42 protein-coding genes and 2 pseudogenes (2 of these 44 cut by a window edge) are annotated in these 57,671 nt (G+C 70.3%); 17 read left to right on the plus strand and 27 right to left on the minus strand.

Annotation, left to right across the window (positions count from 1 at the left end):
- Together OG310_RS07135 and OG310_RS07140 are read right to left on the minus strand one after the other, a co-directional pair.
- Positions 1-1,319, minus strand: partial view of a glycoside hydrolase family 2 protein gene (locus tag OG310_RS07135; RefSeq protein ID WP_329455029.1) — the beginning only. It extends 1,366 nt beyond the left edge of the window; only the first 1,319 of its 2,685 coding nucleotides appear in the window; the start codon lies at positions 1,317-1,319; its stop codon lies off the left edge, out of view.
- 1,249 nt (positions 1,320-2,568) lie between these two features.
- Entirely contained in the window at positions 2,569-3,753 is a 1,185-nt protein-coding gene (locus tag OG310_RS07140) for a hypothetical protein (protein ID WP_329455030.1), read from the minus strand.
- Positions 3,754-3,865: 112 nt separating this feature from the next.
- Between OG310_RS07140 and OG310_RS07145 the strand changes: the two genes are divergently transcribed.
- Together OG310_RS07145 and OG310_RS07150 are read left to right on the plus strand one after the other, a co-directional pair.
- On the plus strand, positions 3,866-4,246 hold the full coding sequence (locus tag OG310_RS07145) for an NTP pyrophosphohydrolase (protein ID WP_329455031.1): 381 nt from the start codon (positions 3,866-3,868) through the stop codon (positions 4,244-4,246).
- Positions 4,247-4,248: 2 nt separating this feature from the next.
- Positions 4,249-5,070, plus strand: coding sequence for an RluA family pseudouridine synthase (locus OG310_RS07150; protein WP_329455032.1), 822 nt, complete (start codon positions 4,249-4,251; stop codon positions 5,068-5,070).
- Positions 5,071-5,190: 120 nt separating this feature from the next.
- Here OG310_RS07150 and OG310_RS07155 read toward each other — a convergent pair whose 3' ends face one another.
- The 13 genes from OG310_RS07155 to OG310_RS07215 all read right to left on the minus strand — a co-directional run bounded on the left by OG310_RS07155 (position 5,191) and on the right by OG310_RS07215 (position 26,081).
- A complete protein-coding gene (locus OG310_RS07155; RefSeq protein WP_329455033.1) occupies positions 5,191-6,732 on the minus strand; it encodes an amino acid permease in 1,542 nt (513 codons plus the stop codon).
- Positions 6,733-6,986: 254 nt separating this feature from the next.
- Positions 6,987-8,900, minus strand: coding sequence for a 1-deoxy-D-xylulose-5-phosphate synthase (gene dxs, locus OG310_RS07160; RefSeq protein ID WP_329455034.1), 1,914 nt, complete (start codon positions 8,898-8,900; stop codon positions 6,987-6,989).
- A gap of 444 nt (positions 8,901-9,344) precedes the next feature.
- Positions 9,345-10,634 (minus strand): sugar ABC transporter permease, encoded by a 1,290-nt coding sequence (locus OG310_RS07165; protein ID WP_329455035.1) that lies wholly within the window; start codon positions 10,632-10,634, stop codon positions 9,345-9,347.
- The gene (locus OG310_RS07170) at positions 10,631-11,419 is read right to left on the minus strand and encodes an ATP-binding cassette domain-containing protein (RefSeq protein WP_329455036.1); all 789 of its coding nucleotides are present in this window, start codon (positions 11,417-11,419) and stop codon (positions 10,631-10,633) included. Before OG310_RS07170 ends, OG310_RS07165 begins: the two co-directional genes overlap by 4 nt.
- A gap of 223 nt (positions 11,420-11,642) precedes the next feature.
- A complete protein-coding gene (locus tag OG310_RS07175; protein ID WP_329460060.1) occupies positions 11,643-12,749 on the minus strand; it encodes a substrate-binding domain-containing protein in 1,107 nt (368 codons plus the stop codon).
- Positions 12,750-12,883: 134 nt separating this feature from the next.
- Positions 12,884-14,083 carry an ROK family transcriptional regulator gene (locus OG310_RS07180; RefSeq protein ID WP_329455037.1) on the minus strand — a complete coding sequence of 400 codons (1,200 nt, stop codon included), beginning with the start codon at positions 14,081-14,083 and terminating at the stop codon, positions 12,884-12,886.
- Positions 14,084-14,299: 216 nt separating this feature from the next.
- Positions 14,300-15,220, minus strand: a complete 921-nt coding sequence (locus OG310_RS07185) for a carbohydrate ABC transporter permease (protein ID WP_443078569.1) — start codon at positions 15,218-15,220, stop codon at positions 14,300-14,302.
- Complete coding sequence (locus OG310_RS07190; protein ID WP_329455038.1) at positions 15,220-16,143, minus strand: carbohydrate ABC transporter permease; 924 nt, start codon at positions 16,141-16,143, stop codon at positions 15,220-15,222. Before OG310_RS07190 ends, OG310_RS07185 begins: the two co-directional genes overlap by 1 nt.
- Positions 16,144-16,281: 138 nt before the next feature.
- Positions 16,282-17,730: an N-acetylglucosamine/diacetylchitobiose ABC transporter substrate-binding protein gene (gene ngcE / locus OG310_RS07195; protein ID WP_329455039.1), complete on the minus strand. Its 1,449-nt coding sequence runs from the start codon at positions 17,728-17,730 to the stop codon at positions 16,282-16,284.
- A gap of 1,539 nt (positions 17,731-19,269) precedes the next feature.
- Entirely contained in the window at positions 19,270-19,881 is a 612-nt protein-coding gene (locus OG310_RS07200; protein WP_329455040.1) for a TetR/AcrR family transcriptional regulator, read from the minus strand.
- 7 nt (positions 19,882-19,888) lie between these two features.
- Entirely contained in the window at positions 19,889-21,508 is a 1,620-nt protein-coding gene (locus tag OG310_RS07205; protein ID WP_329455041.1) for an MFS transporter, read from the minus strand.
- A 240-nt stretch (positions 21,509-21,748) separates the two neighbouring features.
- Positions 21,749-24,460, minus strand: coding sequence for an aconitate hydratase AcnA (gene acnA, locus OG310_RS07210; protein WP_329455042.1), 2,712 nt, complete (start codon positions 24,458-24,460; stop codon positions 21,749-21,751).
- A gap of 535 nt (positions 24,461-24,995) precedes the next feature.
- The gene (locus OG310_RS07215) at positions 24,996-26,081 is read right to left on the minus strand and encodes a helix-turn-helix domain-containing protein (protein WP_329455043.1); all 1,086 of its coding nucleotides are present in this window, start codon (positions 26,079-26,081) and stop codon (positions 24,996-24,998) included.
- Positions 26,082-26,181: 100 nt separating this feature from the next.
- Between OG310_RS07215 and OG310_RS07220 the strand changes: the two genes are divergently transcribed.
- The 4 genes from OG310_RS07220 (at position 26,182) to OG310_RS07235 (ending at position 29,658) form a co-directional block, all read left to right on the plus strand.
- A complete protein-coding gene (locus tag OG310_RS07220) occupies positions 26,182-27,423 on the plus strand; it encodes an MFS transporter (protein WP_329455044.1) in 1,242 nt (413 codons plus the stop codon).
- A gap of 228 nt (positions 27,424-27,651) precedes the next feature.
- Complete coding sequence (locus OG310_RS38520) at positions 27,652-27,822, plus strand: hypothetical protein (RefSeq protein ID WP_443078570.1); 171 nt, start codon at positions 27,652-27,654, stop codon at positions 27,820-27,822.
- A gap of 58 nt (positions 27,823-27,880) precedes the next feature.
- Complete coding sequence (locus OG310_RS07230) at positions 27,881-28,384, plus strand: MarR family winged helix-turn-helix transcriptional regulator (protein WP_329455045.1); 504 nt, start codon at positions 27,881-27,883, stop codon at positions 28,382-28,384.
- The gene (locus tag OG310_RS07235; RefSeq protein WP_329455046.1) at positions 28,375-29,658 is read left to right on the plus strand and encodes an MFS transporter; all 1,284 of its coding nucleotides are present in this window, start codon (positions 28,375-28,377) and stop codon (positions 29,656-29,658) included. The genes OG310_RS07230 and OG310_RS07235 overlap by 10 nt, the downstream gene beginning before the upstream one ends.
- Before the next feature lie 92 nt (positions 29,659-29,750).
- On the opposite strand, the gene OG310_RS07240 is transcribed toward OG310_RS07235, so the two are convergent.
- Together OG310_RS07240 and OG310_RS07245 are read right to left on the minus strand one after the other, a co-directional pair.
- Complete coding sequence (locus OG310_RS07240; RefSeq protein ID WP_329455047.1) at positions 29,751-30,410, minus strand: response regulator transcription factor; 660 nt, start codon at positions 30,408-30,410, stop codon at positions 29,751-29,753.
- On the minus strand, positions 30,403-31,560 hold the full coding sequence (locus tag OG310_RS07245; RefSeq protein WP_329455048.1) for a sensor histidine kinase: 1,158 nt from the start codon (positions 31,558-31,560) through the stop codon (positions 30,403-30,405). The genes OG310_RS07240 and OG310_RS07245 overlap by 8 nt, the downstream gene beginning before the upstream one ends.
- A gap of 179 nt (positions 31,561-31,739) precedes the next feature.
- On the opposite strand from OG310_RS07245, the gene OG310_RS07250 reads away from it, so the two are divergent.
- Complete coding sequence (locus tag OG310_RS07250; RefSeq protein WP_329455049.1) at positions 31,740-32,198, plus strand: hypothetical protein; 459 nt, start codon at positions 31,740-31,742, stop codon at positions 32,196-32,198.
- 88 nt (positions 32,199-32,286) lie between these two features.
- Here OG310_RS07250 and OG310_RS07255 read toward each other — a convergent pair whose 3' ends face one another.
- A complete protein-coding gene (locus tag OG310_RS07255; RefSeq protein ID WP_443078828.1) occupies positions 32,287-33,498 on the minus strand; it encodes a carbohydrate-binding protein in 1,212 nt (403 codons plus the stop codon).
- Positions 33,499-33,796: 298 nt separating this feature from the next.
- Here OG310_RS07255 and OG310_RS07260 point away from each other — a divergent pair, with 298 nt between their 5' ends.
- The 4 genes from OG310_RS07260 to OG310_RS07275 all read left to right on the plus strand — a co-directional run bounded on the left by OG310_RS07260 (position 33,797) and on the right by OG310_RS07275 (position 39,380).
- Positions 33,797-35,776, plus strand: a complete 1,980-nt coding sequence (locus OG310_RS07260; RefSeq protein WP_329455051.1) for a hypothetical protein — start codon at positions 33,797-33,799, stop codon at positions 35,774-35,776.
- 7 nt (positions 35,777-35,783) lie between these two features.
- Positions 35,784-37,268, plus strand: coding sequence for an ABC transporter substrate-binding protein (locus tag OG310_RS07265; protein ID WP_329460062.1), 1,485 nt, complete (start codon positions 35,784-35,786; stop codon positions 37,266-37,268).
- Between the two features lie 87 nt (positions 37,269-37,355).
- A complete protein-coding gene (locus OG310_RS07270; RefSeq protein WP_329455052.1) occupies positions 37,356-37,562 on the plus strand; it encodes a DUF4236 domain-containing protein in 207 nt (68 codons plus the stop codon).
- Between the two features lie 288 nt (positions 37,563-37,850).
- On the plus strand, positions 37,851-39,380 hold the full coding sequence (locus tag OG310_RS07275) for a helix-turn-helix domain-containing protein (RefSeq protein WP_329455053.1): 1,530 nt from the start codon (positions 37,851-37,853) through the stop codon (positions 39,378-39,380).
- A 635-nt stretch (positions 39,381-40,015) separates the two neighbouring features.
- Here the strand turns inward: OG310_RS07275 and OG310_RS07280 are convergent.
- From OG310_RS07280 to OG310_RS07290, 3 genes and pseudogenes are all read right to left on the minus strand, one after another.
- Positions 40,016-41,198: pseudogene (locus OG310_RS07280) on the minus strand (RNA-guided endonuclease InsQ/TnpB family protein).
- Positions 41,199-41,406: 208 nt separating this feature from the next.
- Entirely contained in the window at positions 41,407-41,643 is a 237-nt protein-coding gene (locus OG310_RS07285) for a hypothetical protein (protein ID WP_329455054.1), read from the minus strand.
- 330 nt (positions 41,644-41,973) lie between these two features.
- The gene (locus OG310_RS07290; RefSeq protein ID WP_329460063.1) at positions 41,974-42,468 is read right to left on the minus strand and encodes a TetR/AcrR family transcriptional regulator; all 495 of its coding nucleotides are present in this window, start codon (positions 42,466-42,468) and stop codon (positions 41,974-41,976) included.
- A 144-nt stretch (positions 42,469-42,612) separates the two neighbouring features.
- Here OG310_RS07290 and OG310_RS07295 point away from each other — a divergent pair, with 144 nt between their 5' ends.
- The 3 genes from OG310_RS07295 (at position 42,613) to OG310_RS07305 (ending at position 45,731) form a co-directional block, all read left to right on the plus strand.
- A complete protein-coding gene (locus OG310_RS07295; RefSeq protein ID WP_329455055.1) occupies positions 42,613-43,584 on the plus strand; it encodes an SDR family NAD(P)-dependent oxidoreductase in 972 nt (323 codons plus the stop codon).
- Positions 43,585-43,945: 361 nt separating this feature from the next.
- On the plus strand, positions 43,946-44,269 hold the full coding sequence (locus OG310_RS07300; protein ID WP_329460064.1) for a hypothetical protein: 324 nt from the start codon (positions 43,946-43,948) through the stop codon (positions 44,267-44,269).
- A 328-nt stretch (positions 44,270-44,597) separates the two neighbouring features.
- Positions 44,598-45,731, plus strand: coding sequence for an IS630 family transposase (locus OG310_RS07305; protein ID WP_329455056.1), 1,134 nt, complete (start codon positions 44,598-44,600; stop codon positions 45,729-45,731).
- Here the strand turns inward: OG310_RS07305 and OG310_RS07310 are convergent.
- Positions 45,656-46,192, minus strand: coding sequence for a DUF6924 domain-containing protein (locus tag OG310_RS07310; protein ID WP_329455057.1), 537 nt, complete (start codon positions 46,190-46,192; stop codon positions 45,656-45,658). The two genes, OG310_RS07305 and OG310_RS07310, sit on opposite strands and share 76 nt — an antisense overlap.
- A gap of 156 nt (positions 46,193-46,348) precedes the next feature.
- Positions 46,349-48,712, minus strand: a complete 2,364-nt coding sequence (locus tag OG310_RS07315) for an alpha-L-fucosidase (protein ID WP_329455058.1) — start codon at positions 48,710-48,712, stop codon at positions 46,349-46,351.
- A 730-nt stretch (positions 48,713-49,442) separates the two neighbouring features.
- On the opposite strand from OG310_RS07315, the gene OG310_RS07320 reads away from it, so the two are divergent.
- Together OG310_RS07320 and OG310_RS07325 are read left to right on the plus strand one after the other, a co-directional pair.
- Positions 49,443-52,733: a GH92 family glycosyl hydrolase gene (locus tag OG310_RS07320; protein WP_329460065.1), complete on the plus strand. Its 3,291-nt coding sequence runs from the start codon at positions 49,443-49,445 to the stop codon at positions 52,731-52,733.
- 149 nt (positions 52,734-52,882) lie between these two features.
- A complete protein-coding gene (locus tag OG310_RS07325) occupies positions 52,883-53,431 on the plus strand; it encodes a GNAT family N-acetyltransferase (RefSeq protein WP_329455059.1) in 549 nt (182 codons plus the stop codon).
- Between the two features lie 223 nt (positions 53,432-53,654).
- On the opposite strand, the gene OG310_RS07330 is transcribed toward OG310_RS07325, so the two are convergent.
- On the minus strand, positions 53,655-54,314 hold the full coding sequence (locus OG310_RS07330) for a hypothetical protein (RefSeq protein WP_329455060.1): 660 nt from the start codon (positions 54,312-54,314) through the stop codon (positions 53,655-53,657).
- 712 nt (positions 54,315-55,026) lie between these two features.
- On the opposite strand from OG310_RS07330, the gene OG310_RS07335 reads away from it, so the two are divergent.
- Complete coding sequence (locus OG310_RS07335; RefSeq protein ID WP_329455061.1) at positions 55,027-55,722, plus strand: type 1 glutamine amidotransferase domain-containing protein; 696 nt, start codon at positions 55,027-55,029, stop codon at positions 55,720-55,722.
- Between the two features lie 12 nt (positions 55,723-55,734).
- Here OG310_RS07335 and OG310_RS07340 read toward each other — a convergent pair.
- The 3 genes and pseudogenes from OG310_RS07340 to OG310_RS07350 form a co-directional block, all read right to left on the minus strand.
- A pseudogene (locus tag OG310_RS07340) lies at positions 55,735-55,944 on the minus strand (hypothetical protein); the annotation flags it as partial.
- 151 nt (positions 55,945-56,095) lie between these two features.
- Positions 56,096-56,809, minus strand: coding sequence for an SDR family NAD(P)-dependent oxidoreductase (locus OG310_RS07345; RefSeq protein WP_329455062.1), 714 nt, complete (start codon positions 56,807-56,809; stop codon positions 56,096-56,098).
- A gap of 135 nt (positions 56,810-56,944) precedes the next feature.
- Positions 56,945-57,671, minus strand: the 3' portion of a protein-coding gene (locus tag OG310_RS07350) for a hypothetical protein (protein WP_329455063.1). Its footprint extends 350 nt past the window's final position; only the last 727 of its 1,077 coding nucleotides appear in the window; its start codon lies beyond the right edge, outside the window; the stop codon is at positions 56,945-56,947.

Here is a 57,671-nt window from a genome sequence, read left to right on the forward strand (position 1 = left end):
TTGATGATGCAGTCGCGGATGTTGTCGATATCGCGCTGGATGTTGCCGGCGGCCGGGCCCTCGGACGAGAAGAAGAACTCCTGCCACACCAGGATCCCGTACTCGTCGCAGGCGGCGAAGAAGTCCTCGGTCGTGCTCTGCCCGTTCCAGTTGCGGATGAGGTTGAGATTGGCGTCCCGGTGCAGTCGTACCTGGTTGCGCAGCCGTTCCCGCGGGGTCCGCTTCAGGCCCTCGTCCAGCCCCCAGTTCCCTCCCATCACCAGAATGGGCAGATCGTTGACCTTGATGCGCAGTTGCTGGTCGGCGTCGACGTACTCGATGCGCCGCACGCCGAACCTGAGCTCACGCTCGTCCGACAGGGAGCCGTCGGCCTGGACCGCCAACTGGAGGGTGTAGAGGTAGGGCTCGCCGTAGCCGTTCGGCCACCAGAGCCTGGGGGCGTCAAGCCTGAGCCCCGCGACGTCGGCGGAGGTCAGGGTCACCGACGTCGTACCGGGTGGGACGGTGCTCTTGTGCTGGATCCTGGTCTTGTCGATCGATCCGCTCACGGTGGCGAGCACCGCCGTGTCGGACGCGTTGTGGTACGTGAGGGTGAGCCGGATCTCCGCGCTGCGCAGGTCGTCGCTCAGTGTGGTGTCGACCGACACGTCCTCAAGGCGTACCGCACCGGTGGTGAACCAGGAGGCAGGCTGCCAGATACCCATGTCACGGTCCGGAATGGTCGGCAACCAGTCCCATCCGGCAGTGCAGAAGAACGACGGCCCGTTCTTCAGGGTGACACCCGTGGCGCCACCATTGCGACGGCCCCGGGTCACCCCGCTCGCGTAGCTCGGCAACGAGGGAGGGTCGGTGAAATCGAGTTTGCCGATCCGCACGGCCAGGTAGGCCGTGCGGCCTGCCGGGGAGTGATCTCCCTGGCCTGCGGCGATCAGGTCGGTCACGTCAAAGATGCCACGATGGAACGCCCCCTCGATGGTCCCGACCGACGTCCCGTTGAGCCAGATCCGCGCGCTGTAGCTGATGCCGTCGAAGCGCAGCCAGAAACGCTGTCCTGGTGCCGGTTCGGGCACATCGAACGCGGTTCGGTACCAGTAGTCGGTGTCCTTGAGGGTGTCCGGCACCGTGTCGGTGACGATCTTCCCGTAAAAGGGGTCGGGATAGGTGCCGTTCTTGATCATGCTGGTGAGCGGTGTGCCGGGGACGACCGCGGGCGCCATCGTCTTCACGGCGGTACTGCTTGCCAGTTGTTCGCCGCTCGTCGCGGGAATTTCGTTGGTGGCCTGAAAGGTCCAGGATCCTTCGATGAGCTCGCCGCTCACGAGTCCGTGCCTCTGCACACGATCGACCAGCGGAGCGGCAGCCGGCTGGGCCTGCGCCGCCACGGGGTCGCCGGCGACAGCCAGGACGCCGCCTCCTACGGCAGCCACTCCACCTGACAAGAACTTCCGTCGGTCGATCCCACTCATCGCCATCCCTCTCGTGACTGTTACGCCGGAGCCGTCAAGAACATGAATGCGGGGAAGCGCCGGTCCTCCTCATGCCCACGCGGACGGGACAGGACCCGATGGCCCGCGTTCCTGCATGATTGACCCGATCACCGTTGCCGGTTCACCAGGCGCCAATGCCTCGATAACGGACAAGAACCACGTTGTCGACAACGTTGTCATCCGATCTGAAAGACTGGCACGTGCCCCAGAGCGCGTCAAGCGCCCGGACTCAACTGTCCTCCTCGTGACGGCGGTTGCCTCGTCGCGAGAAGCCCCGCCCCTGGCGTCTCCATCCTCTCCGCAAAGCCTGCCGCGACACGCTCAGCGGCAGTGATGACCACCGGTCAGACGTGCGGGCCGCAACGACTTTGCCCGCCCCGCAACGGCGGACTCCCATGCTCGGAGCGCGAGTTGAGTCCTCGGCACCCGCTCCGGAGAAGAGCCCCCGGGCCGACGTGTCTGGGCTCTGTCGCTGCCCGACCCCGGCGCGGCACCCGCACCCGCACCCGCACCCGCACCCGCACCCGCACCCGCACCCGACGGATCAAGGGCCCCAGCAAGCCGGTGGAGTTGGAGGACGCGCGGGATCAATCCCTCCACGCGTTAAGGGCGGCCTGCTTCCGGCGGTCCGTGGGCGCCGCCAACCCCTGACTGCCGCCCCGCTCCGGCAGCCGCTCAGCGCGCGGCACTGCCGAGGCGGAACAGCCACACCGGCAACAGCGTGATGGGGCCGACACCGGCCAGGCGCGTGCCGCACCGCTCGACCGGTCACCGATCCACACCGGATCGATCCCCGTGCCGCCTACGCATCCCACGTGTCAGGCAGCCGCTCCGAACATCGCCCGGGCCAGAGCAGGGCGGAGGGCGGTGACGAGGGGAAAAGGCGCGGCAGAAACCGGCGGATGCTTGCTGCACCACACGTGACGGATGCTCGTTCGGCCCAGCCGCCACCCGTGGCCGGCCTTCGGGGCGCCGGTCAGCAGCCCTCACCAACTCGTCGGCGTAGAGGCGGGATCGGCCGCGGGGCCCGCATCCGGGCAGTGGCGGCCGGGTGCGTTCGGCGGTTCCGGTCCCGGTCGGGTCAGGCCGGTTTCACCCCGGTCCAGGCCTCCAGGGCCAGGCCCTCTTCCCGCTTCTGCCGGGTGACGCGCAGGCGCCCGTCCTCGCCGATCGCCCCGAGCGCGACCCTGCCCGCACCGTCCAGGGCCAGCGCCGGCACTCCCCGGCACGGTTCGCCGGAGGAGACCCAGGTGACGCCGGCCTCCTCGTCCTCGGTCGGATAGGCGGCGAGCACCGGGCGGCCGTCCTGGCCCTGCCCGGCGAGGATCGTGCAGTCGACACCGTCCACCGGGGTGCGCACGACGGACAGCGCGCCGGTGCCGGGGCCGCCGAGGTCCACCGGGTCCGCACCGGGGCGCCAGGCGTGGACGCGGGTCGTGGCGCCGTCCCGCCAGAAGTACGTGATCCGGCCGGGGCCCGTGGCGTGCGAGGAGAGCGTGCCGGGCGACACGTGTACCGCCGGTTCCTGGTCCTCGACGCGCGTGAACCCCGCGTTGTTCTTCTCGCGCCGCCAGTGCAGAACGCGGCCGGCCGCGGGGCCGAGGATCTCGATGACGCCGTCGTCACGGAGCGCCGTGTGCACCTGGCCGGTGACGGGCGTGCCCTCGACGCTCGCGCGCTCCCAGCCCTCGAAGCGGCCCTTCGGGTTCTGCTGCCGGTAGGAGATACGGCCTTCCGCGTTCTGCACGTACACGTGCAGGCTGTTCTCGGTGTCCGCGAGCAGCGAGGGCGGACCCATCCGCGCGGCCTTGGTGTGGTCCCGGTAGGGGCTGCCGATGGACTGCCAGTCGCGCAGCGGCCGGCCGGTCTGGTACTGGATCGCGTGCAGCAGGTCGATCGGCGGCTTGCCGCCGTCGGGGGCGGGGCGGCGGCGGATCGCCACGAGGTGCACGTACCCCTCGCCCGTCCGGGTGAGCGCCATGCTCAGCACGGTGCCCACGGAGGGCACCGGCAGCCGGTCCGGGCCCGTCCAGTGCGGTGTGCCGGCCGACGTCTCCGTCCACCGAACGGCGCTGTCGTCCGTCTGCGCGTACGCGGTGAGCCGGCCGTCCTTGCCCCGTACCAGCCAACTGCCGCCGACCGGCCTCGGGATGTCGCCGGGGCGCGCGGGCGCGCCGCGCACCCTCGTCCTCGGGGCGGGCCCGGCGGCCGGGCCACCGTCCCCGTCGTCCGCTCTCTTCGACGTCCGTACGGACCGCAGCGCCATGGCTCGCCGCCACCACCTTCCCGGGCTCACCGCCTCCCCGCCGGGGGCGGGGGTTACGAATCAGCCGATCCTACCCACGGCCGGCCACGGAGTGTTGTGCGAGGCTGTCGGGGTGCGGACCTTGCTGATTGTCGACGGTGCGAACGTGGTCGGTTCCGTCCCCGACGGGTGGTGGCGCGACCGGCGTGGCGCGGCGGAGCGCCTGCGCGACGCGTTGGCGGCGGCCGCCGTCGAGGAGCACGGTGTGCCCGGCCACCCGGGCCCCCTCACGACGGTGCTGGTGGTGGAGGGCGCGGCACGCGGTGTGGAGTCGGTGCCCGGGGTACGGGTGGAGTCGGCGCCCGGCAGCGGTGACGACCTGATCGTGGAGCTGGCCGCCGCGGCCGGCGCCGAGGGCCGCCCCTGCCTGGTGGCCACGGCGGACCGGGAGTTGCTGCGGCGGGTGGCGGAGCACGGGGCCGGAGGGGTCGGGCCGCGCAGCGTACGCTACTGACCATGGGCACGACCGACTGGAATTGGCACGATCTCCGGAGTTCTTCGCTTCTCGTCGAGGACGCGGCGATTCTCGCTCTCGACAAACCGTCCGGAATTTCCGTGATGGGTGAGCGGCACGACACGGACATCGTGGAACTGGCGCAGGAATCCGGCGAACAGCTGTATCCCGTGCACCGCATCGACAAGGCCACGTCGGGCGTCATCCTGTTCGCGAAGGACCTCTCACGGCACGGTGGTCTGACCCGGCAGTTCAACAAGCGCACGGTCGACAAGGCGTATCTGGTGGTGACGGAGACCGTCGGGCTGCCCGAGGAGGGCACGATCGAGCTGCCGTTGAGCGCCGGCCGCAAGGGCCGTATCCGTATCGCCGCGCAACGCGAGGCCATTCGTGCGGACCGGACGGAAAGCACGCAAGAGGGCGGCGGCGCGCAGAAGGAACACGGCCGGTGGTGGGTGGCGGACGAGGATCTCCTGGACACGCGCAGATATCCGTCCACGACGCTCTTTCGCCGGGTGTACGAGGGGGCGCGGCATTCGCTGCTCGTGGTGCGCCCGGTGACGGGGCGCCGCCATCAGATCCGGGTGCACCTCGCCTGGATCGGCCATCCGGTGCTCGGGGATCCGCTGTTCGACAAGGCGGCCGCGCAGACGGGTGCCCGGACGTATCTGCATTCGTGGCGGCTCGGCTTCGACGCGGACTGGCTGGACGGTGAGCGGCTCGCGCTTCAGGCCGCGCCGGCAGCGGAGTTCTTCGACCCGCTGGCGGGCGAGTTGAGCCCCGAGGAGGCACGGGCACTGCTCGCGGACGTCCGGGTGCCCTGAGCGGGCGCGGCGTCCGGCCCGCGGCGGCTCTCCCGGGACGACGCCGGGGGCGGGGAGCCCGCGGGCGGTGATCCGGGGCCCCGGGCCGTGGACCCGCCCCGCGGACCCGTGAGGGGCCCGTCAGGCGCGCGGGGCCGTGCCGCTGTCCTGGCCGGGCGCGGGCGGCCGCTCGCCGCCTGCCCGGCTGTGCCGGATCCCGTACAGGAAGTAGATGACGAAGCCGACGGCCATCCAGATCGCGAACCGCAGCCATGTCTCCGCGGTCAGGTTCAGCATCAGCCACAGCGAGGCGGCGACGGACGCGATCGGCACCCACGGCACCAGCGGGGTGCGGAACGACCGGGGCAGGTCGGGACGGGTGCGCCGCAGGATGATCACGCCGATGGCGACGACGACGAAGGCCGAGAGCGTGCCGATGTTGACGAGGTTGGCGAGCTCCGAGATGGACGTGAACCCGGCGACGGCCGCGACGAGGACACCGAGCAGGATCGTCGTCCGGTAGGGGGTGCCGAAGCGCGGGTGGACCTGCGAGAAGACCTTCGGCAGCAGGCCGTCGCGGCTCATCGCGAAGAAGACCCGGCTCTGCCCGAGCAGCAGGATCATGCAGACCGAGGTCAGCCCGACGGCGGCGCCGAAGCTGATGACGCCGGACCAGAAGGGGTGTCCGGTGGCCTTGAAGGCGTCGGACAGCGGGGCGTCCACGGACAGCTCGGTGTACTTCTGCATGCCGGTGACGACGATGGACACCGCGACGTACAGCAGGGTGCAGATGAACAGCGAGGCGAGGATGCCGCGCGGCACGTCGCGCTGGGGTCTGAGGGTCTCCTCCGCCGCCGTCGCGACGATGTCGAAGCCGATGAAGGCGAAGAAGACGATCGCGGCGGCGCTGAAGATGCCGAAGATGCCGAAGTTGCCGGGGGTGAAGCCCGCCATCAGCTGGATGAGCGGAGCGTTGAGGCCGCTGATCCCCGAGGAGTGCACCGTCGGCGGGATGAACGGCGTGTAGTTGGAGCCGGTGATCAGGAAGGCGCCGACGATGATGACGATCAGGACCACCACGATCTTCACCGCGACGATGACATTGGTGATCATCGACGAGAGCCGCATGCCGATGACGAGGATGCCCGTCAGGACGAGGATGAGGAAGCAGGCGAGCACGTCGAACCCGAAGTGCCCGCCGTGCGTGCCGGTCAGCCCCGACGGCATGTTCCAGCCCGCGTTGCTGAGGAAGGACTGGATGTACCCGGACCAGCCGACGGCGACGACCGCGGCCCCGAGGGCCAGTTCGAGGATGAGGTCCCAGCCGATGATCCAGGCGGGCAGTTCCCCGAGGGAGGCGTAGGAGAAGGTGTAGGCGGATCCGGCGACCGGCACCGTCGAGGCGAACTCGGCGTAGCACAGGGCGGCGAGCGCGCACACGATGCCGGAGACGACGAACGCGAGGGCCGTCGCGGGACCCGCGTTCTCCTTGGCCACCTGACCGGTCAGGACGAAGATGCCGGTCCCGATGATGACGCCGACGCCGAAGACGGTGAGGTCGAGCGCGGAGAGCGACTTCCTGAGCCGGTGGTCGGGCTCCTCGGTGTCCCTGATGGACTGCTCGACCGATTTGGTGCGGAACAGAGCGTGTCGTGTCCCTGGCGTGCCACCTTGAGTACTCACGTACGTCCTTCCCTGTGCGCGTCCAACCCGGCAATGATCGAGAGGGCCGGGCGCGTCGCCTAACAGGAAGAAGGAATTTCACACGTTCGGACCGGTCGGACCACCCGTACGGGAGTCCGGCCGGCCCGAAGCCGTACGCGGGGTCGAACAGCGTCCGCACGGGCGGCCCGTCCGAGGTGGTGCGGGCCGGCGGATTCCGCGTGCGGGCGCGGGCGCCGTGGCACCGGCGCCCGCACGCGGGCCGTGGGGCCCGGTCAGTCGCGGGCGACCTCCCGCGTGTCCAGCAGCTTGCCGTCGAGACGGGAGACGAGACCGGTGACCTGACGGGCGATGTCGGGCGCCGTCAGTCCGAACTCGGCCATGAGCTCCTTGCGCGACGCGTGCGGGAGGAACCGCTCGGGGATGCCGAAGTCCCGCAGCGGCATGTCCACGCCGGAGTCCCGGAGCGCCTGCGCGATCGAGGCGCCGACGCCGCCGGTGCGGATGTTGTCCTCGACCGTGATCACGACGCGGTGGCGCTCCGCGAGGGGGACCATCTCCTCGTCGACGGGCTTGACCCAGCGCGGGTCGACGACCGTGCTCGAAATGCCCTGCTTGTCCAGAAGGTCGGCAATCTCCAGGCACATCGGCGCGAGGGCGCCCACCGAGACCAGCAGCACGTCCGCCGGGTCCGAGGTGGCGGGCCGGCGCAGGACGTCCATGCCGCCGATCCGGCCGACGGCCGCGACGGCGGGCCCGACCGCGCCCTTCGAGTACCGCACCACGGTCGGCGCGTCCTCGACCTGCACGGCCTCGCGCAGCTGGGAGCGGACCTGGTCGGCGTCGCGCGGGGCGGCGATCCTGATGCCCGGCACGATCTGGAGCATCGACATGTCCCACATGCCGTTGTGCGTCGGACCGTCGGTGCCCGTCACGCCGGCCCGGTCGAGCGCGAAGGTCACACCGCAGCGGTGCAGTGCCACATCCATCAGGACCTGGTCGAAGGCGCGGTTGAGGAAGGTCGCGTAGACGGCGAAGACGGGGTGCAGCCCACCCGTGGCGAGGCCGGCGGCGGAGACCGCGCCGTGCTGCTCGGCGATCCCGACGTCGTAGACCCGGTCGGGGAACGCCTCGGCGAACTTGGTCAGGCCGGTGGGGTGCAGCATCGAGGCCGTGATCGCGACGATGTCGTCCCGCTCCTGACCGAGCTTGAGCATTTCCTCACCGAAGACGGACGTCCAGTCGGCGCCGCCCGCCGAGATCGGCAGACCCGTGTCGGGGTGGATCGGACCGATGCCGTGGAAGCGGTCGGTCGGGTCCTGCTCGGCCGGGGTGTAGCCGCGGCCCTTCTCCGTGATGCAGTGCACGATGACCGGGCCGCCGAAGCGTTTCGCCCGCAGCAACGCGGATTCGACGGCCTCGACGTCGTGGCCGTCGATGGGGCCCATGTACTTCAGGCCGAGGTCCTCGAACATGCCCTGCGGGGCGACGAAGTCCTTCAGGCCCTTCTTGGCGCCGTGCAGCGTCTCGTACAGCGGCCTGCCCACGACGGGCGTGCGCTCCAGGAGGTCCTTGCCACGGGCGAGGAAGCGCTCGTAGCCGTCCGAGATGCGCAGGGTGGCGAGGTGGTTGGCGAGGCCGCCGGTGGTGCGCGCGTAGGACCACTCGTTGTCGTTGACGACGATGACGAGGGGGCGGTCCTTGGCGGCGGCGATGTTGTTCAGCGCCTCCCAGGCCATGCCGCCGGTCAGCGCGCCGTCGCCGATGACGGCGACCACGCTGTTGTCCTTCTTCAGGACGCGGTTGGCCTTGGCGAGCCCGTCGGCCCAGCCGAGGACGGTGGAGGCGTGCGAGTTCTCGATCACGTCGTGCTCGGACTCGGCGCGGGACGGGTAGCCGGAGAGGCCGCCCTTGCGCTTCAGCTTCGTGAAGTCCTGGCGCCCCGTGAGGAGCTTGTGCACGTACGCCTGGTGCCCGGTGTCGAACAGGATCCGGTCGTTCGGGGAGTCGTACACCCGGTGGAGGGCGATGGTCAGTTCCACGACGCCCAGATTGGGCCCGAGGTGGCCGCCGGTCTTGGAGACCGCGTCGACGAGGAACGTCCTGATCTCGCCCGCGAGCTGCCTGAGCTGCTCGGGGTCGAGTCGGTCCAGATCCCGCGGTCCCTTGATGTGCGTCAGCAACGGCACCCGTGCCTCCTTGCGATTGAGCCGGTCGAGCTCTGCCGATCCGCTGATTCTAATGTTCCGCCCGCGGCGGCGTTCGTCGGGCCGCGTGTTTGTGTGTCACACCATCGGCTGCGAACCAGCGGATCCCCTTGTGGCTTGACTGACCTTGTGCATAGCCGTACGACCCAAGGGAACCGGGGTTCTCCGGGCCCTGGCCGGGCTCGGCGGTCCGGAAGGTCGTCGGCGACACGAACATCCATACAGGTGCGATCCGAACGTGTGGCCGGTCACGGCAGGAGGGCCGGGCCGCGGTACTCCACCACGGGAGGCGCGGGCCGCCCGCACTCCACGCGCCGGGCGCGGGACCGCGCCCGGCAGGGGCGGCACCCACTGGGGGGCCACTGCCCGCGGACGCAAGCGTGCCCGGTACCTGGAAGGCACCGGGCACGGCTTGCGGGAGAGCGGTCAGGCGCGACCCGCGCTCCGCTGCGTCTTCCTGGTGATGGCGTCGATGACCACGGTGGCCAGCAGGACGGCGCCGGTGACCATGGACACGATGGGCGCGGCCACGCCCTGGATGCCCAGGCCCACCTGGATGGAGATGATCACGAGCACACCGAGCAGGGCGTTCCACGTACGGCCCCGGCCACCGAAGAGGCTGGTGCCGCCGATGACGGCCGCGGCGATGGAGTTCATGAGCAGGTTGCCCGCGCCGGCGCCCTGGTTGGCGGCGGCGATCTGGGAGGCCAGGAACAGGCCGCCGAGCGCCGCGAAGCCACCGGAGATCATGAAGACCGAGATCCGGATCCAGGTCACGTTGATACCGGCACGGCGCGACGCCTCGACGCTGCCGCCGAGCGCGAAGATCTTGCGGCCGTAGGTGGTCCTGCGGAGCACGAAGTCCGTGATGACCAGCAGGCCGATGAAGATCACGACGGCCAGCGGAAGGCCCTTGTACTGGTTGAAGATGATCGCGACACCGAAGGCGGCGATGGCGACCAGGACCGTACGCAGGATGGTGTCGGCCAGCGGACGGGCCGGCACGCCGGCGCGCTGCCTGCTGCGGTTCTGCGAGAAGGAGGCCCAGAAGTACACGACCACGGCCACGAGGGCCAGGACGTAGGCCGCCGCCACGTCACTGAAGAAGTAGTTCTCCAGCTTGTAGACGACGTTGTCGTTCGGGATGTTGATGGTGCCGGACGGGCCGAGCACCTGCAACATCAGGCCGCTCCAGAAGAGCAGACCGGCCAGCGTCACGGCGAAGGCCGGGACGCCGATGCGCGCGAAGAAGAAGCCGTGGATGGCACCCGCGACGGCGCCGGAGGCCAGCGCGATGATCAGCGCCAGGATGCTGTTCATTCCGTGCGTGATGCCGAGCACCGCGAAGATCGCGCTCGCCAGACCGCTGACGGAACCGACGGAGAGGTCGATCTCACCGAGCAGCAGGACGAAGACGATGCCGGTGGCTATCAGCCCCGTACCGCTCATCTGCACGAGGATGTCGGTGATGTTTCCCGCGCCGAGGAAGCTGGAGTTCAGGCTGGTGAAGATCACGCCGATCAGGATCAGACCGACGATGACCGGGATGGAGCCCAGTTCACCGGCCTTGATCTTGCGCTTGAACTCCGTGACGTATCCGCCGAAACCCTGCTCCTGGACGAGGAGCCGGGGGTCGACCGCCGTGACGGCGCCCTCGGCGGCCTCCGGCGCGTCGACGGCCCGGTGCCGCGGCGCCGAGGTCTTGTCGATGCTCACTTCTGAACCTCCGCGGTACGGGACGCGCGCCGGGTCACAGCGTTGTCCGTGGCGCCGGTGATGGCGGCGATGATGTCTTCCTGCGAGGTGGTCCTGACGTCGAAGACGCCGTTGTTGCCACCGAGGCGGAGAACCGCGACCCGGTCGGCGACGGCCTTGACGTCCGCCATGTTGTGGCTGATGAGGAGGACCGCGAGGCCGCGCGAGCGCAGGCGCTCCACGAGGTCGAGCACCTGGGCGGTCTGCTCCACACCGAGAGCCGCCGTGGGCTCGTCGAGGATGACGAGCTTGGGCTCACCGAGCATCGAGCGGGCGATCGCCACGACCTGGCGCTGACCGCCGGAGAGCGAGGCGATCGGAATGCGCACGCTCGGGATGCGGATCGAGAGCGAGTCGAGCAGCTCGCGCGAGCGGCGCTCCATCTCGACCTCGTTGAGCACGCCCCAGCGGCGGATCTCCCGGCCGAGGAACAGGTTGCCCACGACGTCGATGTTGTCGGCGAGCGACAGGTCCTGGTAGACGGTCGCGATACCCAGGTGCTGGGCATCCTGCGGCCGGTCGACCGAGACCTGGCGTCCCTCCCACTCGATGACGCCTTCGTCGATGGGATGCACGCCGGCGATCGTCTTGACCAGCGTGGACTTTCCGGCTCCGTTGTCGCCCACCAGGGCGACCACCTCACCGGCGTGGATCTCCAGGTCGACGTCGGTGAGCGCCTGGACGGCACCGAATCGCTTGAAGACCCCTCGCAACGCCAGCACGGGCGTAGCGGTCACGTGAACCATCTCCTTCGCCGCCTGACCGGCGGGGATGCCGCGCCGGGGGTGTGGCGCGGAGGTCGAGCAGAACATGCGGAAGCCCACCGCCGGAGAGCGGCGGCAGGAGGTGAAGAGTTCCGTCCGGCGCCCCGCCGCTTCTGCTTGCGGGGCGTGGTCGAGCGGGGCGCCGGACAGGTCTTCACAGGAGTGGAACGGGCGGAGGTCCCTCGATCGGGCCCTCCGCTGCCGCCTACTCCAGGCCGTCGGCCTTGCAGGCCGCGAGGTACGTGGGGGTGCAGATGTCGGACAGCTTGTAGATGTTGTCCTTGAGGACCGTGTCCTTGATGTTGGACTTGGTCAGGGAGACCACCGGGATGATCTTGGTGGGGATGCCCTTGTTGGTGTTGCTGTCGCTCTTGTCCGCGGCGATGGTGTCCACGGACTTGCCCTGCGCCAGCGCGACGGCCATCTGGCCGGCGACGGACGCCTCTTCCGGGTACGACTTGTAGATGCTCATGAACTGCGTGCCGTCGAGGATGCGCTGCACGCCGGTCAGAGTCGAGTCCTGGCCGGTGACCGGGACCTTCTTCGGGTCGATGCTGGCCTGCTTCATCGCCTGGATGATGGCGCCGGCCATGTCGTCGTTGGCGGAGTAGACGCCGACGATCTTCTTCGCACCGAGGGCCTGGATCGCGGCCGCCATGTTGGCGTTGGCGTTGTTCGGGTCCCAGTCCTGCGTGTCGTACTTCTTGCCGATCGTCGTGGCCTTCTGCAGGATCGGCAGCGCGCCGGCCTTGAAGAGCGCGGCGTTCGGGTCCGTGATGGCACCGTTCATCATCACGATGCTGCCGGCCTTGGCCTTCGAGCCGAGCTGCTTGACCAGGGCGTTCGCCTGCACCCGGCCGACTTCGGTGTTGTCGAAGGAGGTGTAGGCGTCGATCGGGCCGTCCGCGAGGCGGTCGTAGGCCACCACGGGGATGCCGGCGTCCTTGGCCTTCTGGACCGAGGCGGCGATCGACTTCGAGTCCACCGCGTCCAGGATGATCACGTCGACCTTGCGGGTGATCAGCGTGGACATCTGCTGGGTCTGGGTCGTCGCGTCCTGCTGCGCGTTCTCGTAGACGACCTTGCCCTTGCCGTTGGTGAGGTCGGAGATCCGCTTGGTGATGAGCGGCCTGTCCAGCGACTCGTAACGCGCGGTCTTGTTCTCCGGGAGAAGCAGGCCCACCGTGATGTTGTCCGAGTCGGACTTCTTCTTGGGGGCGCTGTCGCTGCCGCTGGACTGCTTGGCACTGCCGCACGCGGCGAGGAGAACAGCCATGCCGGTGGCGGACGCGGCTACCGCAGCACGACGCATCGATGCGTTCACGTTGAAAAACCTCCCTGACGAGGCCGCGTCGCTGCGGCCGAGGTGGCAGGAAGTCAACTCGGCCAAACGGGCGACGTCAAGGAGTAAATCCTTAACGAGATGACAACGGTGCCATTCGTTATCTAAGTGAAGGCAGGTGTGGTGCTCGGGAGGGCGCTCTCCAGCAAGGTCGAATCGCCCATTTCGTTGAGTACGAGCGCCAGCGCGCCGAGCACCTCGGCCCGGCCTCCCAGGGCTCCCGGGAGCACCGAGAGTTGGCGCGCCGCGCTCGGGATGGCGTACCGCGAGACGGACTCCCGGATCGGCGCGAGCACCAGTTCCCCAGCCTCCGCCAGATCGCCTCCCAGCACCACCCTGGAGGGGTTCAGAAGGTTGCACAGATTGGCGACGCCGCTGCCGACGTGCCGGCCCACGTCGGCCACCACCCTGCGGCACCCGGGGTCGCCCTCGCGGGCCAACTGGACGACCCGCTCCATCGTCAGGTCGCTGCCGTGGCTGGGCTGCAGGAGGGGCAGGACGTACCGGGCGGCGGTGAAGGTCTCCAGGCATCCGCGGTTGCCGCAGCGGCACACCGGGCCCGCCTCGTCCAGGGTGATGTGCCCGATCTCCCCCGCCGTGCCACCGGGCCCGCGGTAGATCCGGCCCGCGATGACGAGGCCCGCCCCGACACCGCTCGCGACCTTGATGTACGCCAGGTCGCGCACGCCCCGGCCGCTGCCCCACACCATCTCGCCGAGCGCGCCGAGATTGGCATCGTTGTCCACGTACACCGGCACCCCGAGGCGGGCGGCGAGCTCGTCGCTCGGGTTGATCCCGGTCCACCCCGGCAGTATCGCCGTGGAGCCGAGCGTGCCCGATTCGACGTCGATGGGGCCCGGCACGCCGAGCCCGACGCCGACGACCTTCTTACGGTCGATCCCGGTGGTCACGATCAGGCGTTCGACCAGGGTCTCCGCCCGCCCGAAGCCGTCCGCGTACGACGCGTCGACGTCCAGTGGCTCGGACTCCTCGGCCAGGACCTGATGGGCCAGGTTGCCCACCGCCACGCGCAGGTGGGTGTGGCCGAAGTCGACGCCGAGCACGATGCCGGCCTCGGGGCTCAGCGACACGCTGCGGGCCCTGCGCCCGCCCGCCGAGGTCGGGGTGACCTCGACCGTGCCGCCCTCCTTCAGCTCCCGGACGATGTTGGACACCGTGGCTGCGGACAGACCGGTGCCCCTGGCGATCTCGGCCTGCGTCAGCGAACCGGCCATACGCACCGCGCGTACGACCCGTTCGAGGTTGGCCCGGTGCAGCGACGACTGCGACCCCGGAGTCTCCACGGCTCATCCACTCCTGCCCTGGCAGACGGCACGACGACCGTCTCCCGGCGGGGCCGCGTCACTGAGACCCCGACGTATCTCCAACTTGTGAACTCTTACCTCAGCCTTTGGGGCCACCTCCCGTCAAGACCTTGAGCGACGCTCGTCCGGACGAAACACCCGATACACGAAGAAACGCCCGCCGACAATCTCCGGCGGGCGTCTCCGCGCCTGACGTTATTTCAACGCGCCCGCGGTCAGCCCGGCGACCACCTGGCGCTGGAAGACGATGTACGCGGCGAGCACCGGCAGCATCGCCATCACCAGACCGGCGAACAGGCCCGAGTAGTCGCCCTTGTAGCCCTGGCTCGTGGCGAGTTCGACCAGGCCCTGCGAGAGCACCTTGTGGTCGGGGTTGGTGTTCAGCACCGTCGGCAGCAGGTACTGGTTCCACTGGCCCAGGAAGTTGAAGATCCCGACACTGATCAGCCCGGGCTTCGCCATGGGGAGCATGACCTGGAAGAACGTACGCGTGTGGGACGCGCCGTCGATGATCGCCGCCTCCGCCACCGACGTGGGCAACGTCTTGAAGAAGGAGGTCAGGAAGAAGACCGTGAACGGCAGCGAGTACGCGATGTAGACCAGGATCAGCCCCTGCATCGTGTTGAGCAGGGTCAGGTTCTGCATCACGTAGAACAGCGGCACCAGCGCGAGGATGACGGGGAAGCTCATCCCGCCGATGAACAGGAAGTAGATGAACCTGTTGCCGGGGAAGTCGAACCGCGCCAGCACGTACGCCGCCATCGAACCCAGCAGCAGCGTGCCGAACAGCGAACACGCCACCACGATCACGGTGTTGAGGAAGTAGTCGCTCATGTGCGCCTGGTTCCAGGCGCGCGACCAGTTCTCGAAGTGCAGGTGGTTCGGCAGCGCCCAGGGAGATGTGAAGATCGACTTGTCGTCCTTGAAGGACGTCATGACGGCCCACAGGAGCGGCATCACGACCAGGATCGCCCAGATGACCAGCATGCCGTGGGAGAAGACGTTCAGCACCCCGCCGGTCTTCTTCTCACGGCCCGCACCAGCGGGCGCGGGCTTCGCCTCGGGGACGTGCGGCGGCACGGTCTCGGCGGGCTGGGGAGAGGTGTCAGTGCTCATCAGTACTCCAGCCGTTCGCGTCGGCCCAGGCGCAGGACCCCGCCGGCGAACAGCAGGGTGACAATCAGGAGGGCCACGCCGATCGCGGTCGCGTAACCGGCCTGGCCGTCGCGGAACGCCTTCTGGTAGACGTACAGACTCAGGACGTTGGTGGAATCGGCGGGTCCGCCGGGGCCCACCGTCATGATCTGGGTGACCGCGAACGACTCGGCGCCGAGCGCCAGTACGCCCATGTAGACCCAGCCGGACTGGACGGTGTCCCACAGCAGGGGCAGCGTGATCCGGAAGAACGTGGTGGCGCGGCCCGCACCGTCGAGCAGGGCCGCCTCGTAGAAGTCCTTCGGGATGGACGACATGCCCGCGGAGAACAGCACCACGAAGAAGCCGACCTGGCTCCACATCAGGACGGCCATCACGCACCACAGCGCGAGCCCGGGGTCACCCAGCCATTCCGGCTGCACGCTGCCCAGGCCGATCGCGCTCAGGAAGGCGTTGAGCGCTCCGCTGTCGGGGTTGTAGAGGAACTGGAAGAGCAGGGCCACGATCGCGATGGACAGCACCTGCGGGAAGAAGTAGACGATCTTGTAGAACGGGGCGCCCTGGACCCCGGAGACCGCGGCACCCTTCTTCCTGCGGCCGCCCACGTTCAGCATGAACGACAGGAACAGCGCGATGGCCAGCACCACCACGGGCAGCACCAGCACGTAGATCACGCTGTGCCTGAGCGACGCCCAGAACGTGGGGTCGTGCATCATCCGTTGGTAGTTGTCCAGCCCCGTCACCGAGAACTGGGGGCTCAGGCCGGTCCAGTTGGTGAACGAGTAGTAGATCGACTGGATGAACGGCCAGATGACGAAGATGGCGTACAACGCCAGGGGGACGATCAAGAACCCCACGATGAACCGGTACTTGCCGTGCTGCATGTCTCCCGACCCCGAATCCTCGGCGGCCCGCCATGGCGGGCCGCCGTGCCGACCGGGCGTGTGCCGGCCGACAGGCGTGACCGGCGCGGACGGCCGGGGCGCCCGGAGTTCGGGGCGCCGCCGGCCGTCCGTTCCGCCCTACTGGTGCTTGTAGTGGGTGATGGACGAGTCCTTGGCCGCCGCGTCGGAGAACTCCTGGCACTTCTTGACGCACTCGGCCGGGGTCATCCGGCCGGCCATCATCTCGCCGAGCGCGCCGACACCGATCTTCTGCTTCTCCAGGTCGACGTACCAGTCCTGGAGGCGGGGGTTGAGCACGTTCGGCCCGGCCTTCGTCAAGGCGTCGACGCCGGACTGCAGGGCGCTCGTGAGCGTGAGCCCGTCGGTGCCGCCGTTGAAGGAGCTGAGCGACTTCACCTTCTGCGTGAAGTTGCGCGAGGAGCCCTCGCTGAGCATGATCCGCAGCTGCTCCATGCCACCGAGCGGGTTCTTCGCCTTCGCCGGGACGATGTAGGGCTCACCGCCGGCCGCCCAGATGGTGCCGAACGGCATCTTGTCGCTCGAGTCGAGGCTGGAGGGCGCCGAGACCTTCATCTGGAAGTCCTTGGGCGTGGTCTTCGCCGCCTCGTTCTCCACCCAGGAGCCGTTGGGGATGAACAGCGCCTTGTACTGCGTCCACGCGGTCTGCGACTGGATGTGGTCGAGACCCGGGGTGCCCTTGAGGATGTACCCCTTGGCGTAGAGCTCGTAGTACGCCTCGAAGGCCGCCTTCACGGCGGGCGCCTTCCAGCAGTTCGGCTCCAGGTTGTCGATCGCGTCCAGGACCTCCCGGCCGCCGATCTTGCCGATGAAGGGGAACAGCGAGAAGGGCACGTAGTACGGGTACTTGCCCGCGTACGTCCAGCCCGCCACGCCCTTCTTCTTGGCCTTGGCGCACAGCGCCAGCATGTCGTCCCAGTTCTCCGGGTACTGCGCGTCGAAGCGGTCGAGCGCCGTCTGGGAGTACCAGACGCCGTAGACCGTGTACGCGTAGTTCATGACGTACATCGGCTTGCCGTTGAACTGGCCCATCTCCAGGACGCCGGGCCGCAGGGTGTCGCGGACCTTCTTGGACGGGTCGTCGTAGGACGGCGCGTCCATCAGCGCCGTCAGGTCGGCGAGTTGCTTCTGGCCGACGAGGACACCCATGTCCATCTGCTCGGCGCCGGAGTTGTCGATCAGGTCCGGCGGGGTGCCGCCGTTGAAGCGCGGCTGGAGCTGGGTCTGGATCTTCTGGGTCGCCGTCAGGGTGACCTTGGCCTTCGGGAAGGCCTTGTTGTACAGGACATTGGCGTCCTTGGCGTACTCGGTACCGAAGCCCCCGTCGAAGATGACGAAGTCGAGGGGGCTGGTCGCGTTCACCCCGAGCGGGTTCTTGGCCGTCGTCTTCGCCTTGCTCGGCTTGGTGGTGTCGTCGCTCCCGCCGCCGCTCGCGCAGGCACTCAGGAAGCTCACCGCCGGTATGCCGACCAGGCCGAGCGCCGCTGACCGCTTGATCACATCGCGGCGGCCAAGGCCCCCGTCGTTCTGAGCGGAGGTGGATCCCATGCTCAAGTCCTCGCCTTCTACAGGACTCAGGCGGTGTGCCGGCCGGCCGTCCTTCTCGTCTGAGGCGAAGGCCCCGCCACCGCGGGTATACGAAGCTGGTCGTGCTGCGTGGTTGGTACTGCGTGATGGTGAATGGTCGCGTACGGATCACTGTGAGAACGGTGCGGCCTGCCCAGCAGATACGGGCAGAGCCCTCCCGTTCGTCTCCCCCTGGTCCGGTCTGCAACAGGAAAAACTCCAGGGCGGACGCCGACAGGTATAGTCCACTTCCCGCCGGGTGAGCAAGATCGAAACCCAACTTGGACGGCAGTCTTTCCCTATTTGAGACCTCGCGGAAATGTGGGCACATTGCCGAACGATTCAGCGCACAACAACAACGGAATTACCCGTTCCGGCGCATTTTCCGCCTGCAACACCCTTGACACGCGCGGACCCTGGGGTCCCGGCCGGGCCTCGGACGCCCGTCCGGCAACGGGCCCCCGGACGGTATGCCGAACGCTCGCCGACAGGTCAAATCATCGCACAGCACACCCAAAGCACCGCCAAAGCGTGCCCGGACGGAGAGAAAGGGAAAGAAGCGGGCATCTGCGTACCGAAGGGCTCTCCCGTCGACTGCGGACGGCTTCCTTCCGGGACATTTCGGCGACGGGAATTACGGTCCGCTTCGCGACCGGGAATTGACCGGAAAAGCGACCGGTTCCGTCCTCGTGCGGGTTCCCGGGTGCGGCGCCGCCCACCGCCGGGGGCCGCACGCGACGGGCGCTCCCGGGGGCCGGGGAAAGGCCACTCGACCCCTCCCATCAGCCCGGACACCGATCACGCCGGTCCGTGCGCGGACCCCGGCGGCCCGGCCCGGGACCACGGAGCGCGCACCAGGAGCCGACGCGGAAAGGGCCGCAAGCGACGACTCCCCCGGCCTCTCCTCTCGGCTCTCGGCGGCGGACGGCAGCGGCGCGCGGCGCCCGCACGGGGTGCCGGTCGAGCGCCGGCCACCACCGAGCGCAGGGTTCGGTCCGCTGAACGCGGGGTGAACGCTCAGCAGCATGACCGGGATCGCAGGTGTGGAGCGCTGAACAGTGGGGACACGGGGCCCGTAAGAGGGGACAATGGAGCCACCGGCCCACGCGCCGGAAGCTTCACAGGGTTCCACCGGCTTCTCGCACCCAGGGGGCGTGCCATGGTGTTCCAGGGGACGTACACGGTGATGTGCGCGGTTCTCGCGCTGATCGGTATCGCCTGCGTGGTGTGGGCGTGGTGCGTCAGCGGCCGCCGTCACCGCACATCCTGACCCACGGCGGTCACGGACCGCCACAGCGGGCCCGGCGCCGCACGGGCCCGCTGCGTATGCGTGCGCGTCGCACGGGCCCAGGCGGCACGGGTCCGCGCCGTACGGGTCCGCGCCGTACGCGCACGGTCAGCGCCGTCCCCGCTCGAAGGGCTCGCGTCGCGCCCGCTGCCGTGCGCCGGGCCGGGGCCGCGACGGCTTTCGCGACGTCGGCCGCCCGCGAGCGCCCGTCAACCGAGCCTCCTCCCCCGGTGTCAGTCCAGGAGCCGGCGGACCAACGGGAGCAACGCGTCAGGCTCCGCGGCCGCGAGGTGCCCCAACGTGCCCGTACGACGGGCCAGTACGACGCCGACGAAGGCGGCCGTCAGCAGTTCCGCGCGCAACTCGGCCTGGTCGTCGCCCTCCTGCACGAACCGGTCCCGCAGCGGCCCCACGATGCGGCGCTCCAGCTCCGCGGCGGCCGCCTCGTGCGCGGCGGCGTCGTCGTAGGGACGTACGGCCACCTGCGCGACCGGGCCGGGCCCCTGCCGGTCGAAGCGGCTGATCAGACCCGCGAGCCGGTCCGCGTCGAAGAGGTCGGCGAAGGTCTCCGCATGGCTCTCGGCACGCAGCACGGCCACGAACAGCTGGGCCTTCCCGCCGAAATAGCGGGCGATCATGGCGGGATCAACACCCGCCAGGTCGCCGATGTCACGGGCGGTGGTGCGGTCGTAGCCCCGCTCCCCGAACAGCTCCCCCGCGGCCCGCAGCAGCCGCTCCCTGCTCGCGGCCGCGTCCCGGCGGCGCGGGGCGCCCCGGCCGGGCGCGGGGGGCTCGGCGGCGGACGGGCCGTCGGCTGCGGGCGCTGCTCGCGGGGGCTTCGGCATGGCGGTGTCAGTCCTCGATCGTGTCGTACGGCGCGGGCGCGGCGCCGCCGGAGCGAGCCCCCTCGGCCAGGGGGACCTCGGGGGTCGCGGGGACGGCGTCGGCGAGTCCCTCGTCGGCCAGGACGCGGTCGGCCGCCGCCTGCCGGACACGCCGTTCCGAGGTGCGGGCGACGGCGTCCGAGGTGGCCACGGAGCCCGCGGCCGCCGGGGAGCCGGCTGCCGTGCGCGAGCGCACCTTCGGCAGCAGGAAGGCGGCGACGGCGGTGGCAACCCACATCGCACAGGCGATGAGCCCCGCGTCGGTGTAACCACCGCCGCTCGGCAGGGACTGGCCCGGGGCGGTGTGGGTTTCGAGCACCACGGCGCTCAGAGTACTGCCGGCGGCGTAACCGATGTAGCGGATGACCTGGTTGAAGCTGGTGGCGCTGCCCGTCTCCTGCGGCGGCACGGAGCCCACGATGAGGCCCGGCATCACCGCGAAGATGGCGCCGACGCCGAGGCCCGCGAGGGCCATCACGACCAGCACCTCCACCATGGCGCCCCGGGCGTAGCTGAACATCACCATGGACAGCAGCATCACGACCGCGCCGAGGGCGAGCGCCGCACCGGCGGGTATCCGGGTGACGAGGCTGCGGGTGATCCGGGTCGAGACGACGCTCGCGGCCGAGAACGGCACCAGGACCAGGCCCGCGACGAAGACGGAGGCACCGAGCCCGTACCCGCTGCTCACGGGTGTCTGGACGAACCGCGTCACCAGGGAGATGAGCAGGTACATCCCGACGCCCGCGAGCAGCGCGGTGACGTCGGCGGTCAGGACGGTGGGGCGGCGCAGCAGCCGCAGGTCGACCAGCGGGTGCGCCGCGAGCAGTTCCCGTACGACCCAGCCGGCGAGCACGAGGACCGAGCCGCCGACGACCGAGAACAGCAGCGGTGACGTCCAGCCCCAGCTCTCGCCCTCGCTGAGGGAGAGCAGGAGGCCCACGAGCGCGGCACCGAGCAGGACCGCGCCGGGCAGGTCCACCGGGCGAGGGGGACGGTGCGCGGAGGACGGTACGACGACGGCGGCCACGACGAGCCCGAGCGCGCTGACGACGGCACCGAACCAGAACGCCGCGTGCAGCCCGCCGAACTGGGCGACGAGCCCGGTGATCGGGTAACCCAGCCCGACGCCCGCGACCGTCGTGACGGACAGGACGGCCGCGGCCGGTCGTGAGCGCTCCACCGGCAGGGCGTCCCGCACCGCGGTGATGCCGAGCGGCGTCAGACCGAGACCGATGCCCTGCATGGCCCTGCCGACCAGCAGGAAGGTGAAGCCGAGCGGCAGTGCCGCGAGCACGGCGCCCAGGGTCACGGCGACGAGCGAGACGATGATGACGCGACGGCGGTGCGGACCGTCCCCGAGCCGCCCGGTCAGCGGTGTGGCGACGGCGGCCATCAGGAAGGTGACGGTCAGCGCCCACTGGGCGTCGTTGACCGAGATGTGGTCGGTCTGCGCGATGGTCGGTATGAGGGGCGCGCCGAGGCTGCTGACGACCGCGACCACCATCCCCATGAACACGAGCCCCGGCACGAGGAAGCGGTGGGCCGGGGCCGGCGGGGCGTCCTGGGCGGGAGGTACGTTCGTCATACAAACAGTTTACGCTCGATGTCTACAAGCGATGTCTACAGGCGATGACCTTCGCGCGGGCCGGATCGGCGGACGCCCTCCGGCCGGCGGTCGGCGGGCCCCGCCGACGCGTCCCCGCCGGGTGCCGCACGCCACCGCTCCGAGCCCTTCCTCCCGGCGCCCCGCGCCCACGGAAAGGCGCCCCCGCACTCACCGGTGCGGGGGCGCCTTTCCGTTCAACGGCCCTACGGCCGTCGCCCGTTACTTGCGGAGCAGGCTGCGCAGCACGTACTGGAGGATGCCGCCGTTGCGGTAGTAGTCGGCCTCTCCGGGGGTGTCGATGCGCAGGACCGCGTCGAACTCGACGCCCGTGTCCGTGGTGACCTTGACCGTAGCCGGGATGCCGTCGTTCAGGGCCGTGACGCCCGCGAACGAGAAGGTCTCCTCGCCCGTCAGGCCGAGCGCCTGGGCGCTCTGGCCCTCCGGGAACTGCAGCGGGAGGACGCCCATGCCGATCAGGTTCGAGCGGTGGATGCGCTCGTACGACTCGGCGATGACGGCCTTCACACCGAGCAGCGCGGTGCCCTTGGCCGCCCAGTCGCGGGACGAGCCGGAGCCGTACTCCTTGCCCGCGAGGACGACCAGCGGGGTGCCCTGGTCGATGTAGTTGCGCGAGGCGTCGTAGATGAAGGAGACGGGGGCGTCCGCCTTCGTGAAGTCGCGCGTGTAGCCGCCCTCGGTGCCCGGCGCGATCTGGTTGCGCAGGCGGATGTTGGCGAACGTACCGCGGATCATGACTTCGTGGTTGCCGCGGCGCGAGCCGTAGGAGTTGAAGTCACGGCGCTGGATGCCGTGTTCCGTCAGGTACTTGCCGGCCGGGGTGTCGGCCTTGATCGCACCGGCCGGGGAGATGTGGTCGGTGGTGACCGAGTCGCCCAGCTTGGCGAGCACGCGGGCGCCGCTGATGTCCTCGACGGGGGACGGGTCGTGCGCCATGCCCTCGAAGTAAGGGGGCTTGCGGACGTAGGTCGACTCGGCGTCCCACTCGAAGGTGTCACCCGTCGGGATCGGCAGCGAGGTCCACTGCTCGTCCCCCGCGAAGACGTCCTTGTAGGACTCCTTGAACATGTCCTGGCCGATGGCGGCCGCGATGACCTCGTTGACCTCGGCCTCCGTCGGCCAGATGTCCGCGAGGTGGACCGGCTTGCCGTCCCGGTCGGTACCGAGCGCGTCGCGGGTGATGTCCACCTTCATGGAACCCGCGATGGCGTAGGCCACGACCAGCGGCGGGGACGCCAGGTAGTTCATCTTGACGTCCGGGTTGATCCGACCCTCGAAGTTGCGGTTGCCGGAGAGCACCGCGGCGACCGCGAGGTCGGCCTCGTTGACGGCCTTGGAGATCTCCTCCGGCAGCGGGCCGGAGTTGCCGATGCAGGTGGTGCAGCCGTACCCGACGAGGTTGAAGCCCATCTTGTCGAGGTACGGCGTCAGGCCCGCGCGGTCGTAGTAGTCCATGACGACCTTGGACCCGGGCGCGAGCGTGGTCTTGACCCACGGCTTGCGGGACAGGCCCTTCTCGACGGCCTTCTTCGCGACGAGCGCGGCGGCGACCATCACGTTCGGGTTCGAGGTGTTGGTGCAGGACGTGATCGCGGCGACCGTGACGGCGCCGTGGTCGATCTCGTAGGTCGAGCCGTCCTCGGCGGTGACGACGGTCGGCTTCGTGGGAACGCCGTTGTGCGCGGCCGGCGCGTCCGAGGCCGGGAAGGACTCCTTGCCGGCCTCCTCGTCGTCGGCGACGTAGTTGCGCACGTCGTGGGCGAAGGTCTCCTTGGCCTCGGAGAGGACGATCCGGTCCTGCGGGCGCTTCGGGCCGGCGATGGACGGGACGACCGTGGCGAGGTCGAGCTCCAGCTTCTCGGAGAAGTCGGGCTCGGCCGCCGGGTCGAGCCAGAGGCCCTGCTCCTTGGCGTACGTCTCGACCAGCGCGAGCTGCTGCTCGCTGCGGCCGGTCAGCTTGAGGTAGTTGATGGTCTCGGAGTCGATCGGGAAGATCGCGGCCGTGGAGCCGAACTCCGGCGACATGTTGCCGATGGTGGCGCGGTTCGCGAGCGTGGTGGCCGCGACGCCCTCGCCGTAGAACTCGACGAACTTGCCGACCACACCGTGCTTGCGCAGCATCTCGGTGATGGTGAGGACGAGGTCCGTCGCGGTGGTGCCGGCGGGCAGCTCACCGGTGAGCTTGAAGCCGACGACGCGCGGGATGAGCATCGACACGGGCTGCCCGAGCATCGCGGCCTCGGCCTCGATGCCGCCGACGCCCCAGCCGAGCACGCCCAGGCCGTTGACCATGGTCGTGTGCGAGTCCGTGCCGACGAGGGTGTCGGGGTACGCCTGGCCGCCGCGGACCATGACCGTACGGGCCAGGTGCTCGATGTTGACCTGGTGCACGATGCCGGTGCCGGGCGGGACGACCTTGAACTCGTCGAACGCCGTCTGGCCCCAGCGCAGGAACTGGTAGCGCTCGCGGTTGCGGCCGTACTCCAGCTCGACGTTCTGCGCGAACGACTGCGCCGTACCGAACTTGTCGGCGATCACGGAGTGGTCGATGACCAGCTCGGCGGGGGCCAGCGGGTTGATCTTCGCCGGGTCACCGCCCAGCTCCTTGACGGCCTCGCGCATGGTGGCGAGGTCGACGACACACGGCACACCGGTGAAGTCCTGCATGATCACACGGGCGGGCGTGAACTGGATCTCCTGGCTGGGCTGGGCCTGTGAGTCCCAGCCGCCGATCGCGCGGATGTGGTCCGCGGTGATGTTCGCACCGTCCTCGGTGCGCAGCAGGTTCTCCAGCAGCACCTTCAGGCTGTAAGGGAGGCGAGCTGCGCCCTCGACCTTGTCCAGCCGGAAGATCTCGTACGACTCGTCGCCCACGTGCAGCGTGCTGCGGGCGTCGAAACTGTTGGCCGACACGACAGTCTCCTTCTTGATGTGCGCGTACTACCGCCATGCTGCCGCCACGAGTCGTCACCGATCCGCTAAGGTAAGACTTACTTAGGGTCGCCTTACCTTGTTGCAGGCCGCGGTACGTCTTCTATAAGTATCTCGATGTCGAGATAACTCTAGTACATGACCGCGCGAGGGTCATGCGCGGACCGCCGCTGTCCGCCGTCATCCCGTCGAGGCGCCCGGCAGCGAACACGGTCGGTTCGGCTACGGCACACGCCGGGCCACCGGGCCGTACGGGATCGGAGCGTCCTTCTTCCCTGGGCGACGCGGACCGGGAGAGCTGATCGAGGGCGGGGGCGAGCCACCACCGGCTGGGCCTCGCTGCCCGGCTCACGACCGCGCGCCGCCTCGGGGTGGTCGCCGGACGGTGCGGCCAGTGCGCAGCCCGGGCCGCCCAGAGTGCGGCGGCAGGCGGTCGCGCCGGTACGGCACGGCGCCTGCCGGATCGGACGATGTCGCGAAGGCGGCGGTCGCCCGTGTCCCGGTGGACCGAGGCCGCTCAGCGCAGTACGGCCGCCAGCAGGTCCGGCCCGAGCGCCGTCAGATCGGACAGACGCAGGGTGTACTGGACGTAGCGACCGTGACGCCGGGTCGTGAGCAGGCCCGCGCGGCGCAGGACCGCGAGGTGGCGGGAGACTTCCGGGGGTGAGAGTTCCCAGGCGTCGGCCAGTTCACCGGTGGTGTGCGGGCCGCGGGCCAGGGTGCGCAGCAGCCGCAGCCGTACCGGATGCGCGAGCGCCTCCAGCCGGAGCGTGACGGTTTCCAGCGATATCGGCTCCTGTGGACTCGCCTCGGCCACGGGGTACTGCACCACCGGGTGCCACCCGGGCGCGTGGACCGCCACCAGGTGCGGGCGGCCGAAGACGCTGGGCAGGAACGTGACCCCGGTGCCGTGGGCGGTGGCCGACCTGTCCTGGAGCTTGTCCACGATGATGCAGTCGCCGTCCGGTGCCAGGGTGACGGCGCCGGAGACCGATGCGAGCGCCGCCCCGATGCCCTGGCGCTTCAGCAGGTCGTTCTTCAGGCGCAGATCGGTGGCGAGTCGCACGGCGACGCCCGTCCAGGCCGCGTCGAAGAAGGCCTCGGCGCACTGTTCGAGGGTGTGACGCACCCGCGCCCGCACGGCGGCCGGGTCCGCGAGCAGCCGTTCCGCGAAGGCCTCTTGGAGCGCGCCGCGGGCCTGGGCCAGATCCAGGGCCCGCTCGCGCGCCGTCGCGTCGGCGAGCGGCGACGGCCCGGCGAAGTGGACCCGGTTGCTGCCGCACGTGGTGATGAGCGCGGCGGTCACATACGTTTCGTCGTCGATCCGGTCCACATCGTCCAGCTCCTCGGCGAGGGTAGGCCGGGGACGAGCGGGGACCAGGAAGTCGGCTCGTGAGGAACGCCAGAGGAACTCCGCCTCCCTGAGCCGTTCGGCCAGTTCCGGCCGCAGCCCGGCCCAGACGTCCCCGGCCCACCCGGCGAGTTGCGGGTGATGCGCGGGTTCGGCCAGCACGTGCAGCATCGCGGTCAGTTCGGCCAGCGGGGAGGCGGCGAAACGCAGTTGCCCCGACGGCGGACCGGCGATGGCGATTCTCAACGTCATCCCCTCATCATCGACGGCCGCACGGCCGACGACCGCGTCGATTGACGGTGTCCGTCAACCGACGCACCCTGACCCGGCGGCCGAACGCACCGTTGGCGCCATGGCAACCACCACCAAGATCCAGCCGCGCGCTCTCCTCCGTGCCTCCGGAGGCCCCCGCTATGCCGTCGCCCTGGCCGTGGACGCGCTCGGCACCGGCTTGCTGCGTCCCTTCCTGCTCCTCTACGGGCTGACGGTACTGAAGTTGTCCGTGTCGGCCACCGGCATCGCCATGACGGCAGGCAGCGTCGTGGCTCTCGTCTGCATGCCCGCGGTGGGGCGATGGCTGGACCGGGGCGCGCGCAGCACGGTCGTGGCCGCGTCGATGCTGGTTCGGGTGCTGGGAGTGGCGCTACTGCTGGCCACCCCGGCGGGGCACCCGTGGCTGTTCACGGCGGCGGCACTCTTCCTCGGCATCGGGAACCAGGCATGGCCGGCCGCCCATGCGGCCCTGGTGGCCACGCTCGCCCACGGCCGCGAACGCGACGCCGCTCTCGCGGGGGGCCGTGCGCTGCGCAACGCCGGCATGGGCGCCGGCGGACTCCTGGCCACCGCATGCCTGGCGGGCGGCACCACCGCGCTGCAGGCGCTGGCAACCGTCACCGGCCTCGCCTACCTCGCCGCGGCGGCCTTTGCATGGTCGGTCCATCTGCGCGCGTATCCGGCCGCTGCCGCGGCCAAGGACCGGGAGGACGAGCCCGCACCCCGGATGCGCGTGCTGCTGGCTGCCAATGTGATCTACGTCTTCTGCCTCAACATCCCCGAAATCGCGCTTCCCCTCGTCCTGGTGGAGCGGATGCACGCATCCCCGGTGTGGTCGGGGGCCATTTTCGTGGCCAACACGGTGCTGGTGGTCACCCTGCAAGTTCCGGTCACCGTCTTCCTGTCCCGCTTCTCCCGGCGGACCGTGCTGGCCCTCTCCGGCGTGGTGCTGGCCGCGTCCTACCTCGGCTTCCTCGCGGCCACCTCACTGGGACACGGCTGGGGCGCGCCCGCCGTCGCCACGGTGTCCGTGATCTGCACCGTCGGCGAGATCATCTATGCCGGCAGCGCCACCGCGCTCGTCACCGCCCTCGCCCCGGCCCACGTCCTCGGACGCGCCCTCACCCGCTTCCAGCTCTCCACGGGCTTCGGCCTCGCCGTCTCCCCGGCGATCGTCACCGCTCTCGCCGCCCGCGGTTCGGCCGCCCTCTGGGGCAGCCTCGCCGCCGCGACCCTCCTCTCCGCCTCCGCCGTCGCCACCGAGAAGGACCAGGGAACGTGGGTCAGGGGTCGCTGCCGCCGGGCGCGAGCGGACTCGTGAGCTCGGCAGGCCCCGTCCATCCTGACGGCGACCGGCGAGGGCCGCGTCGGCTTCGTCGAGGCCGGGGGCATCGCCGCGGTCGGCGCGCACGCACTGACCGACGTCCGCTCCCCCGACGGCGATCTGGTCATCACCGGCCCGACAGGCGCTGATTACGACGATGTCGCCGCCGCGCTCAGCCGTGTCACGGGCCGGACCGTCGTCCACCGGAGGCTGACCTACGAGCAGTTGCGCGACCGGCCGGCCACCGGTCTGCCCGCCGCCTACGCCTCGATGCTCGCCGGCATGGACCGCGACATCGCCGGCGGGGCCGAGGACCGCACCACCGACACGGTCAGGCGGCTCACCGGCCGGCCGCCGTTCGACTTCCACGCCTTCGCCCGACGGGAGAGGGCCTGAGATACCCGTGGCAACCCTGATATGACAGCACTTATATAAGCACTGTTACGATGATGCCATGACCGACGACAGCACCCCGGGTGATCCCAGCGCCGAAAGTCTCTGGCGGCCGTTGCGGCTGCTCCAGGCCTCGATGGACGCGGACATCGCCCGGATCTACACCGAGGCGCGCGTCGAGGGGATCAGGCCCAGTTACGTGATGGAGTTGCTGCGGCTCCACGCGCGCGGCCCGATGACCATCACGGAACTCGCGGAGTCGGTCGGCAGGACCCACTCGGCGCTCAGCCAGAAGGTGGCCGCCCTGCGCACCGCCGGCTGGGTGCGCACCGTGCCCGGTGACGACGCACGGAGCAAGAAGGTGGAGCTGACGGACAGCGCACGCGCCGTCGTCGGCCGGCTGGCGGCGGAATGGCGGGCCACGGAGGCGGCGCTCGCCGACCTGGAGGCCGAGATCCCCTACCCGCTCAGCCGTGTCGTCACCGACATCGAACGCGCCCTGGAACGCAGGAGCTTCCACGACCGGATCGCCGGGAAACTGGCCGAGGATCCCCGGTGGGAGTGAGGCACGCGCTGCTCGACGTCTCACCGCTGAGGACGTCACCGCGCTTTCGGCGACTGTGGGCCGGGCAGGCGCTCTCCGGATTCGGCGGCCAGATGACGGTCGTCGCCGTGATGTTCCAGGTGTGGCAGGAGACCGGGAGCACCGCGTGGACCGGGACCGTCGGCCTGGCGCAGGCGCTGCCGGTCGTCGTCCTCGGGCTGTTCGCCGGATCGCTCGTGGACCGGGTGGACCGGCGGACCTTCTACCTGGTGATGACCGGCGGGCAACTCGGCTGCGCGCTGCTGCTCGCCGTGCAGGGCTTCGGCACGCGGCTGCCGCCCGCCGGACTCCTGGCCCTCCTCGCCGTGCAGTCCTGCTTCGTGGCGGGCTCCGGTCCCGCGACCCGTACCTTCATCCCGAGCCTGCTCCCCCCGCACCAGTTGGCCGCCGGTCTCGCGCTGCGCCAGATCGCTTTCCAGGCCGCCCTGCTGACCGGTCCCGCCGTGGCCGGAGTGATCCTGGGCGGCCCGGGGGCCGGTGCCTGCTACGCCGTCGACGCGGCCACCTTCGCCGCGGCCTTCTACGGCGCGCTCGGCCTGCCCCGGATGAGGCCGGGGCAGTCGGCCGCGGCACCGGGACTGCGCGGGACACGCGACGGGCTGGCGTTCCTCCTCCGTACACCCGCCGTGCGCGGGGCGCTGCTCACGGACCTGGCGGCCACCGTACTGTGCATGCCGGTCAGCCTCTTCCCGCTGATCAATGCGCAACGGTTCGGGGGCGATCCGCGCACCCTCGGACTGTTCCTCACCTCGGTGGCGGTGGGCGGGGTCACCGCGTCCCTCTTCTCCGGGACCTTCACGCGCTTCCCCCGTCCCGGCGCCGTGATGCTCGCGGGATCGGCCACCTGGGGCGCCGCACTGGCGCTGTTCGGCCTGGTGACGAATCCGTGGTCGGGTCTGGCGCTGCTGGCCGTGGCGGGCGCGGCCGACACCGTCGCCGTGGTGTGCCGCAGCACCGTCGTCCAGGCACACACCCCGCGGGAGTTGCTCGGGCGGGTCGGTGCGGCCGAGCAGATCGTCGGGCAGGCCGGGCCGGATCTCGGCAATCTGCGCGGCGGTCTCGTGGCCCAGGCCTCGTCGGGCGCGGTGGCTCTGGTCGCCGGCGGGCTGCTGTGCGTGGGCGCCGTCGTACTGGTGGGGGCCGCCACGCGGGACCTGCGCCGCTCGACCGTGCCGACAAGCGCCGACGCGCCCGGGAAGGCCGCACCCGGGGAGGCCGCACCCGCGAGTTCGTGACCGGCGGCCGTTGCGGGGCAGCGGGCCGTACGTGCGCCCAAGGCGTCCCGCAGGAACGGTGCTTGACGTACCGTCAGACGTCTCGCGCCATGTCAGCCACCCGTGTCCCCGGCCCGTTCCACCAGCTCCGCGGCCTGGGCCCGGCTGGCCACCCCGAGCTTGCCGAACAGGTTGTTGACGTGGGTCTTCACCGTCGCCACGGAGACGAACAACGCTTCGGCGACAGCCCGGTTGCCCTTGCGTTCCGTGATCAGTTCGAGCACCCGGGTCTCCTGCACCGTCAACGCGTGGTCGGCGGCGACGCGTTCGAGGGCGGTACGGGCGGAGAGCCCGCGCATCATGACCGTCGCGATCTCGGGCGCGAACGTCCGGTGCCCGTCGGCGGTGGCGGTGATCGCGGAGACGATCTGGGCGCGGCCCGCGCTCTTGGTCAGGTAGCCGGCCGCACCGGCACGCAGCGCGCCCACGATGGACGCGTCGTCGGCGTACGTGGTCAGCACGAGCACGGCCGGCACCGGCGGGGCCAGGCCCGCGATCGTGCGGGTCGCCTCGACACCGTCGACTCCCGGCATCCGCAGGTCCATCAGGACCACGGCCGGGGCCAGGCGCCGGGCCAGCTCGACCGTCTGCGCGCCGTCCGCCGCGGTGCCGACGACCTCGATCTCCGGCTCGTGTTCGAGGATGGTCACGAGGCCGTCGCGCACGGCGGCCTGGTCGTCGGCCACGACGACCCGAACAGGTCGCTCACTCATAGGGCACCCGGCATTCCACACTCCACACTCCGTCCGATTCCCGCGCGTCGAGTGTGCCACCGACGAGCTCCGCCCTCTCCCGCATCCCGGTGACGCCGTGGCCCCCCGAGGGCACGGGCGGGACCCCGGCCACGGCGGGCACCGGGTTGGTGACGTGCAGGAGGGCGGCGTCCCGGCCCACGTCCAGCACGACCGTCACGGGCGCGTGGGGGGCGTGCTTGCGGGCGTTGGTCAGCGTCTCGACCGTGACGGACGCGAGGACCTCGGCGACCGGGGCGGGCACCCGCGCCGGATCACCCCGTACGTCCACGGCGACGGTCATCCCGAGCGCGCGCACACCGCCGGCGATTTCGGCGAGCGCCGCGTCGATGCCCGCCGGGAGCCTGCGCAGCGCGTCGACGGCCCGTTTGGCGGCCACGAGCCCGTCCGCGGCCATCCCCCGTGCGCCGCGCACCCGGGCAAGGACGTCCTCGTCGGCGCCGCGCGCCGTGCTCACCGCCTCCAGTGCGTCGAGTTGGATGACGAGGCCGCCGAGCGAGTGGGCGAGCACGTCGTGGATGTCCCGCGCGATCCTGGCGCGTTCCTCCAGGACCGCCTTCTCGGCCCGGCGTTCGGCCGCCCCGCGCTGTGTGCGCCGGTCGAGTCCGGACAGCCGCGCGAGCACGCCGAAACCGCCGCCGATCACGGTGGAGACCAGCACCGACGTGATGGTGTCCACGCCCTGGCCGGACAGGGCGTGCGCCAGGCCACAGCCGGCGGTCGCCGCGACGATCGTCCAGGCGATCCAGGCGATGCCGACCTCGATGGCGGACGTCAGCAGGAACAGGCCGGCGCCGGCCAGGAACGTCGGCCCCGAGGCTCCGGAGGCGCTGAGGCCCGCGATGACCGCGCCGCCGACGAACAGGGCTGTCCACGCCGCGCCCGGCCAGGGCGGCAGCAGCCGGTGCCGGATCGCCGTGACCGCCGCCCACAGCGCGAGCAGTACGTAGAACAGCACGGTGGCACCGCCGGACGGCCGGGCCGTGGCGGCCTGGACGAAGGCCGCGACTCCGATGGCGAGGCCGGCGAGGAGCATCCTGCGGACGCGGGCCGCGTCGAGCCCCTCGCGGTACGCGCCGGGCGCGAGGCCGCGCGTGATCTCGATTCGCACCACTCCATGATGCGGGTGCCGGGCCCTGTCCCGGTCCCGGCTCCCGAGGTCTCCACCCTTATCTCCACCCCGGCGGCTGATCCGCGTCTCCCGCCGTGCGGGCACGGTGGGAGACGTGCCACTCGCTCCGCCCGGGCACGCGGCTCCGGGCGTGTCTCCCGCAGAAGGGTCCGGCCGTCATGGACAACGCGTCGCTCGCCAACCTCGCCGTCAGCGCGGTCGTCCTCGTGTGGCTGCTGGTACGGCAGCTCACCGAGCGCCCGCTGAAGGAGAAGTCGCGCATCGGCCTGATCCTGGTCGTGGTGGGCGCGGTCGAGACCCTCTCCTACCTCCGGCACCACCCGCTGTCGGGGCACGACGCGGCGATGCTGCTGGTGAGCCTCCTGATCGGAGTGGGCCTCGCGGCGGTGCGCGCGTTCACGGTACGGCTGAGCGGGAGGGGCGGCCAGGTCATGCGGCAGGGGACCTGGCTGACGGGCCTGCTGTGGATCGTCAGCATCGGACAGCACTTCCTGATCGACGCGACGGTGTCCGCGGGACTGGGTTCGGTCTCGGTCCTGCTGTATTTCGGTGTCGTCCTGCTCGCGCAGCAGCAGGTGCTGACGGCGCGGACCCGCGGGGGCGTGCTCGCACACTGAGCGCGGGCGGCGCGGCGCACGGTGCCCCGGACGCCTACCGCGTCCGGGGCACCGTGCACTCGTCGTGCGTCACGCTCGTGAGGCAGGGTCAGCAGGAACCCTCGTCCTGCCAGGCTCCCCACTCACCGGTGCTCCCGGGCTGCTCGTTCTGCGTCCACCACTTGGCCTTCCAGGTATGGCCGTTGTACGTGACCTCGTTGCCCGCGGTGTAGACACTCGTGGCGCTCCACGCGGCCGCCGCACAGCTGCCCGGGTCGGTGGGCGGAGTGGTGGGCGGGTCGGTCGGCGGGGTGCTGGGCGGGGTCGCGCCGGCGAACTGCACCGAGTACTTGGCGAAGTCCCAGGCCGACTGCGGCACACTGCTGCAGGTGCCGGAGGTGGTGCCGTTGTTGTCGGGCGGCGAGCACTGCCGGTCGCGGTTGAGCGACCAGAAGGTGAAGCGGTCCATGCCGTGGCTCGTCGCGTAGTCGAGCACGCTCTGGAAGTCGGACTGGGTGAAGATCTCCCCGGTGTCGCTGCGTCCGTTCATGCCGGAGAAGCCCTCGTGCGCGTACGCGGTGGCCTCGTTCCAGCCGAAGGTGGTCTGGAGCAGCTTGTTGAACGCGGTGAGCGCCGCGGTCTGCGACGCGGCGCCGCTGAAGCCGCCGTCGAACGGCATGATGGAGAAGTTGTTCGGCGTGAAGCCCTGCGACTTGGCCTCGTTCAGCATCTGCTGCCCGAACCAGCCGGTGCCCGCCGCGGTGCCCGCCGTGGTCACGGAGACGTACAGGCCGGGGTTGTTCTGCTGGAGGATCTTGGCCGCGCCGATCTCGTGGGCGACCGCCGCGGTGTTCTCGTACTCCGGCTCCTCCAGGTCGAAGTCGATCGCGTGCAGTTGGTACTTCGTGATGACCTGCTGGTAGGCGGCGGCCGTCGACGCGGAGTCGGCGCATGCCTGGCCGAGCTTCGTGCCGCCGTACCCGCCGATGGAGACGGACACGTCGCCGCCCTTGGCGCGGATCGCGCTGATGGTCGAGGCGACGGAGGTGTCGCCCGACACGGGCGCGGTGCCGCCCCACGTCGGTGAGCATCCGCCACCGTTGGGGGCGAGGATGAACGCCAGCTGGAACGCCTTGAGTCCGGAGGCGTCCATGATGGCGGTGGCACTCGGCGGGGTGTTGTCGAGCGGCATCAGGTACGGCGCGGCGGCGTACCACCGGTTGCTGAGTGCGGCGGCCTGCGCGGTGGACGCGCCGGTGGCCTGCACGGAGGTGGCGTTGTGGGGGGCGGCGGCCGAGCCGAAGGCCGTCGGCGATGCCATGGCAAGGCCCGCGCCGGCGAGCGCGACCGCTGCCACGCCGCCGAAGAGGGCACGTAGACGCTTCATGGGCGGATCTCCCGATGAGGTGGAGGGGAGCCTGCGAACGCAGCTCAGAATCGGACATGGTGCGCACGGCGTCAATAGATTGGACTAGACCAAAGCCATCGAACACCGAGTATTGACCGGCTCGTGCCACAGATGGATGACGATCGGGTCACCCCTACTGCCTTTTGCCAACTGCCGCTCTACGGTGGTCAGTCACGCGCACAACCTCTCGGGGGAAGGAAGTGGGCGACACGTGGAACCCGGCATGGGACTCGGCCTGCGGGGACGCAGCGGCATCCTGTCACTCGTCGAGGAGTGCCTGGCGCTGCAACCGGGCGAGGACCGGCCCGTCACTATGCTTCTCGGCCCGCGAGGCTCCGGCGCGAGCCAGGCGCACGGCGCGCTGCTCGACCGCTTCGGCGAGGAGCAGCCCTTCGCGTACGTGAACTTCGGCGGCGACCACTCGCTGCTGCCGCGCTACGCGCTGGCCCTGATCGCGCGCCAGATGGGACAGAAGGCACGCCGCTACGGGCGGGCCAGGTTCCCCCTGCTGACACTGGGGCTGCTCGCGTCGGACGAGGACCTGCGCATCCGCGACCTCGCCGACGGCCGACGGGCCGTGCGCCGGCAGGTGGACCGGTTCCAGGAGGACAACGAGGACCGCTACGACGGCGACTACCTGTCCGCCTTCCTGGACGTGGGCGCCGGCGCGCTCGGGCTGCCGGACGGTGTCTCCAGCCTGGCGCTGAAGCTCGTCGCCGACGCCGTACGGCACGGCAGGAAACGGCTGACCGGCAAACTCTCCAGCAGCGCACACTGGTTCGGCGACCATCCCCTGACGTGGCGGACCAACGGCTGGGACGCACTGGTGGAGATCAACCGGTGGCGCCACGAGGGCGACGCGGCCGACCGGGAGCGGCTCGACCGGCTCCTGTTCTCGGCGTTCCTGGAGGACCTGCGGCGCACCTGCGGCCGCAACTTCATGCCGCGCTCGTACCTGCTGCTGCTCGACAACACGCACACCCCCTACGGCCGCCGCTTCCTGGACCTGCTGCTGCGCGCACGGCACGACGACACCGTGCTGACCAACAGCCCGTGCGATCCGCTCACCGTCGTCGCGAGTGCGAACCGGTGGCTGCCTCGCTGGGGTCCGGCCAGCGGCGACACCTGGCCGTGGCGGTTGCGCGGCCCGGACCGCGCGTCGCTCGCCGACTGGCGCGAGTACCGGCCCACCCGGGACAGCGAGGACACCTGGTGGTACCCGCTGCGGCTGCGCGATCTCAGCCTGGACGAGGTGCGCATCCGCATCGAGCTGCGGTTCGGCGGGGTGCCCGAACTCGCCCCGTACACGCGGCTCACGCCGTTCGTCCACCGGCTCACCGGCGGGCTGCCCCGCGCGGTGCAGCAAGTCATCGACGTACTCGGGCAGTCGGGGGCGCCCGCGCGGGGCGGGGACGGGCAGGACCGGTGGCTGCGTTCACTGCCCACGCGTCCACTGCGCGCCGGCGACCGTACGCAGCGCCTGGCCGACGTGGCGGTCGGACACCTGCTGCGGGGCCTCAGCGCGGGCGAGCAGAGACGGCTCGCGGAGTCCGCCGCCGCCCTCGACCTGTCGGCCGGCGCACAGGTGCTCGGCCACGGCGACGCGCTGTTCGCGGAGGTCCGCGCCCGCTGGCTGCTCGATCCCGCGAGCCTCGCCCCCGCCCTGCATCCGTGGCTGCGGCGGCTGCTGCTATGGCAGTTGGCTGAGCGGCCGGACGACTGGGACCGCGCGCACCGGCGGCTCGCGGAGCACTACGGGGCACGGGACCGCCCGCTCCAGGAGCTGTACCACCTGCTCGCGACGGGAGAGGTCGACCGGGTCGCCGACGCGCTGAACGCCCGGTTCGCCGACCGGCCCTCGGCCCGGTGGATCGCCGACCTGGAAACGGTGACGGCGGCGCCCAACCGGCTGCCGGCGGACGCGGGCCCGCTGGAGCTGATCGAGCGCCTCGCCTCACAGGGGCGCCCGGTGGCCGCGATGGACACCGCGACGGTGATCCGGGGGCTGGTCGCGGCCCGCTGGCTGTGGAGCGACCCGCTGGCGGACCCGGGCATGCGGCTGAGCGGACCGGTCGCCGACGCCTACTCCCAACTGGCGCACCTGCGCGGGGACGACATCGTGCCACTCCTCAACGAGGCCGAGCGGTACCGGTACTGGCAGCATCCCCAGAGCTGGGGCGGAGGGACGTGAGAGCGTGATGGTACGCATCGAGTGGCCGCTGCACGTGGTGCGGCGGATCGTGCTGTCGGTGGTCCTCGCGACGGCGCTCGCCTTCGGCGGGTACTTCACCGTGTCGTGGGCCCGGCAGGCAGGAGAACGGTGCGCCGACGGCGTACGCAAGCAGGGCCCCGCGAACGAGTGCGTGGGGGTGACGGACGGCTCGTACGTCTTCGCCCACCACCTGGGCGACGTCGAGGCGAAGATCAAGGCGGAGAACGACCGGGTCGCCAAGGAAGCCGGCGGCGACTACGTCTCCATCGCGTACATGACGACGCTGACGCTGACCGGGGACGACAGCAACTCCGACGAGTCGGTGCGCCACGAACTGGAGGGCGCCTACCTCGCGCAGTACCGGCACAACAGGGGCGACGCGCGCAAGGCTCCCCCGGTACGGCTGCTGATCGCCAACACCGGTACGCAGTCGGCGCAGTGGCGGCACACCGTGGACGAACTGGTCGCCCGGACGAAAGCGGACCGCCTGGTGGCGGTCACCGGCCTCGGCCCGAGCACAGCGGCGAACCTCGCCGCGATCCGCGAGCTGTCCCGCCACCGGCTCGCGCTCGTCGCGTCCACGATGACCGCGGACAACATCAAGAACATCAAGAACTTCGTCCGGGTGACACCGACCAACAGCGACGAGGCGCGCGCCGCCGCCGCGTACCTCAAGACGTCGGGCACGGCGTACCCGACGGCGGTGGTGGTGCAGGACGCCGCGCAGGGGAACCTCTACGCGGCCACGCTGGGCAAGGCGTTCAGAGCCGCGTTTCCCGACGCACACCACACCATGATCCGTCCGAAGCCCACCATGACGTACGACTCGTCGCTGAGTTCCTGGGAGCGGGAACTCACGGAGATCACCAGCAATCTCTGCGCCACGAAGCCGCAGTTGGTCTACTTCGCGGGCCGCGGCATCCATCTCACACGCTTCCTCGACGCGCTCGCGAGCCGATCCTGCGACTGGGACGGCTTCACCGTGATGACTGGTGACGACACCACCAACCTGACGGTCGAGAGACTGCGCGATGCGGCGTCGGACGGCATCCCCGTCCTGTACACCGGGCTCGCCCACCCCGACATGTACCGGAAGGAGCAGGGACGCGTGGTGGACGCCAAGGCGGCCGTGGCGTTCGGCCCCGGGGGCGAGCTGGCGCGCTGGTTCCCGACCGACCGGCGTGACGACGGGCAGGCGATGATGGCGCACGACGCCGTGCTGACCGCCGAGGAGGGCGCCTCGCTCGCGGACGACGGCCAGGGACACATCAGCGGGGCCGAGGTGGCCCGGATGTTCCAGCAGATGCGGGACTTCCACAAGCTGGCCGGGGCCAGTGGCTTCATCGTCTTCGGCGACGACGGCAGCCCCCTGCGCAAGGCGGTGCCGATCCTGAGACTCAACAAGGACGGGACGTCGGCGTTCGTGCGGGTCTCCGCCGCGAACGGATCACCGCAACCGCCGAGCACGTGACGCCTCGTCACACCCGGGCGGGATCGGCGCACATGATCCGGCCGGCAGCGGCAACACGGGGGCAAGGACGGGAAAGAGGGAGGCGTCATGTCGATCACGTTCCGTAAGAGCTTCCGGATCCTGCCGGGAGTACGGCTGAACATCAACCGTCATTCGTGGTCCGTCACGACCGGCGGCGGCAGCCACGGGCCGCGCCAGACCCACAGCAGTACGGGCCGGCGCACGACCTCGATGGACCTGCCGGGGCCTTTCGGCTGGCGGAAGACCTCGACGAAGCGGCGCAAGGAGCACTGACCGGGAGCGTTCCACCCCTGGCCGTCCGGTTGCTTCCAGAACACGAGCCGGACGTTCCGGTTCCGGTTGCGGGCGCGACACCCGCGGGTCGATGATCGATCCGCGGGTGTGTTCGGGTATTCCTGTGCTGTGGGATCGCGTCCGGACGGCCGTGCGCCGCGCTTTCGCGCCCTGCGGCCTCCCGTGCGGCCCGCAACCGCCGGTTCGCCAGTGGCGCGACACGCGGGTTCACCCGAACGGAGCACCCCAGTTCGGAACTTATCTCATAGGTGATATAGCCTAAGAGTTATGGCAGACGACTACCTCGTACGCATCGGTAAGCTCATCCGCGACGCCAGACAGCATCGGGGCTGGACACAGACGCAGCTCGCCGAGGCGCTGGCCACCAGCCAGAGCGCCGTGAACCGCATCGAGCGGGGCAATCAGAACATCAGCCTTGAGATGATCGCCCGCATCGGTGAAGCCCTCGACAGTGAGATCGTCTCCCTCGGCTACGCCGGACCCATGCACCTGCGCGTGGTCGGCGGCCGCCGGCTCTCCGGCTCGATCGACGTCAAGACGTCCAAGAACGCCTGCGTCGCGCTGCTCTGCGGCTCCCTCCTCAACAAGGGCCGCACCGTACTGCGCCGCGTCGCCCGCATCGAAGAGGTCTACCGCCTCCTCGAAGTCCTGAACTCCATCGGTGTCCGCACCCGCTGGATCAACGACGGCGTCGACCTGGAGATCGTGCCGCCCGCCGACCTCGACATGGAGGCCATCGACGCGGACGCGGCCCGCCGCACCCGCTCCATCATCATGTTCATGGGGCCGCTGCTGCACCGCATGGACTCCTTCCAGCTGCCGTACGCGGGCGGCTGCGACCTCGGCACGCGCACGATCGAGCCGCACATGATCGCGCTGCGCCGCTTCGGCCTGGACATCGCCGCGACCGAGGGGCTCTACCACGCGCAGGTCGACCGCACGGTCAACCCGGACCGGCCCATCGTCCTGACCGAACGCGGAGACACCGTCACGGAGAACGCCCTGCTCGCGGCGGCCCGCCACGACGGCAGCACCGTCATCCGCAACGCGTCCTCGAACTACATGGTCCAGGACCTGTGCTTCTTCCTGGAGGCCCTGGGCGTACGCGTCGAGGGCATCGGCACCACGACGCTGACCGTGCACGGCGTGCCGTCGATCGACGTGGACGTCGACTACTCGCCCTCCGAGGACCCGGTCGAGGCGATGAGCCTGATCGCCGCCGCGGTCGTCACCGAGTCGCAGCTGACGATCCGCCGGGTGCCCATCGAGTTCCTGGAGATCGAGCTCGCCGTACTGGAGGAGATGGGCCTCGACCACGACCTGACGGCCGAGTACCCGGCGGACAACGGCCGCACGCGGCTGGTGGACCTGACGGTGCGTCCCTCGAAGCTGGAGGCGCCGATCGACAAGATCCACCCGATGCCGTTCCCCGGCCTCAACATCGACAACGTTCCGTTCTTCGCGGCGATCGCGGCGATGGCCCAGGGCAAGACCCTGATCCACGACTGGGTCTACGACAACCGCGCGATCTACCTCACGGACCTCAACCGCCTCGGCGGCCGCCTCCAACTCCTCGACCCGCACCGCGTCCTGGTCGAGGGCCCGACCCGCTGGCGGGCGGCCGAGATGATGTGCCCGCCCGCGCTGCGCCCGGCGGTGGTCGTCCTACTGGCCATGATGGCGGCCGAGGGCACGTCGGTCCTGCGCAACGTGTACGTGATCAACCGCGGCTACGAGGACCTGGCGGAACGACTCAACTCGGTCGGCGCGCAGATCGAGATCTTCCGGGACATCTGAGGGCCGCTTCGCGGGAAGACCGCCGCCCCTTTCTCGACCGGCACACACGCTGGTGGGGAAGGGGGCGGCGGCGATCGTCCCCGTGGCGATGTCGGCCGTCCTCGACCGTTCCGCGACCGTTCCGCGACCGTCGCCCGGCACGGCGACCTCCATGTCGGGCAGGGAATGCGCGGTGCGATGCTCCTCATGGTGGGGCCGGCATCGGCAGGAGCCCAGCCGGCGGCCGTTCTTGGGCAGCGGAACCGGCGGGCCGGGCCTCCGGCCGGCGTGCTCGCCGACCGGGTCGCGCCGGCACGGCCGCCAGACGGCTGAGGGAGACTCCCGCCGGCAGACGGCTGAGGGGTCTCTCCTACGTGGCCGCCCCGGCCGCGTCCTCAGCGTGCACCACCGCGCCCGGCCCCCGGGCCCCGCCGGCGATGCCACGGCAGGGGGCCCTCGGGGCGGTGGCACACGGTGAAGGAGAGATACGCGGGGAGTTCAGCGAGCGGGCCCGGTTTCCACCGGGCGCGACACGTCACGGCTGTAGGCGGACCAGCCGCCGACGAAGAGCCGGCCATGGCCGAAACCGATGTGTTCCAGGGTCCGGAGGTCATGGCAGGCCGTCACCCCTGAGCCGCATTGACATCCTCGCCCGCCTAAAGGAGGGCGATTCCCGCCTGGCTGCCGGATGTCCGGCTCGTCCTCGGGTGGGTTCCTGCTTCTTCGCGCTGCGCCGGTAGGAGTACCGGTCTTACCTGCGCTCGACAGGCTGATACCGCCAGTCCGGCGGCCTTCGCGACGTTGATCGCCGCGTTGATGTCCCGGTCCAGGACGGCTCTGCAGGCCCCGCACGTCCAGACGCGGACGCTGAGGGGCTTGGGGCCGTCCTTGATGCCACACACGGAGCACACCTGTGAGGTCGGCTCGAAGCGTCCGATTGCGTGAAAGGTCCGCCCATGCAGGGCGGCTTTGTACGCCAGCATCGTGGTGAACGCGGACCATCGCGTCGTGCACGGATTTGGCCAGACGCGTGCGGGCGAGCCCCTTCACCGCCAGGTCCTCCACGGCGACCGCTTGGTTCTCGCGGATCAACTGCGTGGAGAGCTTGTGGTGGAACTCGCGCCCGCGCATCGGCGGCCCGTGCGTGGGCGCGTGCGACCTTGATTCGGGCCTTGGCCCGGTTCCTCGATCCCTTGGCCTTCCGGCTGAGGTCACGCTGAGCCTTCTTCAGCTTCTTCTCGGCCCGGCGCAGGAAGCGCGGGCTGTCGATCTTCCGACCGTCGGAGAGGATCGCGAAGTGGGTCAGGCCCAGGTCGATGCCGACGACGTTGTCCGTGGCGGGCAGCGTCTCAGGGTCGGTCTCGACCACGAACGAGGCGAAGTACCGGCCCGAACTGTCCTTGACCACGGTCACTGTGGACGGGGCCGACGGCATGGAGCGGGACCACTTCACGGCCACGTCACCGATCTTGGGGAGCCGGAGCTTCCCGCCGGCCGTGATCTTCCATCCGGCGTTCGCGGCGAACCGGACCGTCTGCCGAATGCCCTTCCGCGACGTGAACCGGGGCGGCCCCGTCTTGGGGCGCTTGCCTTTGAGGCCGTCGAAGAAGTTTCGGTATGCGGTATCCAGGTCCCGGAGGGACTGCTGGAGGATCACCGCCGACACCTCGGCAAGCCAAGCCCGCTCGGGGGTCTTCTTCGCGGCCGTGAGCTGCTTGGACAGCCCGCCGGACGGGATGAACGGCAGCACGGCGGCACGGCGGCACGGGCAGTCTCGCGGGCCCGAAGGGCGTCGTTGAAAACAACCCGAGCACACCCGAACGCCCCGGATAACGCCATGCGCTGACCGGCGCTCGGGTACACGCGGATGCTGTACCGAAGCTGTGCGCCCGATAAGGGACAGCACCACAACAGCCGCCGCAGGCGAGGCCAGGCACCCGGCTCCAGGGGCCCGCGAACGCGGAAAAGCCCCGTCCTCCAGGCGCCGGAAGGACGGGGCATCTCGACAGTGACGGTCCCCTCGACCGAGGTCGAGGGGACCGAGGCCTCAGCGGTGGTTGTGGCCCCTGCCGTGGTGGTTGTGGTGGTGTCCACCGTGGTGGTGGTGATGGCCCCGACCGTGGTGGTGGTGGTGACGGCCCCAGTCGTCGCCGTTGCCGCGGTGGTGGTCTGCGACAGACACCCGTGCTGCGGGTGCCGGAGCCGCAACGGCAGTACCGGCGAGAGCGGTGACGGCGGTGAAGACCGCCACGCCCATAGCGGCCAAGGCGATGCGAACGCGCATGTGCATGGTCTCCCTTGGAAGAACAGCAGGGCGGGACCCTGCTTGCGATCCATTAGCCTCCACGGGCAGGCGCCCCCACAATGCCCGCCGGGCTAATTCGCCCATTCGGCTCCATATCCCTGTTGCAGAAGAGAAGTAGCGTTTCTCCTGTGGCTCAGGAGACGCGTTCGCACTCCGGTGGGACTCTCCCCTCCTTTGGCTGCCTCTCCCTTGGGAGACCCGCCTCTCCATCTGTCCGACCGCGACATGCGGGGACGGCCCTGGGATGGCGCTCCACGCTGGACGAGGTTGCGGGCGCGCTGCCGGCCGGAGGCGAGGCGCGCCACGGCGTCAGCGCAGGACGAGCCCGACAGCGACCTCAAGCCGTTCGAGATAGAACTCCCGCGATCCGGCCTGATGCTTGAGGCCGACCGACACGCTGATCAGCGTCTGTGCGAGGGGGCGGGCCGCCTGTTTTCCCGACCCGACGGCGATCGCGTCGGTGATCAGTTCCTCGAAACGGCGCGGCACGGTCTCGACGATCTCTCCGAGGAGGCCGGGGTTGTCCTCGACGACCACCCCCACATCGTGCGTCAGCGCGCCGATGTAGCGGCCCGCCCACTGGTCGAACGCCTCGACCAGCCGTTCCGGGAGGGGTCGGCCGGTGTCGGCCAGGATGCGTTCGACCGCTGTGATGTCGTGCTCCAGGGTCTGGGTGACCGCGGCACGGAACAGCGTCTCCTTCGAGGAGAAGAGGAAGTACAGCCCGGGCCGCGAGATGCGCGCCGCCCGCGCCACCTCCTCCATCGAGGTCTTCCGGTAGCCGTGGCGCGCGAACGTGACCATGGCCGAGTCCAGCACCGCGGTCCGACGGTCCGCACCGGCGGCGGTCGGGCGCGGGTGGCCGACATCGGGACTGCTGCTCATGCGTCGAGCATACGAGCGGATACCGGACTATACAAATCTTGTTCAGTGCGTAAAGTTCGCGCCATGACTGCTCGTGAACCCGTCTCCACGCCCTTCACCGCATCCAGCACCGCGGACGAGGTGCTGCACGGCGTCGACCTGAGCGGCGTCCGCGCGATCGTGACGGGTGGTTCGTCGGGAATCGGGGTCGAGACGGCTCGTGCGCTGACCGCCGCCGGGGCGCATGTGACACTCGCGGTCCGGAACACCTCTGCCGCCGACGCCGTCGCCGTCGCGATCGAGAACTCCACCGGGGGGATCCGGCCCCGCGTCGTCCGGCTCGACCTCGCCGACAGGACGAGCGTCACGCGCTTCGTCGACGCCTGGAGCGGACCGCTCCACCTGCTGGTCAACAACGCGGGCGTGGTCACCGGTGGCCTCGAACGAACCCGAGAGGGATGGGAGTTGCAGTTCGCGACGAACCATCTCGGCCACTTCGCCCTCGCCACCGGCCTGCACGACGCGCTGGCATTCGGAGCGACCGGCCGCGCGGGAGCCCGGATCGTCTCGGTCAGTTCGACGGCGCACATGCGCTCCGGCGTCGACTTCGACGACCTCCACTTCGAGCGACGCGACTACGACCCGCAGATCGCCTACGCCCAGTCGAAGACGGCGAACTCCCTCTTCGCCGTCCATGCGACCAACCTCTGGGCGTCCGACGGCATCGTCGCCAACGCGGTGAACCCCGGCGGTGTCGCGACGGGACTGCAGCGGAACTTCACCAGGCACCAGAAGGAGTCGCTCGACGCAGCCGAAGCCGCCGGGGTCTTCACCTACAAAACTGTCGAGCAGGGCGCCGCCACCAGCATCGTCGCCGCCGTCTTCCCGGAGTTCGCCCACTCAGGAGGCCACTACCTCGACGACGGGCGAGAGGCGTACACCGTGCCGGACGACGCCGACCTCGCACAGCACCCGCACGGAGTCAAGGAGTGGGCCCTCGATCCGGCCACCGCCGAGCGCCTGTGGGCCGTTTCGAGCGACCTGCTCCGCGCGTGACCTCCGGGCGCCACAGCACGTGGCATCCGGTCCCTGGCAGTGCGGCCTCCGGCTCCGGCCAGCACGTATGACGTGACATCAATCTCCGTATGCCGACCGCCGATCGGCGGGACGTATGTCCCATCCCGGCGGCCAGGAGTCTTTCCGATTCTGCTGCACGGTCGAGTTCAGCCGTTGCCCGTGTCGGTGCACGGGGCTTGCGGCGGCTCTGTCGCGCGTGCCGTTCTCGTACCCCGCGACCCGTGCGGTCCGGGCATCGAACTCCGTGCCCCGGGGAAATCCCGTTGTACGCTCCGGAGTACGGCCTTAGGGTCCCGTCATGTCTCTCCGTGTGCGTATGCGTCAAGCCCTCCCGGAAGCGATGCGGGCCCGCGACAAGGTCACGGTGAGCGCCCTGCGCACGACGCTCGCCGCACTGGACAACGCCGAGGCGGCGCCCGTCGACGCAGCCGGGCTGCGCGGTCTCGCTCTCGAAGCGTCACCGGTGGGCGCCGGTGCCACCGAAGCGGCGCGATACGAGCTGAGCGTGTCCGGTGTGGTGGACATCGTACGAGCCGAGGCCGACGAACGGCTGCGCATCGCAGCACAGTTGACAGCTCCCGCACATGCCGAACGAGCGGCACGGCTCCGCGCGGAGGCCGCTGTGCTGTTGGGCTTCCTCGACGGACCCGGTCACACCCGGTAAGAACACGGCAGATCGTCGTGGAGACGGCGGCGGGAGCGGACAGGCACGCCGAGCAGGGCCCGTAGCGGCCGTTCAGGACTGCGGCGGGACCGGCGGCGTCGGGGGCGGCCCGGGCGTGGCGGGCCGCTGTCGCCGCCCGGTGTGGAGCGGGGCGGTGCCCGGGGAGGCGGCGCGCGCGTGCCCGGGCCCCGCGATGCTCACGCCGGGCCGCGCACCGGTCGCCTCATGGCCAGGACCTAGTGCCGCATCAGGCAACGTTGGCCCTGTTGTGATGTGACGCGCCGTCCGGATGCTATGCCGGGCGGCGCGTGTCCGTCACCCTGTCCGAGTGGCAGAGCGAGTACGTGTCCGAGAGATCGACGATGACGAGGGACAGCGGCTTCTGCGGATCATCCGCAGAGGCACCGGGTCGGTGGTGACCTGGCGCCGGGCCCAGATGGTCCTGCTCTCCGCGCAGGGCATGCCGGCAGCGAAGATCGCCGAGGTGTCGTTCACCAGCGACGACAGGGTCCGCGATGTGATCCACAACTTCAACACCGACGGCTTCGACTCGCTGTATCCGAAGTACAAGGGCGGCCGCCCGAAGACGTTCTCGCTGCCCGAGCGCCGCGAGATCAAGAAGATCGCCAAGTCCAAGCCCACCGAACACGACCTGCCCTTCTCGACCTGGAGCCTGGCCAAGCTGGCGGACTTCCTGGTCGCTGAGGGGGTGGTCGACGACATCAGCCACGAGGGCCTGCGCATCCTGCTCCGCGAGGAAGGCGTCTCCTTTCAACGCCTGAAGACGTGGAAGACCTCCCGCGACCCCGACTACGCGGCCAAGAAGGCCCGCGTCGAGCACCTCTACGCAATCGCCGACGGCGAGGTCATACCCGAGGACGGCGAACCCGAAGTCGTCTTCTGCATGGACGAGTTCGGGCCGCTCAACCTGATGCCCCACCCCGGCCGGCAGTGGACCGAACGCGGCGGCAAGCACAAGGACCCCGACCGCGAACCCCGCCGCAGGCGCCGGGCGACCTACAACCGCTACGGCGGAGTTCGGCACCTGTTCGCCGCTCTGGACCTGGCCAAGGACAAGCTCTACGGCCACATCAAGCCGGTCAAGAGGCGGACGCAGTTCCTGGAGTTCTGCCGCTACCTGCGCACTCTCTATCCGCCGGACACCCGCATCGCGATCGTCTGCGACAACTTCTCCCCGCACCTGACCACGAAACGCTGCCAGCGGGTCGGCACCTGGGCCGCGGCCAACAACGTCGAGATCGCCTACACGCCGACGAACTCTTCCTGGCTGAACCGGATCGAGGCCCAGTTCACCGCCCTGCGGTACTTCACCCTCGACGGCACCGACCACGCCTCCCACAAAGAGCAGGGCAGCATGATCCGCCGCTACATCATCTGGCGGAACCGCCATGCCGACGACCGGCGCCTACGCGCGGTCGTCGACAGGGCCAACATTGCCTGATGCGGCACTAGCGCGGGCCGGTGCTGAAGCGCTGCCTCCAGCTCGGCGTGTGCCCGCAGGTGCCGTTCGGTGATCCGGTGGACCCCGGACTCGTCGACGGAGCGCAGGTAATCGTCGAATCCCAGGTTCGCGATCGCCAGGTTGCCCACGGCGGACCGGCACGCGTCGGGCACGGCGCGGAACGTCCGACCGGGCTCGTCGGCCACGTCCACCACCAGCAGTGTGCGTTCCTCACCGGAGAACGTTTCGGCGTCGGCGACGACGAGCACCGGGTAGCGACTGCCCTCGGGAACCAGTGCCAGCAACTCCGCCGTGGACAGTCCTTCGTGGGAACGGTCGGCCTGCACCGCGACCCAGCCGTCGTCCACCTCGCCCAGCAGTTCCCGCCAGGAGTCGTCATCGCTGAAGTCGGTTCGCAGGACCGGCGTCAAGTCGGTCTCGGGCAGCCGTGCGGCGGTCATGGTTCCTCCTGCGGCTCGGGAAGACGTCCTCAGGATAGGCCGGGCCGCGGTGGGCCCGTGCCCGGGCCCGGTTCCGCCGCGTCACCGGGTGGCGCGGCGGAACCGGACGGGACCGCCCCGGTCGGGCGCCGGGGGCCGCGGCCGGGTCGACCGGCGTCAGGAACGCCAGTCGACCTTGAACACCCATACGTGGTGGCCCGTCGCGCGCGCGGCGGCCGGCACATCGATGACCAGCGCGTCGCCCCGTGTGCGCCACGACAGCGGTCGGTCGTGGCCGAGCAGGGTCACACGGTCGCCGGAGCGGATGGGAACCGGCGCCTCGACGACGAGTGTGCTGCCCGGCCGCGCGAGCGAGTGGATGTAGAAGGCGCGGTCCGGCCGCACGGTGAAGCGCAGGTCGTCGCCCAGCTGGGGCATGCGGGCCCAGTACGTACTGCCGTAGATGGCCTCGCCGTTGGTGCGCAGCCACGCGCCGGTCTCGCGCAGCCTGCGCTGCATGACCTCGGGGATGGTCCCGTCGGCGCGCGGGCCGATGTCCAGCAGGAAGTTGCCGTTCTTGGACACGATGTCGACCAGTGAGTGCACGACCTCCTCCGTGCTCATGTACTGGTCGTCCGGAGTGGCGCTGTTGTATCCGTAGGAACGGGGGTCGAGGCCGCGGCTCGCCTCCCACTTCGCGGTGACGACCGAGTCGTACGTGGTGTACTCGGGTGTCGTGAAGTCGTGCGGGCCGATGCCCGAACGGTCGTTGACGGTGACCTCGACGGGCCGGTGCCGGTTCTTCGCGTGGTTGAAGTACTCGGCGAGCACGTGGTGGCTGTCGTTCACCCCGCCGATGTCGCACCAGATGATCTCGGGGTCGTACCCGTCGATCAACTCCAGCAGCTGTGCTGCCTGGTAGTCCTCGACGTAGTCCTTGCCCGCCGTGTATCCGGTGTACGGCAGGGGGGCGAGCGTGTAGGGGTTGCGGGGCGCGTGCCCCTCCCACGGGTTGTCCGGGTTGAACCATTCGGGCATGGAGAAGTACAGGCCCCGGTGCAGTTCGGGCGCGTACCGCTTCGAGGCGTCGAAGAGCTCCTTCACGAGGTCGCGCCGCGGTCCCATTTTCACCGCGTTACGGTCGGAGAACCTGGTGTCCCACAGGGCGAAGCCCTCGTGGTGTTTCGAGGTGAGCACGTGGTACTCGGCCCCGGCGTCGCGGAAGAGCTCGACCCAGGCCCGCGGGTCGAAACGCTCGGCGCGAAAGCGCGGGATGAAGTCGTCGTAGGCGAAGTCCTCGCCGTACGTGTCACGGTGGTGGGCGTAGGTGGGGTTGCCGGGGTCCTGCATCTGCTGCCAGTACCACTCCGCGTACTGGACACCCACCGGCGCCCATGCCGGTACGGAGTAGACGCCCCAGTGGATGAAGATGCCGAACTTGGCGTCCTGGAACCAGTACGGCGCCTGATGGGAGCCGAGCGACGCGTCGGTCGGCAGGTAGTCGGGGACGCCGAGGGTGAGGCGCTGCGCGGCCGACGCCACGGTCCGGCCGTGACTCGCCGCCAGCACACTGCCCTGGGCCGTGGTTCCTGGGGGCGTCGCCGCCCCGGGGCGGATGCCGATCCGGACGCGTGCCTGTTCGCCCGGGGCGAGCCGGGCGACGGCGGCGGGCGTCGCGGTGCGGGCGCCGGGGACGTCCACCGTGAGTTTCAGCCCGTCGGCCGCCAGCACTCCGACGCTGCCGGCGTTCACGACGGTGGCCTCCACGCTCTGTGAACCGTCGGGCAGTGTGGTGCTCGTCGACCGTACGTCGCGCAGTGCCAGGGCGCGCCCGGTGGCCACGGGCTGGAGCGAGAGGGCGAAGACGTGCAGGGCCGGGGTGCCGGCCCGGGCGGGGCCGGTGACGGGCAGGGTGACGCCCACCGCCCGCCTGGCCGGGTCCATCGGGATCTCCGTGTTCGCGATGACCACTTGGTGGGCGTCCTCGGCCCCGGTCGGGTCGTAGCGGTAGGGCGCCGCCACGGCCCCGCTGCCCGCGTACCAGTCGGGACCGCCGAGCGGGGCCTCGGAGGTGGTCCCGTCGTCGTAGTGGAAGGTGGCCGTCCCCGAGGTCTGCCCGTAGCTGCAGGCGGTGAGGAAGACTGCTGAGAGGTAGCGGCCCAGCGGCAGGTCGAGACGCTGCCCCGAGGCGACGACGTTGTTGTTCCCGGCTGCCGTCGCGGACGGGAAGAGGAACGGGATGCCGGCCACGGTCGTCTCGCCCGAGGGGAGTTCCTCGCCCGGGTAGGTGTAGCCCGAGCCGTCGAAGTCACCGCCCCGCGAGCCGGCCGTGTCGATCCCGTCGTTGTCGGCCCACTGGTCCAGGGGGACGGGGACGGCTGCGGGGGCGGCGGCCCAACCACCGCCGGGCGCGCTGTCGTCGGGGCGCTGCGGGGTCCGCGCCGAAGGGTTCGCGTACGCGTCGGACGGAGCGGCGAGAGCCGCGGTCGCTGCGGCTGCCACCGCTACGGCGATGACATGACGTCGGGGGAGATCAGCCATAGATCCGATGATTCGAGCGCCGGGTTCGTTCTGTCAATGCCCATGACAACGATTGCCACAGGACCCCTCCCCCACTCGTGCCGCACCGATGCCCCACCCCGCACGCCCACGACCGGGGCGCGCAGCTACGTGAATCGGACGCCGCATCTCACCGTCACGGTCGGCACATTCAGAGAATCCGGCGGGTCGGGTCCGCACCTCGCGCGCCCTGCCGACGCCCCGCTGGCATGGAAGGCCGCAGGTGGCGAACCGATCGCCGCAGCCGAGTGACACCTCTCGGAGCATGGGTCCGTTGAGGGGCTAGACATCCGATGACAGGGAACGGCACACTGACCCCCCGGACTCGGCCGCCCGCACCTCGGGCCCCGGGGCGCCTCGCTCCGGAACTCCCGTACGCAGCCGCGCCCGGACCCCGCCCCACACGCCGGTCGCAGCCCCGCCACGGCCGAACGCGGGGGGCGTCGCACCCGCCAGGCACGCCGTCAGGCCGCCCGCGCGGCACGCCGTCCCCCATCTCCGTATACCGAACGCCCTTGACACCCGCCGATCAACCGGAGAGCATCCTTTCGATTACTGACAACGTTGTCGGACCGTTCTTGCTCGCGTCCGGTCGCGTTGGCTTCCGTACCAGCGAAGGGCAGGAACGGTGTCAGACACCCAGGAACGCCGTACGGCGTCCAGACGGCGCCGGCTGAGAAAGGCGGGGCTCGGCTCCGTCGCCGTGGGCGCCATGGCGGCCCTCGGCCTCGCACTCACCGTGGCGCCGGCCTCCGCCGCCACCACCGCGGGGCGAGGCACGGTCACCAACCCCGTGTCGTACGTCAATCCGCTGATCGGCAGCTCCAACGCGGGCAACACCTACCCCGGCGCGGTCAACCCGCTGGGCATGCTCGCGTGGAGCCCCCAGAACTCCACGGGCAACCAGGTCTCCACACCTGCTCCCGGCGGCTACCAGTACAACGCGACGAAGATCCGCGGCTTCAGCCTCACCCACCTCAACGGCGTGGGCTGTTCGGGCGCCAACGGCGACATCCCGATCATGCCGGTCGTGGGCGACGTGACCTCGTCCCCCACCTCGGACACGAAGGACTCCACGTACGCCTCGACGTTCTCCCACGCGAACGAGAGCGCGAGCGCCGGCTACTACAAGGTGGGTCTGGACAGCGGCGCGAGCGCCGAGCTGACCACCACCGACCGCACCGGTACGGGTGAGTTCGGCTTCCCCGCCGACAAGCCGGCGAGCATGCTGTTCCGCACCTCCAACTCCGAGAGCGGCAGCACGGACGCGACGGTGCACATCGACGCGGCGGCCAGGACGGTGACGGGGTCGGTCACGGCGGGCAACTTCTGCGGCCCGCAGAGCGCGAACAACCGTCACGACGTCTACACCCTTTACTTCACGGCCCACTTCGACAAGCCGTTCGCCCAGGTCGGCACCTGGAAGGACGACGCCCTGCAGGCCGGATCGACCTCGGCCGAGGGCGGCACCGGTTACAGCTCGTCGGGCAACCCGGTCGCGGGCAAGGGCTCGGGCGGCTACGTCACCTTCAAGCAGGGGACCACGAAGGTCCAGGCGAAGGTGGCGATCAGCTACGTCAGTGAGAAGAACGCCGAGACGAACCTCCGCGCGGAGAACCCGCCCGCCAAAACCTTCGGCGCCGTCAAGTCCCAGGCCGCGGCGGCCTGGCGCTCGGCCCTGTCCAAGGTCCAGATCGGCGGCGGCACCGACGACCAGCGCACCACCTTCTACACCGCGCTCTACCACTCCATGCTGGAGCCCACGCTCACCAGTGACGTGAACGGCCAGTACCTCGGTTCCGACCGGAAGCCGCACAAGCTCGCCTCCGGGCAGAAGGCGCAGTACGGCACCTTCTCCGGCTGGGACCAGTATCGCGCCCAGGTGCAGTTGCTCACCCTGCTCAACCCGAAGGCGGGCAGCGACTACGCGCAGTCCCTCTTCAACTACGCGAAGCAGAACGGCGGCGAGTGGGACCGCTGGCTCCTGGAGAACGGCAAGACGAGCATCATGTCGGGTGACCCGTCCGACGCCGCTCTCGCGGGCATCTACGCCTTCGGGGGGAAGGACTTCGACGTGCGGGGCGCCCTGAAGTCCCTGGAGAAGGCCGCGACCGTGCCCACCGCGGACGACAGCAGCAGCGCGGGCTGCAACGTCGAGTGCACGGGCCAGCGTCCCGCCCTCGACCAGTACCTGAAGCTCGGTTACGTGCCCGCCGACAACTGCCACTGCTGGGGCGGCGCCGCCGAGACGCTGGAGGACTCGGCGGCCGACTTCGGCCTCTCGGAGCTCGCCGGGGCCACCGGTGACAAGAAGAGCCAGAAGTCCTTCCTGGCCAGGTCCGGCAACTGGACGAACGTCTTCGACCCCAACGCCACACCTCAGGGCGGCTACATCCGCGACCGCCAGGCCGACGGCAGCTGGGCCGGTACGTTCACCCCGGACACCGGCAACGGCTTCGTCGAGGGCACCAGTGCCCGCTACACCTGGATGGTCTACTCGGACGTGGCGGGCCTCGCCGCGGCGATGGGCGGCGACGCGACCGCGACGCAGCGCCTCGACTCCTTCTTCCGCGCGCCGGACGGGACGTTCGACTTCTCGGCGAAGGACGGCACGCGGTACGACCCGACCAACGAGCCCGACATCAACGCCCCGTACCTCTACGACTACCTCGGCGCGCCGTACAAGACGCAGCAGACGGTACGGGCGGAGATGGACCAGCTGTGGACCAACGGTCCCGGCGGCATCCCCGGCAACGACGACGCGGGAACCATGTCGTCCTGGTACGTCTTCTCCGCGCTCGGCATGTACCCGCAGGTCCCCAGCCGCTCCGAGATGGTGCTCTCCGCGCCGCTCTTCCCGCGTGCGGTGATCCACACGGGTCACGGCAAGACCATCACGGTCAACGCGCCGGCGGCCTCGTCGAGCAACACGTACGTGCAGTCACTGCGGACCAACGGCAAGAAGTCCGACAAGCCCTGGCTGCCGGCGTCGTTCGTCGGTAAGGGCGGGACCCTGGACTACACGCTGGGCAGCACGCCCAACACGTCGTGGGGCAGCGCCGCTTCGGACGCCCCGCCGTCGTTCCCGGGCGGCGGTACCCGCCTGTTCACCGGTGTCGGCACCGCGGCGCTGAAGGCCGTACCCGGCGGGGACGCGGCCACCACGACCGTCAAGGCGCAGACGCTGGACGCCAAGGCCACCACCGTGCACTGGACGGCCACACCGCCCGCGGGCCTCACCGTCACCCCGTTGCAGGGCACCCTGGCGGTGCCCGCCGGAGGTACGGCGAGCGCCAAGGTCTCCGTCTCGGCGGGCACCGGTACCAAGGCCGGCTTCTACACCGTGCCCGTCGCCTTCACCTCGGGCAGCACGGCACTGCGGCCTTCCTCGGTCTCCGTGACCGTCGCGCCCCAGGACAGTGTGCTCTGGAACCTCAACAGCCAGGGCATCTCGGACGACGCGAAGCCCGCCGCCAACTTCGACGGCGAGGGCTGGAGCTACTCGGCCCAGGCCCTGGCCGCCGCGGGCGCGGTTCCCGGCGGCACGGTGTCGTCCGACGGCTTCGACTTCACCTGGCCCGACGTGTCGGCGGGCGACCCGGACAACATCCAGGTCACGCCCGGGCAGCCGGCCACGGGGCAGGTCGTCTCACTGGCCGCCGACTCCGGAGCCACGAAGCTGAGCCTGCTCGGCAGCGCGGCCGAGGGTTCGGCCGAGGGTACGGTCACCCTGACCTACACCGACGGCACGAAGCAGCAGGCGGACATCGGCTTCAGCGACTGGACCCTGGGCGGCGGGGCGAACCAGCCGTCGTTCGGCAACACGGTGGCGCTGAAGACCTCGTACCGCGACGCCCAGGGCAGCGGCCCCGACGCGGTGGGGACGGACATCTTCGCGACGGCGCCCATCGCGCTCCAGGCCGGCAAGCAGCTGGCGAGTGTGACACTGCCGTCGACGGTGTCCGGAGGCGTGATGCACGTCTTCGCCGTGGCGACCGCGTAACCGGCGCTCCCGCGACCGGCAGGACACGAGCGACCCGCGCCGCACCACGGCGCGGGTCGCTCCCGTCGTTCGAGGTCGCGCCCGGCTCCGGCGCTCTCGTCCCGGCCACCGTGTGCCGGCCCGGAACGGGCGGCTGAGAGACTACGGCCATGGACACGGAGACGGTGAACGGGACGCCCCCGTCCGGCGCGGTGGCCGGACGGACCGTGTCGGCGCGCGGTGTTGGATGGGTGCTGTGCTCCGCCACCGCTGCGGACGTCGAGGCGATCGCCGAGTTGCGGGCCGTCGTCATGCGCCCGGATCTGGAACGTCTCGGACGCTACGACGAGGTCCGGGTGCGACAGCGCTTCCGGGACTCCTTCTCCGAGCGGCACACGTCGGTCGTCGTGGTGGACGGCGAACTCGCGGGATGCGTCACCGTCCGGCCCACCGCGAAAGGCCGGATGCTGGAGCACTTCTACCTCGCCCACCGCCACCAGGGCCGCGGGCTCGGAACCGCCGTCCTGCGCGCGGTACTCGCGCGCACCGACGCGGAGGAGGCGGCCGTACGCCTGACCGTCCTGCAGGGCAGTTCCGCCCGCAGGCTCTACGAACGCCACGGCTTCGTCACGGAGAGCCAGGACCCCGTCGACGTCGTCATGGTGCGCCCGCCCGTGGGCGGCACCGCCGCGCGGAACCGGCCCCCGGCGGAGCGCTGAAGAGGCCTGCGCCCCGGAACACGCCGCGACGCTCCCAGCCGCAGGCCTCCAGCGCCGGTCCCGGACCACCACGGGTCCCCGGCGCCGGTCCCGGACCACCCGCGGTCCCCAGCGCCGGTCCCGGACCACCCGCGGGTCCGCAGCGCCGCTCAAGCGGGGTCCGCGGGCCTCCAGCGCGACTCCCCCGTGAGCGGGGCCACGGCGCCCGAGCCGCTGTCGTGGTTCACACCGGTGTGGGGGCGAGATCGTAGGCGGGGAAATCCTTGAGCTGGTCCTTCGTGTAGTTGACGCGGATCGTCGTGCCGGAGCGCTCCACATCGGCGATCGGGACGGCGACCGTCTTCCTGCCCCACAGGTGCCCTTCACTCAGCAGCACATGGGTGGCCGTGTGGTCCCCGCCCTCGACGACCAGACCGTGCACGCGCCCGAAGGCACCGTCGACGGCCTCCACCGGTTCGCCGCGGCGGATCTGCACCTCGCCGGCCGGCACCCGCTCACGCGTCGTCGCGCCCACTCCGCCGGCCAGGATGAGCGGGGACGGACTCAGGCCCGCGACGGCGACGCTCGGACCGAAGAAGGGCCACACCATGGTCTGCCCGGGGTCGTAGCCGAGATCGTTCTCCTCGTCAGCGGGCAGGAAACGGTCCTCCTCCGCGGCTTCCAGCCCCTCGAAGGCCTCCTGCCCGCACGTGAGCGTGATGCCCTCGGCTCCGTCGTCGAGCAGGGAGACCGGCACCAGCCGACTCGGCCACTGTCCGGAATCGACCACCAGGTGGGTCACACGCCTCGCGATCGGGTCGATCACCACGCGCCGGAGGCTGCCGCACTCCCCGTCCGCGCAGCGGACCCCGGAACCGATCGTGTACAGCACTGCCTCACTCATGACATCTCCTCACCATGTACGCGTGTCTCACGCGCCGCTGGCTACCGTCTGCCCAAGATCGCCGCGCGAAAGCCTCCCTGCCCGGGGACCGACGACGGCGGCGGGGGACGGGCCCTCCCATCCCCACGAGGCCGGGCGCGGTGACCCCGTTCTGCCGCCGACCGGAAATCCGTCACGATTCGACTTCGCGCCGGCTTCTCGCGCCGGCTTCTCTCCTCAGCGGTTCCTCAGCGGTTCCTCGACGGTTCCTCAGCGGGGGCGCTTTTCCCCGTTTCCGGGATTGCCGCCTTTCGTGAAAGCGCCTTTCGGGCGCATTACGGGGCTTCGCATTCACGTCGTGGAATTCCGTTTCGCCCGAAAGGTGACGAGAGGCAGGCCTGACGGCATGCGTGACGGGGCCACCTACGCCTTAGCGCCCGTCACGTGCCGTTTCGCCACGCGACTCCCCGGAATCGACGACCCTCCGTACGCACGTCAACTCCCCTCGTCACCTCACTGCCCAACCTCAGTGCCCAGCGCGATCCATGACGGCCTCCGGGACGGCGCTCGGATCGGCGCGGCGTCAGTGACTTACGCACGGTCCCGGGCGGGGTTGCCGCACGGTCCCGGGCCGGGTTGCCGCCCGCATGCGCCTCGTCGCCCACGTATTTAGGCTGGAACGGAGTCGAACCCCCTGGAATTGCCAGGTGGGGGACGAGGAGGCGAACCAGCGATGGCCAAGATCCTTTTCATAGTGAGCGGAGCGACGTACTGGGTGCTCAAGGACGGCACCCGGTATGCGACCGGTTACTGGGCTGAGGAATTCGCGAACCCGTACAAGGCGCTCACCGACGCGGGACATGAGGTCGTGGTGGCGACGCCGCACGGCGTGACCCCGAACGTCGACATGATGAGCCTGCGGCCCTCCATGACGGGCGGAGAACAGGCGGCCCTCGATCTGGAGGCCATCATCCGTGACGCCGAGGCGATGCGGCGGCCGCTCAAGCTCTCGGACGTGCGCCTTGAGGACTACGCCGCCGTGTATCTGCCCGGCGGCCACGGCCCGATGTCGGACCTCTCGCTGGACGCCGACGCGGGCCGGTTGCTGACGGACCAACTCACTTCGGGCAGGCACCTGTTCATCGTGTGCCACGCTCCCGCGGCGATGCTGGCCACGAGGATCCACGGCGTTTCGCCGTTCAAGGGCTACAAGGTCACGGGCTTCACCAACGAGGAAGAGGAAGGCGTGGGACTGGCCTCCAGGGCAACCTGGCTGCTGGAGGACGATCTGAAGGAGAAGGTGGGGGTCAAGTACAGCCGCGGCCCGGTGTGGGAGCCGTACATGGTCGAGGACCGCAACCTCGTCACCGGGCAGAATCCGAATTCCGCGGCGGTGCTCGGAGAGAAGTTGCTGAAGGTCCTCGCCTGAGGGTTTCCCCGGGATCCGGTAGCGGGCCGTCATGCCCATCGGCTGCGAGCCGCAGTACTCGGCGACTCCCTGCCGTCCGACGCTGTAGGGATGGCGTCCCTGGAAGACGGCGTCCTCGGTGAATCGAGCCGCGACCTGCTCGGGTCGGTGAGCGTCGACGCCGGCTTTCCACTGGTCGAGGACGCCGGTCAGGATCTCTCCGTCGTCCGGTGTGGTGGTCACGGGGTTCTCCTGTGGGTGTGTCGCGGGCACGGGAGGCGCGCCGCGAGCCGTGGAAGGGGTTCACCGCTCGGCGTGGCTCGCCGGGGCGGGCACGGCAGTGCGCCGGAGACCGCTCGGGCGGGCGCGGCGCAGGACGGCACGGGCCCCGCGGTCAGTGCCCGGCGCTCTGGCCGCCGTCGACGTGCGAGATCTCGCCGGTGACGAACGGGGCCTGCTCCAGGTAGAGCACGGCCCGCACGACGTCGTCGACCTCACCCATGCGGTTGACGGGGTGGCGCGACGCCTGGACACCACCGGGGTCGGCCGGGTGCGTCGGGGTGCGGATGACACCGAGGGCGACCGTGTTCACCCGGATACCGCGCGTGGCGTACTCGATGGCCAGCGACTTGGTGACGGCGTTGAGTCCTCCCTTGGTCAGTGAGGTGAGCGCGGCGGTCACGTGGGTGTCGGCGTTGTCGACGAGGCTGGTGGAGATGTTCACGATGTGCCCGCCGCCGTCGCGGGAGAGCATCGCGCGGATCGCGCTGCGGGAGATGTCGAAGAAGCCGCGCAGGTTCACCCCGACCATCGACTCGTAGTCCTCGTCGGTGCACTCGGTGAACGGCTTCGCGACGAAGAGCCCGGCGCCGTTGATCACTGTGTCCACGCGGCCGAACCGGTCCATGGTCGCCTCGACGATCCGGGCGCCGGTGCCGGGCTCCGTCGCGTCGCCCGGCACCGCCAGTACCCCGGTCCCACCCGGTGCCCGGATCGAGCGGGCGGTCGCGGTGACCGCGTAGCCGAGTTCCCGGTAGGCCTCGACCAGCGCCGTTCCGATGCCTCCGGAGGCTCCCGTGACGATGGCGACTTTCTGCGGGGTGTCCATAAGGGGATTTTCGCCGTGCCCGCCCCGGTCGACATGAGCGCCGGAGGGCGTGTCGCCGTGTTGTGTGCCCGGGCGGCCCTCCTCACCGGATTCCGTGCATATCCCGCTCGATCCGCGCGACGGGTTTTCCGGCCGTCACGTTCGCGTGGCGGTCCCGCACTCCGCCGGGCCGGCCTCTCGCATGCGCGCGTCCATCGACGTGGTCCGGTCGTACGGGTCCTCCTCGGGACCGCTCCCCGGACCCTTCACCGCACGGTCGGCGGTGAACTCGGGGGTGAAGTATCCCGTGGAGTCACCGCAGCCGCCGTTGGTGGAGTCCACCTTGTAGGAGGCGAGGGAGAACGTCCCCGGCTCGGTGACCACCTTCGCCGGGTCGTCCCAGCTCATCACCGTCTCGCGGCGCACGATGGTGCGCGCGACCTCCTCGCTGCCCGGCACGGCACGGACGACCGGGTAGACGTAGGTGACATCACTGGTCACCTCGACCGCGCCACGCTTGCCCTCGCCGAACGTGATCCATCCTCGTGTCTTGACCACGTCCCCCACCAGCCGCACCTTCGTCTGTGCGAAGCGGCTGAACAGCAGCAGCGGGTCGTTCTTTCCCCTGGGATCGCGGAACGCGGTCGACAGGTAGTCCTGGACATCGCGCTGGTGTGGATTGATCAACGCGATCGCTCTCTTCGGCCGCTCCCCGCGCAGCACATCAGGATCCAGGCTGGAGGCGGCAAGGAAGTCCACACTCTGATCGAGCGCCTGCGCGACCTGTCCCTTGGTCATCCAGCCGGTCGCCCGGGCCCGGGGCACACTGATCCCGGCCGTTCCGTCGTCCCACTGCGCAGCCGGTGATCCCCTGAACGGTTGC

Source organism: Streptomyces sp. NBC_01497 (assembly GCF_036250695.1).
GTDB lineage: Bacteria > Actinomycetota > Actinomycetes > Streptomycetales > Streptomycetaceae > Streptomyces.

What these genes read in the sequence shown, in the direction of transcription:
- OG310_RS07285 (WP_329455054.1), bottom strand. Translation starts at nt 41,643, where the DNA reads ATGCGCGTTCGCATCGCCTTGGCCGCTATGGGCGTGGCGGTCTTCACC.
- OG310_RS07300 (WP_329460064.1), top strand. Translation starts at nt 43,946, where the DNA reads ATGCGGGCCCGCGACAAGGTCACGGTGAGCGCCCTGCGCACGACGCTC.
- OG310_RS07200 (WP_329455040.1), bottom strand. Translation starts at nt 19,881, where the DNA reads ATGCCGAAGCCCCCGCGAGCAGCGCCCGCAGCCGACGGCCCGTCCGCC.
- OG310_RS07320 (WP_329460065.1), top strand. Translation starts at nt 49,443, where the DNA reads ATGGCGGCCCTCGGCCTCGCACTCACCGTGGCGCCGGCCTCCGCCGCC.
- OG310_RS07215 (WP_329455043.1), bottom strand. Translation starts at nt 26,081, where the DNA reads ATGACGTTGAGAATCGCCATCGCCGGTCCGCCGTCGGGGCAACTGCGT.
- OG310_RS07275 (WP_329455053.1), top strand. Translation starts at nt 37,851, where the DNA reads ATGGCAGACGACTACCTCGTACGCATCGGTAAGCTCATCCGCGACGCC.
- ngcE (WP_329455039.1), bottom strand. Translation starts at nt 17,730, where the DNA reads ATGGGATCCACCTCCGCTCAGAACGACGGGGGCCTTGGCCGCCGCGAT.
- OG310_RS07150 (WP_329455032.1), top strand. Translation starts at nt 4,249, where the DNA reads ATGGGCACGACCGACTGGAATTGGCACGATCTCCGGAGTTCTTCGCTT.
- OG310_RS07250 (WP_329455049.1), top strand. Translation starts at nt 31,740, where the DNA reads ATGGACAACGCGTCGCTCGCCAACCTCGCCGTCAGCGCGGTCGTCCTC.
- OG310_RS07310 (WP_329455057.1), bottom strand. Translation starts at nt 46,192, where the DNA reads ATGACCGCCGCACGGCTGCCCGAGACCGACTTGACGCCGGTCCTGCGA.
- OG310_RS07170 (WP_329455036.1), bottom strand. Translation starts at nt 11,419, where the DNA reads ATGGTTCACGTGACCGCTACGCCCGTGCTGGCGTTGCGAGGGGTCTTC.
- OG310_RS07290 (WP_329460063.1), bottom strand. Translation starts at nt 42,468, where the DNA reads ATGGTCACGTTCGCGCGCCACGGCTACCGGAAGACCTCGATGGAGGAG.
- OG310_RS07240 (WP_329455047.1), bottom strand. Translation starts at nt 30,410, where the DNA reads ATGAGTGAGCGACCTGTTCGGGTCGTCGTGGCCGACGACCAGGCCGCC.
- OG310_RS07140 (WP_329455030.1), bottom strand. Translation starts at nt 3,753, where the DNA reads ATGGCGCTGCGGTCCGTACGGACGTCGAAGAGAGCGGACGACGGGGAC.
- OG310_RS07345 (WP_329455062.1), bottom strand. Translation starts at nt 56,809, where the DNA reads ATGGACACCCCGCAGAAAGTCGCCATCGTCACGGGAGCCTCCGGAGGC.
- OG310_RS07255 (WP_443078828.1), bottom strand. Translation starts at nt 33,498, where the DNA reads ATGGCATCGCCGACGGCCTTCGGCTCGGCCGCCGCCCCCCACAACGCC.
- OG310_RS07330 (WP_329455060.1), bottom strand. Translation starts at nt 54,314, where the DNA reads ATGAGTGAGGCAGTGCTGTACACGATCGGTTCCGGGGTCCGCTGCGCG.
- OG310_RS07270 (WP_329455052.1), top strand. Translation starts at nt 37,356, where the DNA reads ATGTCGATCACGTTCCGTAAGAGCTTCCGGATCCTGCCGGGAGTACGG.
- OG310_RS07190 (WP_329455038.1), bottom strand. Translation starts at nt 16,143, where the DNA reads ATGCAGCACGGCAAGTACCGGTTCATCGTGGGGTTCTTGATCGTCCCC.
- OG310_RS07230 (WP_329455045.1), top strand. Translation starts at nt 27,881, where the DNA reads ATGACCGACGACAGCACCCCGGGTGATCCCAGCGCCGAAAGTCTCTGG.
- OG310_RS07295 (WP_329455055.1), top strand. Translation starts at nt 42,613, where the DNA reads ATGACTGCTCGTGAACCCGTCTCCACGCCCTTCACCGCATCCAGCACC.
- OG310_RS07315 (WP_329455058.1), bottom strand. Translation starts at nt 48,712, where the DNA reads ATGGCTGATCTCCCCCGACGTCATGTCATCGCCGTAGCGGTGGCAGCC.
- OG310_RS07325 (WP_329455059.1), top strand. Translation starts at nt 52,883, where the DNA reads ATGGACACGGAGACGGTGAACGGGACGCCCCCGTCCGGCGCGGTGGCC.
- OG310_RS07185 (WP_443078569.1), bottom strand. Translation starts at nt 15,220, where the DNA reads ATGAGCACTGACACCTCTCCCCAGCCCGCCGAGACCGTGCCGCCGCAC.
- OG310_RS07220 (WP_329455044.1), top strand. Translation starts at nt 26,182, where the DNA reads ATGGCAACCACCACCAAGATCCAGCCGCGCGCTCTCCTCCGTGCCTCC.
- OG310_RS07335 (WP_329455061.1), top strand. Translation starts at nt 55,027, where the DNA reads ATGGCCAAGATCCTTTTCATAGTGAGCGGAGCGACGTACTGGGTGCTC.
- OG310_RS07265 (WP_329460062.1), top strand. Translation starts at nt 35,784, where the DNA reads ATGGTACGCATCGAGTGGCCGCTGCACGTGGTGCGGCGGATCGTGCTG.
- OG310_RS07205 (WP_329455041.1), bottom strand. Translation starts at nt 21,508, where the DNA reads ATGACGAACGTACCTCCCGCCCAGGACGCCCCGCCGGCCCCGGCCCAC.
- OG310_RS07175 (WP_329460060.1), bottom strand. Translation starts at nt 12,749, where the DNA reads ATGCGTCGTGCTGCGGTAGCCGCGTCCGCCACCGGCATGGCTGTTCTC.